Genomic DNA, 57,671 nt, shown 5'->3' with positions numbered 1-57,671 from the left:
GGATCGCGAGCGATGTCAATATATTTACGCAGTTCAATATATCCTTCTGTTCCTAGAATAACCGTCCGTCCATCTCCCCAAGTACCCAGACCACTCGGAGTAAGCCAATCCACACGGAAATAGTTTGTCGCCCCGTTGTCCCCGATCAGTGTAGCGTCACCGAAATCCTCCAGCTCCGGATAATCCTTCGCATGGTAATTCGCCACTTTGCTGCTAACAACGGTCGCATCCTTGCACCCTGCATAATGCAGAAACTGTTCGATTTGATGACTGCCGATATCACAGAGAATCCCGCCATAATTTTCTTTCTTAAAAAACCAATCCGGGCGATTCGATGCACCCAGTCGATGAGGTCCTAAACCAATAACCTGCACGACACGGCCAATTGCACCTTCTTCAATGAGTTGTCCCGCAAACACGGCGCTTTCCACATGGAGACGCTCACTGTAATATACAGAGAATTTGCGACCCGTCGCTTCAACAGCTGCCTTGGCTGCAGCCAGTTGATCTAACGATGTGAAAGGAGCTTTATCTGTAAAATAATCTTTGCCATTCTCCATCGCTCGGACACCTAACGCTCCGCGTTCAGAAGGTACAGCAGCTGAAGCGATTAGCTTGACTTCCGCATCGTCAAATATTTCTTGCTCAGATGCAGCCACTTTCACATGGGGATACTTCTCAACAAAAGCCTTTACCTTAGCGGCATCCTTGTCATAAACCCATTTGAGCTCTGCTCCTGCTTCCTGCAAACCATTACACATACCATAGATATGCCCGTGATCCAGGGCAATAGCTGCGAAAACGAACTCCCCTTTTTGTACGACAATGTTCGGCTTCCCTTTTGGTGCGTAATTCATGCCATCGCTTTTTTGCATGTCCGATTCCTCCACTATCTTACCCATGTACGCATTTGCGCCGGGGTGTTCATGTTTTTAGACTACAAGTGTTTTAAAGCCAGCCTCTTTATTAACAGTGGAATTTTTTATTTTATCTTGCAAATGCTGCTCAAACAGTTCTTCGTCAATCGGTAGATCTACCCAATTGTCTGTCCACGTTGACAACAGCATGGCGTTGGAAAGCATCAGACCTTTGATTCCTTCTTCCCCAGGAGCGACAAGTGGCGTGCCATGTAGAATGGCATCCACCCAGTTTTGCGTGATGCCTTTGTGGCCTGTTTCTTGCCCTTCAATTGGAATCTCGCATTTCCAGCACTCCGGTTGCCCAAATCCACCCTTGTAGGTTTCATTAAATTCTCGCTCGGATACGCGCAAACGCCAGAAAGTTAGCTTGCCATCTTCGATCACAATTTTACCGCGGTCACCGGACAACTCAAATCGGTTCGTCCCCGGTGCTTCGCCCGTTGTTGTAACGAATAGGCCTGTAGCGCCATTCTCATACTCTACGAATGCGGTTACATCGTCCTCTACTTCGATATTGCGATGCTTTCCGAAATAACAGAATGCACGAACTCGTTTAGGCATCATATCGATCGTCCACTGCCACAAGTCAAGCTGATGCGGATCCTGGTTAATAAGTACACCACCGCCTTCACCTGCCCATGTTGCACGCCAGCCGCCTGAATCGTAGTAGCTTTGGGATCTGTACCAATTTGTAATAATCCAGTTCGTTCTGCGAATTTCACCAAGCTCTCCGGAAGAAACCAGATCCTTCAACTTTTTATATAATGGATTTGTACGTTGATTGTACATCATACTGAATACTTTACCTGAAGCTTGCGCAGCCTCGTTCATTTGTCGAACTTGTTTGGTATAAACACCTGCTGGTTTCTCACACAACACATGGAGTCCTGCTTTAAATGCACGGGCAGCTACATCTGGGTGATCATAGTGCGGAGTCGCAATCAATACACCGTCAATTGTACCCGAAGTAAGGAATGTATCGAGATTGTCAAATAATTGGACGCCTTCACCTAGGTTTTCTTTCGCCCATTCCAAGCGGTCTGCTCTGAACTCACAAATAGCAGTTAGCTGAGCACCCTTCACTTCATTCTTCACCAAATATTTGGCATGTCCGGTTCCCATATTGCCCAGACCAATAATACCAATCCTTACTTTCTCCATATGGTTATCACCTTTTTCTTGTTAGTTTCACAATTATTGAATACGTTATCAATGTAGCATATTTAGAAGACAGCATCTTGTCGCAGATTGACCACCTTATTGCGAACTTTGACAGTTACAAGATTGAAAGAAATGAAAAAAAGACCAGTTTCCTGGTCTTTTCTCTCCCTTTTTTACGAAAAAGCTGGCAGTTGGATAAGGACCGTGGTGCCAACGCCTAGCTTACTTTGATATTCGATATGTCCTTGATGTTCATCGATAATCGCGAAGCTAACCATTACACCTAGCCCAGTCCCCTTCTCTTTCGTCGTATAAAAGGGTTCCCCTATGCGCGGCAGCCTCTCCTCCGAAATACCCATTCCCTGATCTGCGAAATAGAGAGCTACACCGCTCGCAACCTTTTGCACAGATACATGCAGGCAGCCTCCTGTTGGCATCGCCTCAATGGCATTTTTAATCATATTCACGAAAACCTGCTTCAATTGGTTGCGCTCACATTTAACCAGAGGAAGATTTGGTTCATAATCTAGTTCGATGATCACATTGCTCATGATTGCCTCTGTATTCAGCAGTTCAATGACTTCGCTAAGAATAACTGTTGTATCATGAGGATGAAAGGCTACAGCCTGTGGCTTAGCAAGAATCAGAAGCTCTCCTAAGATCAGTTCGATACGATTAAATTCTTCTAGCATAATCTGAAAATACCGCAGCTTGCTTTCTTCGTTTGCATGACACATCAGCTTAGCAAACCCTTTAAGTGCCGTAAGCGGATTACGGATCTCATGCGCGATACCTGCTGCCAATTGTCCAGCGACATTCAATTTTTCCGTTTTGCGAAGAAGCTCTTCTGTCTGTTTCTGTATGGTGATATCCTGCACCGTACCAAATAGACGCAAAGGTCTCCCCCATTCGTCATAGGTCGTTTTGGCCATGGTATGAATCATTCGAACCTCATGTTCATTCACTATAATTCGATACACCATATCTAGTAAACCGCCATGCAGAGCATCACGAATTGCCTCTTTCACTTTAACGGTGTCATCCGGATGAACCATATTAAAAAAGGCTTCTATTGTATTCCCGAACCTTTCACGACGCATATGAAACAGCGTAAACAACTCGTCTGACCAATGCAAATCATTCCTGATTACATCCCAATCATAGTGACCCAATCCCGCGATTTCTTGCGCAATTTCCAAATTAGCTTTGCTTCTTTTAAGCTCAGCTTCAATTTGTTTATGTGTTGTAATATCGTGAATGAGTCCCCTAACAGCCGTACGACCGTTATCGCGGATGACTCGCTCGATTTGAGATTTCAGATGGCGCACCTCTCCATCGCTGCGAACAATCCTATACTCGACTTCTGATACTCCAGCCTGTATAGCTGTCTCAAAAGCAAGTGCGACTTTCTCGCGATCATCCGACACAATTTGCTTAGTAGCTTTGCTTAATTCCATGGAATCTACGGGATCAAGACCATGGATACGGTACATCTCCTCGGACCACATGCAATACTCATCGGTTAAATATTGCTCAAAGCTGCCAAATTGCCCCAGCCTTTGTGCTTGAACAAAACGCTCCTCGACCAGCTTACGTTCTGTAATATCGCGCCAAATGCCTAATTTCTGAGATCTCTTGCCATCCTCATCTAACATCCATTTGAAATTCTTCTCAAACCACACATACCAACCCTTTTTATGTAAGAAACGACAGGTGATCATCCCTTGGTCAGCAACAGTTGAATGATTTTCATCTGTAAAAATGTTACTTAGCATCTCAATGTCATCTGAATGACAATACGTCAAGATACGAGTACCGAGCATTTCATCCACCTCATAACCGAGCAGCGGATGAATAGCTGGGGATAAATATCGAAATTTACCATCTACTGAAGTCAATGTGATTAAATCTTGAAAATTTTCTGTATATTTAAGATAATACTCACTTTCTAGCAATGAACTAATTTCAGCAAAATCCGGTTTACGGATTGCAATATGCAAGCTCCCGCCAGATGGATATGCACTTATCCTTACCCACTGATTGGACGATTTTATGTATTCTTCAAAATGAACTTCTTCCTTATTTTTACGGGCTTTATGGAATTGATCGTAACAAGCATACCGTATCGCAGCAGGAAATTCTGCCCAAGCGACTTTACCCAATAATTCATTAGGCGTACGATTTAAAATTTTTGCTGCATATTCGTTGATATATGTATAATGCCAATCTGCGTCTAGAATAATGACACCAATAAATGCGCTGTCTTCGACCTTATCCATTCTAAGATGTTAACCTCCCCTACTCATTTCGCTATCATTATCTCTTATCACTAATCGGTAGTAAAGATAACAATTTTTCCTGACAAAAAAACAACCCTTCTCCATAGACTGGAGAACAGGTTGCTTATTATTATGCGTTGATCGTGGTTATCTACTGCCCACTAGTGTTTTGTCTGATGAAATTTTGCTAAGAGCTTCCCCCGCTTCATCCTCAAAGCTACCGCGAACCGCAAGGTCGCCGATAGCTACTATCCCGACAAGCTCGCCATTTTCCACTACAGGTAAACGGCGAATTTGATCTTTAGCCATTATTTTGGCGGCTTCTTCAACAGATGTATCTGGGGTTATAGTCTCAATATCCTTCGTAATTACTTGATCGACAGCTGTAGAACCAGAATGCTTTTCTGCATAGCCGCGAACAACAAGGTCACGGTCTGTAACAACACCAATGAGCTTCTTGCCCTCTACGACGGCAACGAATCCGATATCGTGCTGCTTCATTTTCAAAGCGATCTCGTATACATTATCCTGCAGAGTAACGGTCACGCAATCTTTACTCATGATGTCCCTCACTGTTTTACCTGCCATGTCCCACAATCCCTCCTCAGAGTTAACTTACCTCTATAGCATTCTCCAAAGGAAGGACGGCATTCATGCCATATAATCCAAAGCCATTCCTAACAACAAATTTGCCGCATTTAGCATGGATTTCTCGTCAATATCGAACTTTGGATGGTGGTGCGGATGTACAATGCCAGCCTCAACATTACCTGCACCTACGAACATAAAACAGCCTGGTCGGTGGTTTAAATAATAGGAAAAGTCCTCTCCGGCCATAATAAGTGGAGACTCATGCACGGCTTCTGTCCCAAACAATTCGGTACCGACTTTGAAGAAACGCTCTGCTTCTTTCCCGTCATTAACAACCGTAGGGTAACCTAATTTATAGTTTATCTTACAGGAAGCCTGAAACATCTCACAAGTGGTATGCACAATCCGTTCCAGGCGCTCTTTGACATCTTGTCTAAGTTCCGCATTGAAAGTGCGCACTGTGCCATTCAGCACACTCGTTTCGGCTATGACATTGAAGCTAGAGCCCCCGTGGAAGGATCCAACGCTAACCACACATGGTTCTATCGGATCTATTTGTCGACTCACGATCGATTGAAGATTAACAACTAATTGAGAAGCTACATAAATGCTGTCAATGGTTTGATGAGGCAAACCCCCATGTCCACCTTTTCCTTGAATATGAATAGTGAATTCGTCGGGTGCTGCCATTAAGGGACCCGCTTTGGAATAAAAATGGCCTACAGGAAACGGTGTCCATAGATGAACGCCGAACACGGCATCAACACCTTCAAGAGCTCCGTCCTGAATCATGGAATCAGCGCCACCAGGCGTAATTTCTTCAGCATGCTGGAACAAGAAAACCAGATTTCCTTTCAGCTGAGCGCGATGCTGGCTCGCCACCTTAGCAATACCAAGCAGAGTTGCGGTGTGTGCGTCGTGTCCACAAGCGTGCATGACTCCCTTCGTGAGCGAAGAGTACGTACAGTTCTTTTCATCTTGAATAGGCAGTGCATCCATGTCTGCTCGAAGAGCAACCGTAGGACCTTCGCTGCTGCCGCGGAGCAGTCCGACAATACCATTGCCTCCTACATTTTTGCGAACTTCTATATCCCAACTTTGTAGGTGATTCGCCACAAATTCGGCGGTGCGATATTCATGGAATGAGAGTTCTGGGTTTTGATGTAAGTAACGTCTCCATGCAATCATTTCTTCATAATTCGCTTGTAAGCCTGCTTGAAAATCGTTCATAAGAAAAATCCTCCGCCCATCCTTGTTTCTTACCTTTTCACATTTACCGTGTCATTGAACCTATTCTACCAAATAAATGACCATGTTTCATCTGTAAAGTGCCATCAAATAGTAGAAATTTGACGTTGTTATCGACTTGCAGAACCTTTGGAAACATACTATCATGAATAAAGAATGCATACGTACAATATGGAGGCGTTAAAAGTGATTATTGAAGCAACTGGCCTAAAAGGCTTAAAAAGCGATTTGGCTCACCTGGATGAAGTAACGACTAAACTTGGTTTCGTTCGTTGGCAGTGGGAATACACGCGTGCTACTTATGATTTTAAAATGGAAGATAAAGCAAGTAAATCCGTGTATTTCTTACGTGTAAATGCTCGTGTAGAATCCGGTAAACTAGAATCTCCTTATGCAATTTTATTCCTAGAAGAAGCTTACATAGGTAAAGAAACGTTCCCGCATGGCTTGGATTACAATTCTCCTGTACCTGAGTCCGTTCTTAAAATTTCCAACCAAAAATTAGCACAACTGCAGCAATTATTAGCAGACTAGGCGAGGAAACAGCATGAATCCCCCTCGAAGAGGAACGCCGGATTTTCTGCTGCTATTTTTAACCTTTGTACTTGTTTGCTTCGGTCTTGCTATGGTTTTCAGTGCAAGCTCAATGACGAGTGCTTATCGATGGGACGACCCTTGGTATTTTACGAAGAAGCAATTGATAGCTGTTGGTTTAGGAAGCGTTGGCATGTTTTTCTGCATGAACCTCCATTACACTAAGCTAAAAAAGTTGGTTATTCCCGCTTTCTTTGCTATCGTTGTGCTGCTCGTTCTTGTTATTTTCACTTCAAAATCAAATGGAGCAGCCAGCTGGTTTAATGTAGGTAAATTTGGTATTCAGCCAACGGAATTTGCCAAACTCATCGTTATTCTTTACTTGGCTTCTCTCATTAGTAATAAAGAAGAGAAGTTCCGCAATTTCAAGAAGGGGCTGCTCCCTGCCTTGGTGATCGTTGGATTTGTCAGCATGCTCATCATGCTCCAGCCTGATTTGGGCTCCTGTATGATCCTGCTAGTTTGCTCTGCCATTGTCATCATTGTGGGTGGATCTAACTTAAAGCATATTTTCCTTTTGGGGACAGGCCTTGCTGCGATAAGTACCATGGTTATTACCCTTTACTTACTAAAAAATAATGCATCAGAGACATCAAGCAGTTACCGTATGAACCGTCTAACCTCGTTTCTTGATCCATGGGCCGATACTTCGGATACTGGGTATCAGGTCGTCCAATCCTTATTCGCATTCGGACACGGCGGACTGACTGGCGCAGGATTTGGTCAAGGCATTCAGAAGCTGCATTATTTACCTGAAGCTCATAACGACTTCATTTTTGCAATCATTGGGGAAGAGTTTGGTTTTATTGGGAGTTCCCTATTCATCCTTATTTTCCTGCTCTTTATATGGCGTGGCATCCTCGTCGCTGTTCGCAGTCCCGATTTGTTCGGTATGGTAGCCGGAGTCGGCATTATGAGTATTTTTGCCTTCCAAGCCATCATCAATATCGGTGGTGTCACAGGCTCCATTCCACTTACCGGTGTAACCTTGCCATTTATTTCAGCAGGCGGCTCCTCCATGATGGTCTCTCTCGTCAGTATGGGGATCCTGCTCAGTATTTCTCGGGAACAGACACACAAAGAAGATGCAAAACCCAAAAAAAGACCCAATCGATTTCAGTGAAATCGATTGAGTCTTTTTTCTATTTTACACGATGTGGATCGTCTGCTGTCTCTTCTTCCTTGAACGCGACGCCTTCCACCTTGACGTTGACCTCCACCACGGTTAGTCCAGTCATATTTTCAACAGCTTCTCTCACGTTTTCTTGGAGATCCCTACATACATCCTGAATTCGGGAACCGTAATTGATGATAACACGTAGATCGATGGCTGCTTCCACTTGCCCAACCTCAACAGAAACGCCACGCTGCACATTCTTACCACTGAGTCGCTTAGCTAAGCCTTCCGAGATACCCCCTGACATGCCTGCTATGCCTGCTGTCTCCAGAGCTGCAAGTCCTGCAATTGTCGATACTACATCATCAGAAATACGAATTAAACCGGTTTGATTGTCTTCGGACATACAGATCAACTCCTCATATAGGGATCTTGGAGTGGAGCTCAAAGTCTCTCCACTCTGGTATAAATCTATTGTAATAAGTTCACTAGATGAAAGCAAGAACAGCGACAATGCACAATCCGAATTTACTTTGGGTTCCAAAGTGGGTATATTAAAAGAAGTCAAAAAATACCAATAAAAGAATGAGTCGGAGGGTTTACTTTGAAGGGAAAATTGTTTTACATCGGGTTAATCATTTTTTTCGTTACATCGGGTATCGCTCATTACATGCATCTGAATCCAACACTTCAATTCGTTATTGCTTGTATAGCGATCATTTTCGTTGCTGGATTTCTAGGTAAAGCGACAGAAAGTGTTGCCCATTATGCAGGTGAGCGCGTGGGAGGATTCCTCAATGCAACGTTCGGTAACGCAGCTGAGTTGGTTATCGCGTTCTTCTTGGTTAGGGAAGGCTTATTCGATGTCGTCAAGGCCAGTCTCACCGGTGCCATCATCGGTAACCTACTGCTTGTACTGGGCCTAAGTATATTTGCAGGTGGGTTGAAGTTCAAAGAACAGTCATTTAACGTTAAACTGGCTTCTCACAATTCTTCACTCATGATTCTTGGGGTTGTTGCACTATTCATTCCGGCCATCTTTGCAGGCGGATTGACAACCAAAGAAACGTCGTCCATGAGCATGATCGTAGCCATATTACTTATAGCTGCGTACCTGCTCTGGCTTCTATTCTCCATGGTTACACACAAGAACATTCTCTCCGATGAAGCCATTGAGCACGGTGAGGCTGCATGGTCTAAGAAAACCTCCATTCTCTTTCTAATCCTTGCCACCGTAATGGTTGCCTTCACGAGTGAGTGGTTAGTCGGAACACTAGAAGAAGTGACCCATAAATTCGGATTATCCGATCTGTTTGTCGGTGCCTTTCTTATCGCCATTATCGGAAATGCCGCTGAACACAGTGCTGCTGTTTTGATGGCTATGAAGAATAAAATGGGCGCAGCGGTTGAAATAGCCATCGGCAGTTCATTGCAAATCGCTTTGTTTGTGGCCCCTTTGCTTGTCATTCTCAGCTTCTTCGTAAGCGGAATGCCCATGGACATTGTCTTCACCACCTATGAACTTGCTGCTATCGGAGTTGCCGTCTTTATTACGAAGTCAATAACCCAAGATGGCTCGACCAACTGGTATGAAGGTCTCCTGCTTCTCGTGGTCTACATCATTCTAGGCGTCGTATTCTTCCTCGTCTAAATAAGCAAAAAAGACAAAAAAAGTAACCCATTGTGAAGGGTTACTTTTTGTTATTCAACGCTTCATATAGCTGCGCAAGGTTACGTTCAAGCTTGTTGAGAATTTGTTTACCAGGCATTTCGGAAATAAGTCCCGCTCGAATGGCAAAATCAATTTCTCTAGAAAGTCCGTACATTTGCGTATCTAAAACTTCTTCATACAGTGGACATTGACGCGTTGTCAAATTCTCCATTTGTACTTCGATTAGTTTTTCGATTTTATCTGCATCTTCTTGGAGAAGATTAAGCGCTTTTTGATTCATGTCCAGCAATAGATCAGATGAAGACATTCCCAACTTCCCCCTATACGCATAGTCATCCGTCCTTATATGATCTATATTAAGCGAAATTGGATCAATATACAAGAGAAGGTACCCTCAGAGATTCTGAGAGTACCTTCTTCAAGCAAGAACGCTATTCTTGAACAACGTTTACGCCCAAACTGTGCTTAGCGAATACTTCAGCCATAGCGATTTTCGCTTCTTCTGCATCCGGCCCATGAACATGAAGATCATAGTTGCTGGAGCTAAGTAATGTCGTAAACAAACCTAAGATACTTTTTACATCGATATACTTATTATCATATTGGAGAACGATTGACGATCTGAATTTATTAGCTGTTTGTGAAATTTCAACAATTGCGGCATTATTAGCACTTGGCATATTTCATTCCTCCATTTATTCGCATCTGAATTGGTCGCCTTGCTCCCTATATGATAACTTGGAAAGGTTACTTAACGCAACTAAAAATTTCCTTCATTCTCCAAGTAAAGCGCTTTACTTCGTCTTTGCTGCTATGGCTTTCTTCACGCCGTTCCCAACAAGAATCAAAACAACGAAAATACCAAGCAACAAAAGTAGTCTTCCCTTATATTTTTGGAAATGAAATAAATCATGTGCAATCATCGATTCCAGAAATACGATCGGCAGTTTCCCCAGCAAAGTACCCCATAGAAAATGAGAAAATTTCATTCTAGTTAGCCCCGCACCAAAATTAATCGCCGAGGAAGGTAAAATCGGAATCAGTCTGCCTAAAAGTACATATAGGAATCCTTTCTTTTCCATCCGCTTACTAAACTGCGTTACTAACGGAAATCGCTCGAGCTTTTTCTCTACCCATGCATGTCCATAATAACGAGCAAAATAAAAAGAGACAACTGCGCCCAAACAAGACATAACATAATTAACAAGAAACCCTATTTTAATACCGAAAATAGCAATATTCATACCTGCTATAAGAACAAACGGAATAAACGGAAAGAACGTTTGAAAAAAAATCAAAGCCATTCCGATGATTTTACCAGACCAACCAATGTCCCTTAAATGTTCAGATAGCTGTCGCATATTGCTGTGAGTAAGTTTAATACCTGTAGGGTTATAAAATAAAAAGGCAATCAAGGCAACGAGCAAAATAAAAATAAAAAAAACGAGCAGAATGTTTTTCCTGTTCAACACCGACAAATTTCGACCATCCTTCCCTTAGACCAAACCATTGTAACATGTTACGGAAGGTTCAGGAAGAGAAAAGTGAAGACTTATCTAGTTCTACAAAGGTGAAACAAGTAACCTATTTTTATCCTTCATATAGTTTACCCTACCTATACAAATTCATTAAATTACATAGCCTATTTTCGACATTATTTGCAGTTGAGTCATCAAATTCTGGATGTAAAAATGTTAAAGCGAAGCAAAAGCACTTGTCCTTAGACAAGTGCTTTTTATTAACCGATTCGAATTTGGTTACGACCGTTATTTTTGGCTTGATACAGAGCCATATCTGCACGATAGAACAGCGATTCTACGCTAATCTTATCTTCTTCCCAATTCCAATCCGAAACACCGCAGGAAACGGTTACTTGCGGATTAGTCTCTTCTAGAACACGAACACGAATACGTTCTGCGATTCGAATTGTTTGAGCCTTGGCAACTTGGGGTAGATAGACTGCAAGCTCTTCCCCGCCCCACCTTGCTGCAATATCACTATCCCTAATACTAGTTTTAATAATTTGACTGACCTGGATCAAGATTTTATCGCCCACCTGATGACCGTAGGTATCATTAACCCGTTTGAAATTGTCTATGTCAACGACAATGAGTGAGCCGCAGAAGTCCTTCTTTTGCATCGAATTAGCCTGTTCGTCCAAATAATGACGTACGTAAAGTCCTGTCAAATTGTCTGTAATAACCATACGTTTCACTTCAGCATGCAGGGAAGCATTCGTCATGGCAAGACCAATATGCCCTGAAAGAACCTGCAGCAATTTGTAGTTATCATAGGAGAAGAAATTTGGCTTGCTGTGCACAACTAGAATAACGCCCTCAACTTGTCCATTTACGAGAATCGGCGAACCAATAAGCGATCTGGAGTTGGTTAACTGCATCAGCTTAGACTCCACCTTCTCATTGCTCCAATAGTCTGAAATAATAATCGGTTCTTTGGAGGTATAGATGACGCCAGAAAAGCCTTGATCTACGGTAAAGGTCTCATGAAACATCGCAGGCAAATTAGTTGCCCGTACGATTAAATTCTCACTATTTTTATCCGCTTGCAGAATACAACTATAATCCGCGCCAAAAATACTTAAAATCTCGCTCGATGCTGAGTTAAAGATTTCATTTAAACGCAAGCTCTGATTTAACTGCTTGGTGATTTCATTAATAAGTCGAAGCTCGTTAATCATTAAATTGGACTGTTCATACAATTTAGCGTTTTCAAAAGCAGACCCGGCTGTATCAGCAAGCAATGATATGAATTGCAAATCCGCAGCGTGAATCAAATCCCTCTTAGACGTCATATATAAGACGCCATATACACCCTGTTTACCTGATAATGGAGCAGCTATATGACCTGTACTTGGGCCACTAATCTCGGATGAAGGTTCAAATATTACATGCCCTTCCATAAAAGCACGTGTTCGAATGTCATTCTCCGTACTTTGGAAATTCAAAGGCTTCACGGATAGATTCGTAGAGTCATTATCTTGTGAAAGCAATAAATCTACTTGTATATTGGGATAAACACTATGCATGCACTCAATGACTTCGGTCAATACCGAATCGACATCGATTTTGGCGTGTAGTTTCTTGGAAGCCTCAAATAAAATATCATGCTTCTTAAACTCAAGTTCCCTATTCAGATGCTGCATAAACAAATGATCGTACTTACGACGATCCTCTACGCTCTGCACACTACTTTGGAAAGAAAGGGAAAGTATATAGAACAATTGTGCAAGTTCATTTGCTTCTTCAATTGCATGGGAAAATAGTCCCAAATATAAAATTGGAATTCCTTGTGGATCTAGGACTGGAATCGAAGCAGCCAAAACTGTCTTCCGTTCTTTTGCGCTCATTTCATCGCTCGTCATTATATGCATTGTGGGATTCTCAGCACATCGTGCCAACGGATTGTCATTGCGTTCTGCATAGCTCCACGATGCCCCTACCTGCATCAATGCATCAGTAAGAAGTGTATCATGAAAGCAAGCCTTAACCACTTTCAGATCCGTATCCACGCATAGCAGTGCGGTTTGAGGCGGTAGCATTGCTTGCCCGAATTGGTGAATCCACTCATCAAACGCATCTCGTACGACATGATCACAATTGGATTCCCAATAGGAAAAGTTGCTAGAAAGAACAAGTCCTTGCCGAAGAAACTCTTCGAAGTGTTCTGCACGACTATGTTGTTTCATACTACGAAGTGATTCACTCATAGGCTCTCCTTCACCAACAAACTGTAGTCCTATTGATCCAGGCTAAATCTTACCTCATTTATCATACTATTTTTCTGTGCTTATTGCACGATATTTTAGAATCACTTTAAAGGATTAAGACTTGACACATGCCCGTGTTTTTAATAAAATTAGAAGTCGAGTAACAACATGATTTCGGTGAATGCCATTTGTGATCACCCTCACTGCTTTTGCTCCTGCCAAGACAGCGGCTGAACTACTCTTGTCAGGGAATCACAGTATGATTCGTAAGCAAAACCAGGCACTTGTCTTCACCCTGACATCTAGATGCTATCTACTAAACTAATTGTTGAAAAGAAGGAGTTTTTCCTAAATGTCACGTTATACAGGACCTAAATTTAAATTAAGCCGTCGTGTTGGTATTTCTTTGAGTGGTAACGGTAAAGACTTGAAACGCCCATTCCCTCCAGGTCAACATGGCCCAGGACAACGTAAAAAAATGAGCGGCTATGGCGTTCAATTAAATGAAAAACAAAAGCTTCGTCACATGTACGGTTTGAACGAGAAGCAATTCCGCAACTTGTTCGATAAAGCTTCCAAACTAAAAGGTATTTCCGGTGAGAACTTCATGATCTTGCTTGAAAGCCGTCTGGACAACCTGGTTTACCGTCTTGGTCTTTCCAACTCCCGCGCAGGCGCGCGTCAACTAGTTGCTCACGGTCACGTTACTGTGAACGGCAAAAAAGTAGATATCGCTTCTTACATCGTATCTACGGGTGACGTTATTGCTCTTCGTGAAAGAAGCAAAGGTCTTTCCGCAGTGAAAGAAGCTCTTACTAACCGTAACTACCTGCCAACTTACCTTGAGTTCAACGATGCAAGCGTAGAAGGCAAGTACATTCGTTTGCCAGAACGTTCTGAGCTTCCACAAGAAATTGACGAGAAACAAATCGTCGAGTTCTACAGCCGTTAATAAAAGCAAGCCCCTCAGGGATTTCCCTAAGGGGCTTTTTTTTCGTTAAGCAAACTGGACAAGGTAGTAATTCTTTTTACCGCGGCGAATAACAAGGTAAGACTCTCCGAGCCTACCCAGATCTTTGGTAACGGCATCGAATTGCGTCACTTTAACACCATTGACCGTGACAGCTCCGCTTTCAATATCTTGACGTGCTTGACGTTTGGACGGTGCTGCTCCTACGGAAATCAGTAAATCAACCAACGCAATATCATCTTGTTCTATGGTTGTAGATGGAACATCCTTGAACGCTTCTTCAATCTCCGTACGAGAAAGGTCCTGAATATTACCACTGAATAAAGCCGTTGTAATGTTAAGAGCACTTTCTAACGCGTCCCCGCCGTGTACAAGCTTCGTAACTTCACGGGCAAGCAGTTTCTGTGCCTCTCTTTTCTCAGGCTGAGCTTGCACTTCTTCCTCAAGACGTTCGATTTCCTCATGAGAAACGAAAGTAAAATATTTCAGGAAACGGATGACATCGTTGTCGGCTGTGCCCAACCAGAATTGGTAGAACTGATAAGGAGACGTTTTGCTTGCATCCAACCAAATAGCTCCGCCTTCTGTCTTCCCGAACTTTTGACCATCACTCTTTGTCACAAGCGGCAAGGTTACCCCGTAAGCACGTCTATCTGTGGACTTACCGATAAGCTCAAGGCCAGCTGTAATGTTACCCCATTGGTCACTTCCGCCAATTTGCACAGAGCAATTTTTCGTTTCATTGAGCTTCAGGAAATCGTAAGACTGCAGAATCATATAACTGAACTCTGTGAAAGAAATCCCTTTGGAGATCCGTGAATCAACAGAATCCTTTGCCAACATGTAATTAACGGTAAAGTTTTTGCCTACATCACGAAGGAATTCGATGACGTTCAGAGATCCTAACCAATCGTAATTGTTAACAAGCTCTGCACTATTTTCAATTTCGGTGGAGAAGTCGAGAAAGCGCGATAACTGATTTTTGATGCTTTGTGACCAAGCCTCAACAACTTCAGGCCCATTGAGTGTTCGCTCATTGGCTTTTCCGCTAGGATCACCAATCAGTCCTGTTCCCCCGCCAACGAGTGCTAGAGGAACGTGACCAGCAAGCTGAAAGCGTCTCAGAGTTAGAATAGGCAGCAAGCTACCGATGTGCAAGCTGTCCGCAGTCGGGTCAAAGCCGCAATAAAGCGTAACACGCTCCTCGCTAAGCTTTTTGTCTAAGCCCTCTCGATCTGTAATTTGATGAAGCAGTCCGCGAAACTCCAAATCCTTCAAAATATCCATGTTCATCCATCTCCTTTTTCCTTAAACATACAAAAAAAGCCTTCTTATCCACAAAGGGACGAGAAGACTTGACTCGCGGTACCACCCTAATTAAAACAGTAGTTACGTACATCTATAACAGGTGTTATGTGCACGGCTAGCTATTTTCACTCAAGAACCTTTAACGGGGTTTAATCGGCAAATACTACTTGTGCAGCTTAATTTGGCTGCAGGTTCCCATTCACTGCTCAAGACCGTAATTCACTAACCTGCAGGTACCGGTTCGCACCCTCCACCGGCTCTCTGAAAGCATCCACAAGCTACCTACTGCTGATCTTTCAACGCATTTGATAAAAATTTATCACATGTTTCCGGGTGTTGTCAAACCATGTCGGCATCGTTTCTTCGCTTCATCATTACCGCAAATGGGGCAGTTATGGTATACTATTAGGGTTCATGTAAGGAGGATATTGGAACTTATGCGCAATTTTTTCGCTAAATGGAATCGCCCTTGGGTGAGAACTACATTCAAAGTAACTTGGATTACCTTAAAATGGACCATCATTAGTGCCTTTTTGGCGGGAATTGTCGGTGGATCTGCCGCATTCGGGTATGTCAGTGCCCTAGTCAAAAAAGATCCTGTGCGCACGGAAGAGGCCATACGTCAGCAGATGCAGGAAAATGCAGTCACAGGTTTCGCTTACTTCAATGATGATACCGTCATTGGGCAATTGCGAACAGAAGAAGATCGGCGTCTCGCTCAGCTAGACGATATTCCGCAACTTCTGTTAGACGCTGTCCTCGCCATTGAAGACAAAGACTTCTACAACCATCGCGGGATCGATATCCGCGGGCTTTATCGGGCAGTAACTCAGAAACTGCTGAACGAAGAAGTACAAACAGGTGGAAGTACGATTACGCAACAGCTTGCCAGACGGGTATTTCTTACACTCGACCGCGATGATGGCCGTAAAGCAAGAGAGCTGCTGCTCGCGCTGCGGATGGAACGCCTAATGTCCAAGGATGAAATTTTGCTTGCTTATTTAAACAAAATTCCTTATGGCAATGGCGCGACAGGCTATAATCTATATGGGATTAAAGCAGCTGCCAAAGGCCTCTTTAACATCGACGATCTGGATAAGTTAAACGTTGCTCAAGCAGCTTACTTAGCCGGTTTGCCGCAATCCCCATCGCAGTACTCTGCCTTCACGAGCAAGCCCGACTTTGATGAAGATGGTTTCAAAAAAGCGGTCACGCGTGAACAGTTAGTACTCAAACGGATGCTGGAAGAAAAGAAAATTACAAATGAACAGTACCAAGAAGCACTTAAATTTGATCTCAAAGCTTCCATGCCCCCTGCGGCTCAGAAGGCTTATACGACTTATCCTTACCTCATGATTGAAACGGAAAAAGAAGCTGCAGAAATTTTGTTGAAGATCCAGAAGCCTGAGCTTGATCCTAAGAAAAACCAGGCCGCTTATAATGAAGCGTTAAAGGGTATACATACTCAGCTCTTACGTGGTGGTTATCAAATCTATACAACCATAGACAAGACCATTTATGATTCCATGCATGAAATATCGAGTAACGATAAAAACTTTGCCCCTACAGATGATAAAAAAGGCATGGAACAAGTCGGGGCCATCATGATCGATTCTAAATCCGGAGCTATAAAAGGGATGATTGAGGGCCGCAATTTCTTCGAAGAGCAGCTCAATCACGCCACACAAGCATTCAGACAGCCTGGATCAACCATGAAACCCATTGCCGCCTATATACCAGCCTTAGAGAAAGGGGCCATTCAGCCGGCTAGTATCGTGGATGATATCCCAATTATTCTAAAAGACGGTGTCAAAGGCTTTCATCTTCCAGAAAACTGGGATCACAAGTTTCACGGATTAATGACAGCAAGAAGAGCTTTAAACCAGTCTTACAACATCCCTGCTATTGATATATTTTTGAATAAAGTGGGTATTAATGATTCCTGGGAATTTGCTAAAAAACTCGGTATCACGTCCATTCAAAAAGAAGATTATTATGCCCAGACCGGCGTAATCGGCGGACTAAGCCGAGGAACTTCGGTAAAGGAACTAACTGGCGCTTATGCATCTATTCCGAATAAAGGCGTATTCAATGAGACGTTTATGATTCGCGAAATCAAAGATTCCAATGGCAAAACGATTTATACACATGATCAAAAGCCAACCCCTGTCTATTCCCCACAAAGTGCGTATCTGATTACAGATATGATGAAAACGGTGGTTAGCCAAGGGACAGCAACTGATTTGATGAAAAAGTACAAATCATATGGCAAAATTGAGATATCTGGTAAAACTGGCTCAACGCAAGATGATGCCGATGCTTGGTTCATGGGCTTTACCCCTGATATTACCGTTGGGGTGTGGATTGGTTATGACCAACCGATTAATAAGTTATCTTCAAAAACATTGCAGACGAATCACGCCAAGGATATATGGGCTCTCATTATGAACCGAACCATCGAGCAGAAACCAGATCTCTTTCCTACCAAAACATTCGCCAAACCGGATGGTATTGTCTCGGCAACCGTATCCAGTTTATCCGGTAAGCTGCCAAGCGAGTTAACGTCTAAGTCCGAATTTCTAGTTACTGATCTTTTCAACAAGAAATATGTACCTACAGAAGTCGACAATGTGATGGTACGGATGAAAATCAGTTCATATGGCGGACTGAATTATATGGCGCAAGACAACACGCCGGCTGATTTCGTGCAAGAGAAAACGGTTATTAAAAGACAAAAATCGATCAGTCAATTGCTCAAAGAAATCGAAGTAGCGATGAGTAAACTTCCTGAAAAAAGCCGTAAGCCGATCGATAATTATAAGCCTACAGATTATGATGTTGACGCGCCATCCGAAGTTGACCCTCGGGTTGATGATGGTAAAGAGCCCGCAGCACCAACGAACGTTGTAACAACCAAGTCCGGTGACACGGCAATCATTGCCTTCCAGGCAAGTCCGAATCCTGATATCGTCGGCTATCGCATATACCGTTCCGATAACCGCGGCAAGTTCCTGCTCATGGGCGGCAAAGTTGTCTTGGCAGGCGCAGAGACGAAATTTATTGATCAAATCCCCGGATCTAGCTTAATCGGTTATTTCGTAACAGCAGTCGATGTAGCGGGGAAAGAATCGGCACCTAGCCGCTCCTCCTATACAGATGGAAGCTCGCTAGATTCATTGTTCGTACCTTCTGTCGATGACAATCAAATTCCAGGAGTTACTAACGGCTCCAATGGTGGCATCGGTGAACCCATCGGAACCGACAACGGCACCAATGGAACCACAAAGGACTTACCTGTCGCACCAACCGGTATTAAAGCCAAAGCTGATGGCGCAGGTGTGATATTAACTTGGAAAGCCAATGCGTCCAAGGATAAAGTAAAAAAGTATAATATTTATTTTAGTGACAAAGAAAAAGGAACGTTTAAGAAGCTTGGTTCTGTTGAGGATGCGACCGAATTTCATTATTACGCAGCAGCTTACAACGGTTATTACAAAGTAACTGCTGTCAACTATGCAGGCGAGTCAAAGCCCTCCGCTTCTATCTCCTATAACAACTAAATCACTAAAGTAGAAAGACCCGGCTACCCGGGTCTTTTTCATTTCAATGCAATAAAAAACCTTCCTTTCACCATAGATCTGGTGCAAGGAAGGTTTGATTACCTTTAGTCTTCGATCGTCGATAAGTCGCCAGTTGGCAAATTGAGCTCCCAAGCTTTAAGAACACGGCGCATAATTTTACCACTGCGAGTCTTAGGCAGCTTGTCTTTAAATTCAATTTCACGAGGAGCTGCGTGGGCAGAAAGCCCTTCTTTAACGAATTTGGAAATCTCCGCTTTTAGCTCATCAGATGGTGTGTAACCTTCACGCAGGGCGATAAATGCTTTAATAATTTCTCCGCGCATTGGGTCAGGCTTACCAATAACCCCTGCTTCTGCAACCGCAGGATGCTCAACAAGCTTACTTTCGACTTCGAAAGGACCTACCCGCTCGCCTGCTGTGTTAATCACATCATCCACACGACCTTGGAACCAGAAGTACCCCTCTTCATCCTGATAAGCTGAATCACCGGAAACGTACCAACCTGTCAAACGGAAATATTCTTCGTATTTTGAAGGGTTATTCCAAATTTTGCGCATCATCGAAGGCCATGGCGTTTTGATAGCTAGGTTCCCCATCCGATTAGGAGGCAAAATGTTCCCTGCATCATCAATAATAGCCGCTTCGACACCCGGAATTGGACGCCCCATTGAACCAGGCTTAATCGTCATGGATGGATAGTTACAGATAAGTTGTCCACCTGTTTCTGTCATCCACCAAGTGTCATGTATACGTTGGTTATAAACTTTTAGCCCCCAACGTACAACTTCGGGATTTAACGGCTCGCCTACGCTAAGAACGTGACGAAGCGAAGAAAGATCAAACCCAGTAACAACATCATCACCGGCTCCCATCAACATACGGAAAGCAGTTGGCGCGCTATACCAAACGGTTACTTTATATTTTTGTAATGTGTTGTACCAATCTTGTGGACTAAAACGGCCGCCGCGAATCACATTCGTCGCTCCATTCAACCATGGCGCAAAGATCCCGTAGGAGGTTCCTGTTACCCAACCCGGATCCGCAGTGCACCAGTAAATATCGTCCTCTTGAAGGTCCAATACAATTTTACCTGTATAATAATGTTGAATCATTGCATTTTGAACGTGATAGACACCCTTCGGTTTTCCGGTTGAGCCTGACGTATAATGGATAATTAATCCATCCTCACGATCCAGCCATTCGATGTCAAGTTCTGTTGAAGCGCTTTCCATCTCTTTGTAGAAATCAACTTGTCCCTCAGCTAGCTCCACATTTTCACCAACGAGAATAACGTGCTTCAAATGTGGCAGTTCATTATAAGGAACGCGCGATAGTAAACTTGGTGTCGTAATAATCGCTACAGCTTCACTATCTTCCAAACGGTCTCTAACTGCTGTTTCCATGAAAGCCTCAAATAATGGCCCAACAACAGCACCTACTTTGAGGGTTCCAAGTAATGAATAGTAAAGTTCCGGTGTGCGTGGCATGAAAATAAAGACGCGCTCTCCTTTACCAACGCCAAGTCCTCGAAGCACATTACCAAACTGATTAGATTTCGCTTTCATTTGTCCATAAGTGATTGCTTCTTCTCGCTGACTATCGCTGTAATAAAGTGCGATTTTATCCTTTTTGGATGAGTCAGCATGACGATCAATTGCTTCATATGCCATGTTAACTTTACCTGTTTCATACCAGGAAAAGCTCTTCTCGATGTCTTTCCAGTCAAATGACGCATGTGTTTGTTCATAATTGATCATGTTAGGATTAGTGGATACAGCTTCAATGAGTTCAACTTTCATTTGATCCATGTACGTAAAACCCTCCTCACGTGGTAAACCGCTTTCATTTTACTGATTAATTCATGCAAAATGTGATCGATTTTTGACATATTCTATTATATCATACTAGGAAATATTCGCCTACGTTAAAAATTCGTCTTTTAATTCAAACCAAAGTTTGGTATAAGAATACTATGACCTAACGGAAAAGGAAACGTTCATCATGCTTTTTTTTAAAAGGAGAGCTAAGGTTATGCAGCATATCAAAATATACCACTCACACAGCTTGCGCGCAGCTCCCGATCAACCCGAAATTATCATAGAAGGTCCTGTTTCAGCAGAAACCTTGCAGGAGCTTGTTATGCATACCAAATTAGATGCGTTCCGCAGACCTAAGGAGCAGTTAGAGGCACTAATCGAAATCGCACAATTGCCTGAAGGACGTATCATCATAGCAAGAGACGGCTCCACCATTGTTGGCTATGTCACCTTTCACTATCCAGACGAGATTGAGCGTTGGTCACAGGGGCATATGCAGGATTTAATTGAACTGGGCGCCATAGAAGTTGCAGACGACTACCGATCCATTGGATTAGGGAAAAAGATGATTCGACTTGCTTTCGAAGATGAGCAGATGGAGAATATCATCTGTTTCACCACAGAGTATTATTGGCATTGGGACTTGGAAACAAGCAAATTAACGGTCTGGGAATACCGTCAAATGATGGAGAAGCTCATGAAAAGCATCGACATGATCTGGTTCGCTACGGACGATCCAGAAATATGCTCACATCCAGCCAACTGTCTTATGGTGAGAATCGGCAAAAAGGTGCCAATCTCTTCCGTTGAGCAATTTGATCGCATTCGTTTTCAGCAGCGTTTCATGTATTAATTTCTAAGTAATCGTGGGATTTCTAGGGCTTCAAGCGAAATTGTTAGTCCATTCGGGGGAATTAGGGATATGAACAAGAAGGCAAATCCTGTCTTTATCTATGATGATCAAGAAATTCAATATAAATTTAATGAAAACCACCCGTTCAATCAAGATCGTCTCACGATGACGGTGGATCTGCTGCGAAAAGCCGGCGCTCTGCCTGATAGCGCGCTGTGGGCTCCTCGCTCCGCGACAGACAGCGAACTGCTGCGGGTTCATTCACCCGCTTACATTGAAGCAGTGAAAGCGCTTAGCTGTTCCGTGCCGGAGGCGGCTTGGGTCCGAGAAGCAACGCGCTTCGGACTTGACACCGACGACACGCCCTACTTCGCCGGGATGCATGATACCACGGCGAAAGTCGTAGGCGGCTCCATCACCGCAGTCGAGCTGGTGATGTCCGGTAAGGCTCCGCACGCCCTTCACCTGGGCGGCGGATTGCACCATGCCCTCCAAAGCAAGGGCGCAGGTTTCTGCGTCTACAACGACGCGTCAGCGGCGATTGCGCACGCAAAAGAGATGTACGGCGCAAAAGTGTTGTACATCGACACAGATGTGCATCATGGAGATGGCGTGCAGTGGGGCTTCTACGCCGATCCTCAGGTATGCACACTTTCTATCCACGAGACGGGGAAATATTTATTCCCCGGCACGGGCGCCGTGAACGAACGCGGCGAAGGCGACGCGTTCGGCACGAACATCAACATGCCGGTGGAGCCCTACACCGAGGATGAGTCATGGCTGGAGTGCTTCGGCGAGGTGCTCACCGAGACGGTCGCCCGCTTCCAGCCAGACGTCATTATCTCGCAGCATGGGTGCGATGCCCATGCTTTCGACCCGCTCGCGCACGTCCATTGCTCCATGCGCGTGTACAAGGCTATGCCCGAGCTAATCCACTCCCTTGCGCATAAGTGGTGCGCAGGGCGGTGGGTAGCGCTCGGGGGCGGCGGGTACGACATCTGGCGTGTCGTACCACGGGCTTGGAGCCTGCTCTGGCTCGTAATGAGCGAGCAAGCGATCATAGATCAGCTGGAGGTGCAGCCCCAGCTGCAGCTGCCACAGGCGTGGCTGGACGCCTGGCAGAGCAAGAGCCCTGTCCAGCTGGTGGATACCTGGTTGGACCCTGTAGAAGCTTGGGCGCCAATTCCAAGGCGCTTAGCGATTGCCGAGAAGAACCGACAAACGAAGGAACTCGCCATGATGTATTTGAAGTAGAAATAAAAGCTCAGAACCGCCATTTCGGCGAAATTCTGAGCTTTTTTTATAGCTATCTTAGAGGAGATGTTTTACGATATCCTCAACCATTTTGTACGAATTTTCAGATGCCTGGACCGTAAACTCGGCAAAGTTAACGTGAGCGGAACCATCTGCTTTATCGGACATCGATCGCAGTACGACATAAGGAGTGGCATTCATCGAGCAAACTTGAGCCACCGATGCCCCTTCCATTTCAACACAAACGCCGTCAAGCGCTTCATACAGGCTGGCAACAACTTCCCTGCTTGCAATAAACTGGTCCCCAGAGAGTACTCTCCCCTTTTTAACTTTGCCTGCAAACAGTTTTTCACCCGAAGCAACAGCCAGCTCAACAAGCTTACTATCCGCTTCAAAGATGGATTTCGCTTCATAAGGGATAACGCCACGAGGAAACCCAAGTGCAGTAACATCCATATCATGCTGCATGCATTCACTCGATATCACGAGATCCCCGATATTCAGCTCCGGATCTAAGGCTCCAGCTACTCCTGTAAAAATAACGGCTTCGACGCCGAAGCTATCAATTAAAATTTGGGTCGTCACAGCCGCATTCACTTTCCCAACACCTGTCCGGCACACGACAACTTGCTTGTTAAAATATGTACCTTCACGAAACGTAATGCCTGCTTTGATCGTTTCACGCACATCGGTCATATGCGAAACTAGGAGTTCTATTTCTTCATTCATCGCTCCGATAAGAGCAATTTTATTCCATGTCATTTCATTATCCTCTTTCCCTTAGAGACATGAGAAAACCTCTACCGAGATCATCCTCAAAGGAATGACCTCGTTTAGAGGTTAGATTTGATTAAGCTTGTGTAACGGAGTTGCGGTAAATAATTTCGTGAGGCAGGATAACCTGCATATGATCCGTTGACTCTTTATTCATCAGCTTCGTTAGAAGACGCATTGACACTGCCCCGATATCATACATTGGCTGTGCTACTGTCGTTAAAGTAGGTCTAACCATGGAAGCCATGCGGATATTGTCCACGCTAATTACGGCGATATCTTGCGGTACACTGAGTCCGTTATCTTGAATCGTATGAATGGCGCCAATCGCCATCTCGTCTGTAGCGGAGAAGATCGCTGTTGGTCTTGGTGAAAGCTCCAAGAAATAGTTCACAGCGTCAACACTTGACTCATAACGATAGTTCCCAATGCGAACATATTCATCACGCAGTGGAATACCTGCCTCATCCAAAGCTTTTTTGTACCCTTGATAACGCGCAAATCCATTCGCTGGATCATGCAGCGTTCCGGATATCATTGCAATGTCACGATGACCGGCTTCAATAAGCACATTCACAGCATCGAAAGCAGCTTTCTCGTGATCGATATCCACGGATGCCATGGCTTGGTTCTCATCCTTCGTGCCGCATAAAACAACAGGTACGGAAGACGTTCGGAATGCCTGTGTATGTTCCTCTGTTACTACACCACCCATGAAGAGCAATCCATCAACCTGCTTTTCAAGCAAGGTGTTAATAACACGAATTTCTTTTTCTTTCTTCTTGTCCGCATTACACAAAATGATATTGTAATGGTACATATTAGCAATATCCTCAATCCCACGTGCTACTTCAGCAAAAATGGAATTGGAAATATCGGGAATGACAACACCAACTGTCGTTGTCTTCTTACTAGCTAAACCCCTTGCTACCGCATTAGGGCGATAACCGAGTCGCTCAATGGCTTCAAAAACCTTCTTACGTGTTTGTGGCTTAACGTTAGGATTGTTGTTTACAACCCTAGAAACGGTTGCCATCGAAACTCCTGCTTCTCTTGCTACATCATAAATGGTTACGGTCACGGTTACTCTCTCCATTTTCAAAAGTATTCTGCGATCCTAGTATATTATCGTTATGATACGACAAATTAATCCATCTTGCAATGTATATTGAAAATGCTTTGAAAATAATTTCAATGTTTTTTCAAAAGATGTACACATTATGCAAGGATAAAGGACTCCATCGTCCTTAGGGACGAGTGCGGTTGTCAAGATTGATGCGGAGTAAAAGTATAAACATATACTTTCATATCAACTACAAAAGCCAACCCCCATTAGGATTGGCCACACACTGCTTATGTCGATATTGCACTCTGTGTGATTTGCGATAACCGCTTGCGAATCTCCTCGGTCCAGGGTTCATCACCTAGCGATTGTGCTAGCAATAAGATGTCCAAAAGTTCATTGATTCTTTCTTCAACGATCTTTTCCATGGAATCATTCATATGCTCTTTTTCCGTTACCTTCAGCAGCAGGAAAGCAACTTCCGAAAGTTCATGAAAAAAGAGCTGCTGCTTCTCAGGCTTACTCCCCAGCCTACCGATTAAACCGGTAAGTTCGGGTTTAACATGAGGAACAACTTCACTACGTCCACACGCTTCACATGAGTAAATAGGTACATTCTCAATGTCGACTTTGTTCTGATAAATAACCGTACGCAGACGAAGGTTCATCGTGCGTCCGCACTTACAATACTTTTGCATTCTAACACTCCTTCACTGGCGGGCGGCATGTACATGAGTTGCTTGTACTATGATATTCTACGATTTTAATCGATTTCCTGCCGAATGAAGAGTAGTAGTTTTTGCCACCTATGGTAGTAGAATGTTACTTTTCCTGTTGTTTATTAAATTGAATAAGCTCATCCACAAATCTCTTGGAAAATGCAGGAAGGTCTGGTGGACGACGCCCGGAAATGATGTTACGATCGACAACTACTTCTTCGTCCAACCAAGTTGCTCCCGCATTTTCGAGATCATCTCGAATGCCTGGCGTAGACGTCATCGTGTACCCCTTTACGATTTTCGCTGAAATCAGCACCCAGCCAGCATGACAGATTTGAGCAATCGGTTTAACTGCCGCGTGAAACTCCTGCGTCAGACGAATCACATCTGGGTAACGACGCAGTTTATCAGGTGCCCATCCTCCCGGAACATAAAGACCGATGTAATCGGAAGACTTTACTTCATCGAAAGCATAGTCTGTCGTAATGGGTACACCATATTTGCCGTGATACACGGTTTTTGCCTTAGGACCGACAATATCCACAACGACCCCGGATTCACGCAAACGTAAAACGGGATACCACATTTCCAAGTCTTCAAATTCTTCATCAACAAAAGCTAATACTTTCGTTCCTGTCAATTCCATGCTAATTTCCTCCTACGATGGATTCTGTTTGTTCGGTTTGAGCAAGCAGTTCTATGATTTCATCACTTGTTTTGCAAACTAGAATTTCATTAACTAACTGTTTGCACTTCTTAGCGTCACTGCTTAATAAACGGTGTTTCACTTGTAACAGTGTCTGCACTGAAATACTTAGTTCTTCTATTCCCAATCCCAGCCATATCGGAAGTGCCCGGATGTCACCCGCCATTTCTCCACAAACGCCGACGGGAATTCCTACACTTTTGGCCGAGTCGATCACATGTTTGAGAAGCCTAATAACTGCCGGATGATAAGGATTATATAAATGCGCAATGTTTTCATTCATCCTGTCTACAGCCAATACATATTGAACAAGATCGTTCGTTCCAATACTCATAAAATTCACTTCACTTGCAAGGACATCCGCGATGAGAGCTGCAGCGGGCACTTCAATCGTTAATCCAACTTCGATATTTGCATTATACGGTAAGCCTTGTGCGTGCAATTCCGACTTAGCCTTCTCAAGCAGAGCTTTAGCCTGACGCACCTCATCCAAGGAAGTGACCATAGGATACATGATTTTCACGTTGCCGTAATGGCTGGCCCTTAGAATCGCTCTAAGCTGTGTCATAAATAAGTCTTTACGGTCCAGCGAGATACGAATCGCCCGATATCCCAGAAATGGATTATCTTCCTTGGCAAGCGGCAAATAATCGAGCTTTTTATCTCCGCCAATATCGAGCGTTCGGATGACGATGGGGCGACCTTTCAGCTGCCTCGCTGCATGACGATAAACTTCATACTGCTCGTCTTCGCTGGGTAACGAATCGCGGTCCATGTAAAGGTATTCCGTCCTGAACAATCCTACCCCAGAAGCCCCGTTACGTAACACTTGATCGATCTCCAGCACGGAATTAATATTGGCATGCAAATTCACATAGCTCTTGTCCAACGTTACTGGTGCAACGTCAGCTATCTCTTGCAAGCTTTCTTTGAACTCGAGCCAATTCTTTTTACGCGCTTGATACCGCTCAATCGTTATTTTATCAGGATTGATGTATAAGGTACCCTCTTGTCCATCAATAATCAGGAAATCGCCATTTTGAATGGGTCGCAGAAGCTTCCCTTCCAAACCCAGCACATACGGTACGGACATTGCTCTTGCCATAATGGATACGTGCGAATGCGTGCCTCCGAGAATCGTTAGCAGACCAAGCACATTAGCCGGGTCCAAATGAGCCAATTGAGACGGTGTTAGCTCTTTGGCGACCAAGATGTAAGGATGATCGATCGGTGGTACCGTTGAGCTTGTATCGCCGAGCAAGTGCTTCAGAAGCCGATTTCCGACATCTTTAATATCAAGCGCTCGCTCCTTCATATATTCGTCGTCTATGAGATTAAACATATCGACAAATTTATCGATAACTTCTTTTACAGCGACTTCAGCTGCCTTGTACTGCAGCTCAATAATCCCTTGAATCTCGTTCATAAAAATGGGATCTTCCAATATGGCCAAATGTGCATCAAAAATATAGGCTTGATCTTGTCCAACAACATCCTTAATCTCTTGCTTAATGATTTCAAGCTCATCTTTGGAAGATCGAATACCATCATACAAACGTTCAAATTCATAAGACAAATCGGTGACATCAATCATTTTCTCAGGGAAATCCCACTCCCAAGTAGGTATGACAAAAGCCTGACCCATCGCAATCCCTGAAGACGCTCCTATTCCTCTGATCATCCATTCGTCCCCCCCGTTTGTTTAGTAGGCTTTAGGACAACCGACATCACAGAACCTTGGCCTTTTTTAACAGCTTTAAATGGAGCAAAGCTCCAAGATTTAACAAGATCGGGATTCGTAATAATCATCGGTGTCGCCATCGATGAAGCGAATTTTTTGACTTTATTGTAATTAAACTTAACTAGTAGTTGACCCGGTTCCACGTGATCGCCTTCTTTTACTACCGCATTAAAACATTTACCCGGCAAGCTAGACGTATCGATGCCAATGTGCAGCAGGACCTCCAGACCTTCCTCGGTCAAGATGCCAAGGGCATGCATAGTCGGATAAATGTGCATAATGGTCCCGGCAACGGGAGAAACCAGTTCTCCTTTCTCGGGAATAAAAGCAACGCCGTTTCCTACCAACCGCGAAGCAAAGATACGATCAGGCACTTCTTCAATTGGAATCATGCGTCCTTGCATGGGCGAAGTAAATAAGACCACATGAATATCCTTGCGCAGTACTTTCATAATCTCTTCACGAATTAGCTCTGAGAATGTTCCGAACACGACCTGAACATTGCCTCCTCCAAGACGGATGACGCCTGCTGCTCCTAAGTGTCGTAATGCCGTGATGTCCATCAGACGATCATTGACAAGTGTAAGACGCAATCTGGTAATACAGGCTTCAATCTTCTTAATATTGTCTTTCCCACCGAGTGCTTGCAAAATAAGTGGAGAGCGATATGGAATATCGCCTGCCCACTCTTCAAGTGAGGAACCTTCTTCTCTACCTGGGGTAGGAATCCGGAACCGCCGTATAGCCCAACGGAACATGAAATAGTAGAGAAGCCCATAAACGATACCGATCGGTATGAGCAATAAACCGTTATGCGATAGGTGCAAATTAATGACGTAGTCGATGGCCCCGGCCGAATAAGAAAAGCCGTGATGAATATTTAATTCATAAGCCATCCACATGGCTGCTCCAGACAAAATCGCATGAATAACAAATAAATACGGAGCAACGAAGAGAAAGGCAAATTCAATTGGCTCAGTGACGCCTGTTAAAAAAGAAGCTAACGCTGCTGTCAAGAATGTCGCCTTAATCTTCGGCTTTAAATCTTCCCGCGCTTCCCCAATAATCGCAAAAGCAATTGCTGGGAGGGCAAACATCATGATGGGATATAATCCGGCCATATACATCCCTGCTGTCGGATCCCCGGCAAAATACCTAGGTAAATCCCCATAAGCCATATGCCCCGTTGGCGTCTGATAAGCACCTACTTGAAACCAGAAAAAGTTATTCAAAATATGATGCAAACCCGACGGTACGAGAAGACGATGCGCGATACCATACACAAAGGCGCCTACACCGCCTAATCCAAGCAGCCAGTTGGAGAGCTTGCCCATCCCCATTTCTAAATAGGGGCCAATAGTGATCATAATATAAGACACTACAAGCGTGCACAGCCCCATAATAAGCGGAACTATGCGGGGGCCACCGAAAAATTGTATGTATTCCGGGAGCTTAATCTCTTTACAGCGATGATAAATAATAGCAGCCAGTAATCCAATAAATATCCCACCTGGTACACCCAGTTGAAATTGAGTCCCCAGTTCATGTTCAATTAGTCTTGTGAACATAAAATAGCCCAGCATGGCTGATAAACCAGCAATCCCAGCACTTTCTGTAAGGCCTAGCGCTACACCAACTGCGAATATGATTGGTATATAATCGAAGACCGTATTCCCAGCCAACAGCAGCATATCCCCTAAGCTAGATGCGTGAATGACATCCCAAGGTAGTTCCCCTAGACGAAGCAACACAGCAGCGATAGGAAGCGCAATGGTAGGCAGCATTAATGAGCGGCCAAGCTGTTGTAAGTTCCCCATCCAGTTCAAACGTATGCTACCTCCTAAGAGTTTTGCTTTAGCAAAACTGACATCGTAAGCATAAGCTCAGCGTTTTCGAAGAAAACTGCATCGTAAGCATAAGCCTTCTCTTATCAAATCGTAAAGCTTGTTCGCCTGTTTGTCAAAACAAAATAAGCAGGTCGGCATTCGACCTGCTCGTAAACTCATTCAAAAGGGTTCCCCTATTAAAACGAGGAATTGGATCCGAATTGTTGCCCCATGCTTGGATTGTTAAATCCGGAATTAAAGGATTGAAGCGATTGTTGTGGATTGTTTTGTTGCATGCTTTGTTGTGATCCATAGCCAGTTTGGAAAGATTGCTGAGAAGGTGTCGAAGAATCACTGCGCTTATACGCATCATGCCCTGGTTGATTCCCACGATAGTTCGCTGTATGGAAAGCGTTTGGTGAAACGTAAGATTGTCCAAATGGTTGTTGATTTGACTGTATAGAACTAACAAACTGACTAGAAACAAATGGTTGTTGAGCAGATACATAACCAAATTGTTGCGATTGATTAGTAGCAAATTGGTTGTTCACTGGGGTATAAGAAGAAAATCCGCTTTGGAAACCTGATTGTTGTTGTTGAGCTGGCGTCGAAGAATCGCTACGTTTGTAAGCATCATAGCCTGGTTGATTACCACGATAATTAGCAGTGTGGAAAGACTCTTGAGAAGTTGCTTGAGCTACTTGAGAATTCCCTTGGTTGAATCCTTGAGTGAGTCCTTGGTTTGCTTGCCCAGCGTTAGATTGATTATAGAAAGATTGTACAGCCCCTATAGGTTGATACTGTTTTTGGAAACCCTGGTATTGCGCATTGTTCCCCTGAAAACCTTGTGAAGATTGATAACCTTGGGAAGCATTCCCAAAGCTGTTGTTATTGTTGTACATGTGTAAATCCTCCTCAGACTCTCATATTTTTGGGCACCTTTTTTGGCGCCTCTTTTATTCTCTCCGCTTGTTGTTTTTTTATTTATGGAAGCCGTTGGGATGTTCATTAGAAAATTGACTATGAATTACCGGCTATGCCATAATCCTTTTGTATCCCATTCTCTTTGTAGGAGGAGTTACCGTAATGATATACGACGTTATTATTATTGGAGCAGGCCCAACAGGATCTAGTGCAGCCTTATTCACCGCAAAAGCAGGTAAAAAGACGCTTGTCATTGACAACAATCAAAGTGTCACCAAACGTGCGTGGGTCGAGAATCATTATGGCGTAGAATCGATAGCGGGTCCTGATTTAGTCGAAATCGGGAAGAAACAAGCAGCTAAATTCGGGACTGAATTCGTACAAGGCAAGGCGGAACAATTGTCAAAAACCGAAGAAGGCTTCCAAGTAACGACCGACAACGGAGCTTACGAAGGAAAACATGTTATTCTTGCAACAGGGCTGTCCGTTGAGCTCGCAGAAGCATCAGGCATTCAAACGAGGCCCGGAACAGAACCACGTATCAAAACAGTCGTTGATGCTGATATGCAAGGCAATACCAACCTTAAGGGTGTATGGGCAGCAGGTACTACAGCTGGAGTTAGTATGCATACAATTGTTACTGCTGGTGATGGAGCTAAAGTCGCAATTAATGTGATTAGCGAATTAAATGGTGAACGGTACGTCGACCATGATATATTAAAAGCTTAGTTGCTAACATACAAAAAACCGCTTCTCTCTTACCTGTTCGGTAAAAGAAAAGCGGTTTTAGTTTTGTCCAAAGTGCGGTGATATTAGTTATTTCGAGGATTTAGAATCGCATCTTCCACTTTAATACAGCGGTCCATAATGACTTCTAACCCAGCTTCGCTAGCAATACGTCCGGCTTCTTCATTCACAATATCGAGCTGGAGCCAGAAAACCTTCGCTTTAATTTTAGCAGCTTCTTCAGCGATAGGAACCACCTGGTCAGCACGGCGAAACACGTTGACGATATCCACGGGTTCAGGAATATCAGATAAAGAAGCGTAGCATTTCTCGCCCAGTATTTCAGTAGCGTTCGGATTGACCGGAATGATCCGGTATCCTCTACTTTGCATAGCCGCGGAAACCATATACGATGTACGATCAGGTTTATCAGACAAACCCACTACAGCAATATTGCCAGAACTCGCTAGGATCTCCTTAATATGCTCTCTTGACGGATTTTCAAAAGTCATGTGATTCCCTCCTATTTTTTCAAGTACGTGAGTCCTTGTTTCCCCATTGCGGTCCAACTATCGATAAACTGATTTTTGTTTACCTGCACTTGCTTTTTTCCGCTTAATGGATCATTTAAGTATACATTATTCTCATCATATCCTACCAATAATACAGCATGTTCCGCATATGTCGTCTTTATTGGTCCAATAGGAGTATCCCAAGTTACCCATTTGTAAGGTATGTTGAAATCAATCGTTGTCCAAATAATAACTGGAATATCATTCGCAATCTGCTGCTCATACATCTCGAAGGACTCACCCGTAATGTCAATGGCTTGAGGTATATACGATTTCAGCAGTGGAAATAGACCGGAGTGATAGATGCCAAAACCCCTCTGCTTCCTAGTGACATCACCTACGAAACCTGTGTTCGGATTTCCCCAATAAGCAATTGAACCATCCGCATTTAGGGTAGCTGGTGTGTCATCCTTAGGCATTTCTGCAGCAAGTTCCATTTTACTTTTTGTAATACCCTGATAATGCAGCAGCATCGTTAAACTTGTTATTTCACAACCTGCTGGCAGTTCTGGTAGTTGTGCAAAAACAGGCGCATCAATCATTGCTGTTTTTTTTATCTGGATAGCTGGGGGCGGAGAAGCAACCTCCGTTACTTTCACGGATGCTATAGGCGTGGCGGCAAACACTGCAGGACTGGAAGCAAAAAGAGCTGGTTCTTTACCAGTCGCTTTGGCATACAGCAATACAGTAAATACACTGCTTGCAAACACAAGTCCAGCAACGAGGAAGAAACCGAACGTCACCTTTAAACCCTGCCAAATAATCGTCATGCTGACTCACCCATTCGTTGTTTTGGGAATCTATGTCTCACTCACAAGTTCAACTTGAGCACCAATAGAACGTAAATGGTCAAAGTACTGCGGATAGGATTTGGCCACATGATGGGCATCATGAATAATCAAACCCTTCTCAGAACGAAGACCTACAACAGTTAAAGCCATAATCACTCTGTGATCGAAATGAGCATTAATTTCGACCCCGCCTGTAACACCTTGTGGTTTACCATGTACGATAATTTCACTTTGGCGTTCTTCTACATCAGCACCGGCTTTACGCAGCTCGTTCAAATAATCGGTGATACGGTCACACTCTTTATAGCGTAAATTTTCGACATTGTAGAAACGAGAAGTACCTTCTGCGAATACAGCTGCTGCAACCATAGCAAGCACGGCATCTGTAAAGTGATCACCATCAAACTCACCAGCAACCAACTTCTGGTTGCCTTTTACATGGACAACACCATTGTCATGAGTTAAATTGACACCCATTGCTCGCAGGACATCCACACAAGCCTTCTCACCCTGCTTGCTATTCTCTTCTAGACGAAGAACGCGTACATCTGAATTCGTTACAGCCGCAGCTGCTAGAATCGCAGCAGAGCCCGGGTAATCCCCTTGAATGACATATTCTTTGGCTTGATAGGATTGTCTACCTGGAATGCGGTAGTGCATCAGGTCTTCGCTAGCGTGCACAATAATACCAGCCTGTTCTAAAACTTCCAGTGTTTGACCTACAATGATTTTGGATTTCAAATCGTGCAGCACTTCAATCTCGCTATCCGCTTCAAGAAGAGGTGTCATAAATAAAAGTGAGCTTAGGAACTGGGAACTAACATTACCGGAAACAGTGAGCTTGCCACCGCGCGGTTGTCCCCCTTTAATAGTTATCGGCAGACGTCCATTAGAATGTTGTACTTCCACACCCATTTGTTGCAAAGTATCAATGAGATCATCATGAGGGCGCTTGCCCAGAGATTCAGGATACGTGTTTACGAATGTCACATCGGGACAAAAAGCGGCTGTAGACATCAAGAAGCGAAGTACAGCGCCGGCATTGCCTACATTAAGCTCAGAAACATGCTTGGGATTCTTACCAAAACCCGTAATAACGATTTTCTCATCATCTTCTTCAATAATAGCGCCCAAATCACGGACACAACGTCTCATGGCATCACTATCTTCACTATGAGCTGGATAATAGATGGTGCTCGTCCCGTCGGCAAGTGCTCCAATTAGCAAATAGCGGGTAGTGTAGTTTTTGGATGAGAGAGCGTTTATTTCCCCTTGTAGATGGGCAGTTGGTTTCACGATGGCTTTCATGTCGTTGATATCTCCTTCGTAAGTGTTTATATGTAATATCCGAGGAAAGTCAGAAGAATTCCACCGGTATAACTGAGCAGTGTATAGAGGATCCAAGTTTGCCACAGACCAGCGCGGAGCTGCTTAATGCTTTCGAGATTCAATGTGGAAAATGTGGTGAAAGCACCCATAAAACCCGTGCCTATCAATAGTTTCCAATTGTCAAATGAGTGATATCTCATCAATAGGCCAAGCAAAAAACAACCCAAAAGATTTATTGTCAGTGTACCATACGGAATAGAACTTGGGAACCTGTTTGCCATGTAGGTCCCTAGCTGAAATCGACAAATTGCACCAAAGAATCCTCCAAAACCTACCAGACAAATGGGCCAAAACCATGTCATCATGAACGACGAACTCCCCCTCGTAAAGACTCACCAATACGAACACCCGTCCATGTAGCACCGAGTCCTCCCCATAAACTTCCCAAAGCATAAAGAGCGGCAAGGATTATATGCCCATGGTTTAACATGCTCATGGTTTCATAGCTGAACGCAGAGAACGTAGTAAAAGACCCTATAAAGCCAGTTGTTATAGGTAGTCGAAGTCTAGTAGGTATGGGAAGCTTTTCGGCAAACGTTATAAAACCAAGTATCAGACAGCCGCTTAAATTACAAAAAAAAGTTCCCCAAGGAAAAACGGAAGCCATCGTAGGATTCCATAAGGCGGAGAGCCCAAATCGGGCAATGACGCCTAATATCCCGGCTAAACCAATGTACAGCATGGCTACACAACTCCTGTTATTAACCCTAGGTTTGACATCTTGACTGTTTGTTTCTATCATTACTTGTAATGGGGGTTCTTCCCCACATATCAAGCATGGAGGTCCGAAATGGATACGATTTTACCATCCGAAATCAAAGAAAGACTGGACCGCGGCGAAAACCTAGCGATTGTCGATGTCCGCGAAGATGAAGAAGTAGCTGCCGGTATCATCCCAGGAGCTAAACATATTCCACTGGCTCAATTGCCAGATCGCCTCAGCGAAATCCCCCAAGTCGAAGAGCTTATTCTCGTTTGCCGCAGCGGAAACCGCAGTGGGCGCGCAATTAGCTTCTTGGAGGCTCAAGGCTATAAAGGTCTTAAAAACATGACAGGCGGCATGCTAGAGTGGGAGGACTAAGCTTCTAAGCTTGTCCCCTCCTCCTAGATTTCAGCTTGCTGGATGATAAGTGCTGTAATTTCGTCCGTTGTTAATTGTGTTGTATCGATAACCGAATGCGCGAAATTATAGGCAGACTTACGTTGCTCAAGCAGCAGGTGAACGCGCTCCTCTAAATTCCCCTGCAGCAAAGGACGACTGGTATCGCTGCTCACTCTTTGAATGATGATCTCTGGTGATGCTTTCAGCGCTACCACATAGCCATTCTGCAGCATACAAGCTCGGTTACACTCGGCCAGCACTGCGCCGCCGCCTGTAGCCACAACTTGGCCTTTACGAGCTAATATATGTTCCAGCGCCTTACTTTCTAAAGCACGAAAATGCGATTCACCATGAATGCGAAACAAGTCAGAAATGCTTGTCTGATGCTCTTCTTCCAGAGCCGCGTCCGAATCTTGAAAGAACCATCCTAACTGCTCTGCCAACTTCTTTCCAACGGTTGATTTGCCAGTCCCCATAAATCCGACAAGTACAATATTCCTTGCTGTCACGTTAATCCCCTTTTCCCATATGCTGTTCATACAAAACTTTCCCAACATCATAACATAGCCAAATCGACATGAATACAATCCACCAAAAAATCATATAGTAGTGTGAATAAATTCCAGCACAAACAGTTAAGATTTTAAGAGAGACCATATGCCGACAAGGAGAGATGGAGCTTTGAACCCAACTGTTGCCTATCAAAACCGCACAAAAGGCAAACTGGAGCAAATTTTACACCCAAGCTATACGCTTTGCAAAGAGGATGTTGTGTGGATACTGGAGTTTATTAAGAAAAAAGTGGCTGAAGAAGACCCGCTTATGCAAGGTCTTACTCAACCACGATTATTAAGAAATTTTCGCTATTTTGCCGAAGTCTCTCTGATGCTCATTCACAGACGGAACGGCTTTGATCAAGAGGCCGATCGTTTGAAAATGTGGCTGCGTGAAGCAGCATACGGTTTACAGGAAGAGGCTTAAGGCCTTATCCTCTTAGTTTTCCATCCAATTGAAGTGGAAGGAACCCTCTTTGTCCACACGTTGGAAAGTGTGTGCACCAAAATAATCGCGCTGCGCTTGCAGCAAGTTAGCCGGCAATCTTTCCGTACGGTAGCTATCGTAGTAAGCTAGTGCCGATGCGAAAGCCGGAACAGCAATACCGCGAGTAACCGCTTCTGCAATTACCTGTCTCCATGATTGTTGATAATTATCAACCACACCATTGAAGTAGGAATCAAGCAGCAGGTTTTTGAGTCCAGGATCGCGGTCATAGGCTTCCATAATATTTTGCAGGAATCTAGCACGAATGATACAGCCGCCACGGAAGATCATTGCGATGCTGCCATATTTCAGATCCCAGTTATATTCCTCGGAAGCTGCTCTCATTTGAGCAAAGCCTTGTGCATATGAACAAATTTTACTTGCGTAAAGCGCTTGGCGAACAGCCTCGATAAACGCTTTGCGATCGCCTGTAAAGGCTGGAGCATCAGGTCCTTTGAGCACTTTGCTTGCCGCTACGCGTTCTTCCTTCATCGCGGAGATGAAACGGGAGAATACGGATTCTGTAATAATGGAAAGCGGTACACCAAGATCCAGAGCACTTTGACTGGTCCATTTTCCTGTACCTTTTTGACCAGCGGAATCCAGAATAACGTCAACCATAGGCTTGCCGGTTTCAGCATCATATTTAGTGAAAATATCACGTGTAATTTCGATCAAGTAGCTGTCAAGCTCGCCATTGTTCCATTCTGTGAAGATCTCATGAAGCTCTTCTACGCTTACATTCAGAACATCTTTCAACAATTGGTAGGCTTCGCAAATAAGCTGCATATCACCATACTCAATGCCGTTATGCACCATTTTCACGTAGTGACCAGCGCCATCAGGTCCGATATAAGTACAGCAAGCATCGTCGCCCACTTTGGCAGAAATCGCAGTAAGAATAGGCTCAACGAGTTTATAAGCGTCTTCTTGTCCGCCGGGCATGATAGCTGGACCTTTAAGCGCGCCTTCTTCACCACCGGAAACACCCGTTCCAACGAAGCGAATACCTTGCTCAGCAAGCTCTTTATTACGACGCTGCGTATCTGGGAAGAATGCATTGCCTCCATCGATTAGGATATCGCCTTTGTCCAAATAAGGAACAAGTTGGTTAATGGTATCGTCAGTTGGACCGCCTGCTTTAACCATGATCAAAATTTTGCGTGGAACTTCGAGTGATTGCACAAATTCTTCAATGCTGTATGTACCTACTAATTGTTTGCCTGGGGCTTCTTGCAGAAGCTCTTTTGTTTTTTCGGCAGAACGGTTAAAAACGGAAACAGTGAATCCTCTGCTCTCGATGTTTAAAGCCAAGTTTTTACCCATAACCGCTAGACCGACTACACCAATTTGTTGTTTAGTCATCTCTCTCATACACCCTTCCGATATATAAATATTTAAATCGTCATCGCGCCAAAACCGCCATCCACTCTTAAAACAGAACCTGTTACAAAGCTAGAAGCTTGTTCAGAAGCAAGGAACACAGCAGCACCCTGAAGCTCAGACGCTTCACCGAATCGATTCATAGGCGTATGACGCATAATGGACTCGACACGTTCAGGCGACAGAATCTTACGATTCTGCTCCGCTGGGAAGAACCCAGGAATAATCGCATTGACACGCACACGGCTCGGAGCGAATTCACGGGCTAGATTCTGCGTGATGTTATTGACAGCTGCTTTGGAAGCGGAGTAAGTGAATACACGGGAAAGCGGCGGATCTGACGAAACGGATGAAATATTAATGATACTTCCTCCAACTCCTCGATCAACCATGTATTTCCCAAACACTTGGCAGGCTAACACGACACTTTTCAAATTAACCTCCATAATAGAATCCCATTCTTCCATGGAAATGTCAAAGAAAGGCGTGGCACTATTTTTGCCAGGGCAGTTCATTAGAATATCCGCACCGCCAGACCAAGCGATTACTTCTTTGAGAACAAGCTCCAAATCTTCACGTCTCGTTGCATCAGCTTGAAAGGTATTAGCTTCCCCGCCAATGGCTTCAATGCTCTGACGAACCTGATCACTTTTCTCTTGATTACGACCGACGATGGCTACTTTCGCTCCATGTCCAGCCAGAGCAAGAGCCATAGAGCCTCCAAGTGTGCTGTTACCGCCAATAATTACTGCTGTTTTCCCTGTAAGATTGAATAAATTCACTGTTCTTCCCCTCCAGCATTTTGCTTGGCAAACCTTCATAATAAGCCTAAGCTAATTTATAATTGAGGGCCCCGTAGGTGCTGTTGTTGAAAGGCGGTAATCGCATCGAATTGATCTTTTAACTGATGATATACGCTTGTATAAATAGTTGTCAATTGTTGATAGATGCGATTATCGTTTTCATTCACCTCGTGAGCCATTCCTACCTGAATCCATTGATGCGCGTGAGATAGATCTTCGATTTCCCCCATTGCGAGCAGACCTAGCAAAGCTGCGCCGATCCCTGAGCTTTCAATCGAATCTGGCACAGTAACGGATGTGCCGAGCATATTCGTCATCATCTGGCGCCAAAAATCAGACCGGGCAAATCCACCGGACGCGCGAATCACAGTGGCAGGTCCCATAATCCGTTCCAAGGAAGCGCTAACTGCTTGGATCGAGAACATGACGCCTTCGAGCGCGGCACGAATCATATGCTTCTTCTGATGGCTGAGTGAAAGCCCGAAGTAAACACCGCGTGCATTGGCGTTCCAATAAGGCGCACGTTCGCCGGAAAGCAGCGGCAGGAACAGCAGACCATCAGAGCCCGCAGGAACTTGTGACGCTAGCTCCGTCAAATAATCATAGGGATCGATTCCCTGGCGGCGGGCTTCTTCTGCTTCCGCCGTAGCGATCTGGTCTCTCACCCAACGGAAAACGATACCACCGTTGTTGATCGGTCCGCCGACGACCCAGAAGTTTTCTGTTAGCGCATAGCAGAACAGCTTGCCTTCGGGGTCGGTTTGCGGCTTGGTGACGACGCTCCGAACGGCACCGCTGGTGCCGATGGTGACGGCGACGACACCTGGCTCGAAAGCGCCAACGCCGAGATTCGCGAGGACACCGTCGGACGCGCCGATAATGAACGGCGTGTTCTCGGACAAGCCCATTGCGGAGGCTAACTCGGCGCTGAGCCCTTCTATGCGGTGCGTTGTAGGCACCAGCTCAGAAAGCTGCTCCGGCGTCACACCGGCCTGACCAAGCGCTTCTTCGTCCCAATCGAGCTTCTCCAGATTGAATAGCCCTGTTGCACTGGCTAGTGAATGGTCAATAAGATAACGACCAAACAGCTTCGCGAAGACGTACTCCTTGATGCCAATGAACTTGTAAGTTTCCTTGACGAGCTCTGGTTCGTTATCACGGAACCACATCAATTTGAGAAGCGGTGACATTGGGTGAATCGGCGTTCCTGTCCGCGAGTAAATCTGCTGACCTAGGCCGCTGCGCTTAAGCTCTTCCGCATACTGCGCACTGCGATTATCCGCCCAGGTGATGCATGCGGTCAGTGGCTTCGTCTGCTCGTCAACAGCAATAAGGCTGTGCATGGCTGAGCTGAATGAGACGCAGAGCACTTGGTCAGCTGTGACACTAATCTTGCGAACAACAGCGCCAATACCTTGCACAACGGCGTTGAAGATTTGATCTGGATCTTGTTCCGCCCGATCACCGGCCGGTGTGTAAAGGGGATATTCAATGGAGTGCGAAGCTAGAACTCGACCATCCCGATCGATCACGAGCGTCTTCGTGCTCGTTGTCCCAATATCCGCCGCGACAATGTATGGCTTATCTCTGACTGCGTCAACTGTCATTTGCTAATATTCCCCTCTGCATCAAATGAAAGTTCATAAGGTTCTGATAGAATTTCAATATCCGGATGCTGACGAGCTTCCTCTAACAAATTCACGGAAATTTCAATTTCGCCCAGGTGAAGTGTATCTTGAATCCGAACTAGCTTGCAGGTCGTGTAATCTAGAATGTTACAGGTTTTAACAGCTGCCTTGATCGCGTAGAAATCGTTCTCCAGCGTTGTGGCGATCTTAGTAGGCGCACATACGGTTGAAGTAAGTCCGTTCGCGTAAGTGAACTCCAAGTTCGTTTTATCCACAAGTCTTTGTGTGGTGAAATCAGCCGTTCCTACACCGTTGGCGTTACCCTTCGTTTCTGGTGTTAAGTCCAGTACAACCATTTTGGCAACATCTGGGCCTCCATGCGCGTATGGAGTTGGGTAGCGGCCGGTAACGTTGGGATCCATCCCATCGCCGCTAATATTTTTGCCAATATAATCAATGACAAGAACATCGATTTCGTCGAATAAAATCTTCGGTAGACGCGATTTTGCTTCGATCAGCAGTTGCTCCTCCCGCACTTCAATTTCAGCTGCAGGCAGCACTTCCACTTGGCATGTCTCATCATAGGCATTTTCTACAAGCGCGACGCCGAACACGATGGGCAGCTTCTCGATCATCAAATTGGCCATGGCCGGCACATTCTCCGCCATATACTTGAAGCCAAGCTGGTGACAAGCTTCAGCGCCTTTTTGTTTGCCTAGACCGATAGCGATCATCTTCATGATCCCGCTCTCAATACGTCCACGAAACGCCGTATGCGGCTTCACACGGTTAATAACGACGATGGCATCTGCCTCTGAAGCAATGCGATCTACATAAACCGGCAAACCGTTAGGCAGTTGGTCGATCTTCACGACTTCCATGGAAGAACGAATAGGCGCGCCCATCGAGGCTTCCGTAATGCCAAAATGCTGCAATACCTCCGTCTGTCCTTCGGCTGTAGCACCACCGTGACTTCCCATACAAGGTACGATGAACGGGAACGCACCTCTGTCTTTAATGGCGTCAATGGTCGTTTTGGTGAAGGCTGCGATATTAGCGATCCCCCTGCTTCCCACAGCAACAGCAACCTGCTGACCAGGATGTATGCTTTCCATAACTCCGCTGCTGGCTAGCTTATTCACTAATTCCAATTCGGGATTTTCCAGAATGGTACGATCAAACTTCTGCCGAATCTTTACCATTTGTGGAATCGGAATATCATTTAATAACTCCCTCAGAATGCTCATCGACTATTCCCTCTTTCCTTATGGTGTCAATAATCGCACGGATTCCCGTACGATCAACTCTGTTTTTAATAGCAACTGTTCCGTTTCGTGCTGCTTATTTTCTATATTTCCAAGAAGTCGCAAAGCGCCTTCTCTGCTAATTTGCTCAATCGGTCTGCGAACGGTTGTCAGTGCGGGGGTTACGTAGGCTGCGAATACCGTATCGTCGAATCCAACCACTGAGATATCGTTCGGTACGTTCAACCCGGCTTCCGATATTGCTTTCATCGCCCCAAGTGCCATTTCATCATTACAGCAAAATACGGCCGATGGTGTTTCATCCAGCGTCAGGAATTGCTGCATGGCCTTATGTCCGCTTTCCAGGTCGTACAATCCCGGCATGCGATATGCAGGTGGAACGGTAATCTGGTAATGCATCATGGCTCGTTCGAAGCCATCTTTCCGATTCTGCGCGGATTTAAATCCTTTGCGACCCTCAATAAGAGCAATACGCTTATGTCCCTGTTCAATCAAATAAGAGGCTGCCAGAAATGCGCCTTGCTCCTCATCTGAGAGAACATTCAGCACGCCTGAAGTTTCAACCGGGCGATTCAGCACAACTTGCGGGATACCCTTACTAGCGATGTGGTCAATGATGGCTTGATCGTCATCACTCTGACTGACAACAACAATACCGTCGAAGCTTTTCTTCGTAATCGAGTGAAAACTGGTGTAATCGTCAATCCCTTTAACGATCAATTGGTAACGATCCTGTATGACACTGTTGACACCACGGATAGCTTCATAGAAGAAGCCGGCGGAAGTTCCTTTGCTTAGTGTGGTAAAGAACAGCCCTAAGTTATACGAACGATCCAGCACCAAACTCTTCGCACTGTAATTAGGCGTGTAATCCATCTGTTCAGCGATGATTCGGATGCGCTCCTTCGTCTCCTCCTGAATGAGCGGACTGTTGTTCAGCGCTCTGGAAACCGTTGTATGAGACACACCTGCAAGCTTGGCAATATCTTTAATGGTAACGCTCATACCCTCACCTCTATCTGAAGCATATCACATCTATGCACACGTTAACAATAGTCTTTTTTTCAACAAAAAAACTCCCTTCTCAGGGAGCTTCCTCTTCGTGTATTATTTGAAAAAAGCCGGTAGATACGCTTTATTCTTCTCCAGCATTTCTTCCATAAGCGTCTTGGCTACTGCCACTGACGGCACCAATGGATGATGAACCAGTGCTTGTAGAACGAGATCTCTACTGCCTGTCACAGCTGCTTCAATGGTGAGGCGTTCATATGTTTTGACTGCATGAATAAGGCCTTTGACATGTTCAGGAACTTTGGTCAGGCCCATTGGAATAGGACCACCCGCTGTAATGACACAATTCACTTCAATACAAGCATCCTTCGGCAAAAAGTCGATGATGTTATCGTTCATTACGTTCAGTGTTTGAATATCCCGCTTGTCATTGTAAATGGAATCCATGAGATTGACAGCTGCCTCTGAATAATAGGCACCTCCGCGTTTCTCCAACTGTTTAGGCTTCTCCTGCAGGTCAGGATCTTGATAAAGCTCGAACAATTCTTCCTCAACGCGTTTCACAACTTCCGCCCTAGTCCCATTTTCTTTGAGCGACGCCAACTGTTCTTCAAGCATGATATCCGTCATGTAAAAATATTTCAAATAGTAGGAAGGCAGGGATTGCAGCGAACGCAAGAAATCCGCATCCCACTCGCTTGCCGGTACGTTTTTGCCGCTAAATTCTTCTTTGCGATCCAGCAATTCAGCTAATTTATCCTCGCCTCTGATTTCAGCGCGCGTTACCCAGTGGAGATGGTTTAACCCAACGAACTCGGTGTATATCTGTTCAGGTGCAGCATCATACTTGTTCATTAACCATTTGTGCAAACCGATAGGCGCATTGCAAAGACCTATGCTTTTCACTTTGGAGTACTTATGAATCGCCTCCGTCACCATACCTGCAGGATTCGTGAAGTTCAGCAGCCACGCGTTAGGGCTCAATTCTTCAATATCCTTACAAATATCAAGCAGTACAGGAATCGTACGAAGTGCTTTCATCATCCCGCCCGGACCGGTCGTTTCCTGCCCAATAACACCGTATTTGTTAGGAATATGCTCATCCCATTTACGGGCTTCCAAAAGACCTACGCGCATTTGCGTACTTACGAAATCCGCATTTTCGATCGCTTTTCTGCGATCCAAAGTTAAGTGTACCTCGATCGGTAAACCGGACTTCTCGATCATTCTTTTTGCCAAATTACCAACGATTTCCAGCTTGTGCTTACCTTCTTCCACATCCACAAACCAAAGCTCTCTGACAGGCAGCTGGGCATATCTTAAAATAAAACCTTCTACGATTTCCGGCGTATAAGATGAACCTCCGCCAATGATGGCAATTTTCAATGCATCTCTCATTGCACTCACATCCTAGTCTTATCTAATAATTGTATGGTTTGATAGTCGGACACGGTCCGGAGTTTCTCGTACACATCTATGGTAACGGGGGTACCTGCAGCTTCCATCGCCATCCAAACGGCGCCTACCACAGGTTCAACGTTCAATTTCACAATTGTGGCATTGGAGGCGACTTCGCTGACTGCCTTTTCAATATAAGAATGAATAAAGGGCCCCTCACCTCTTGCAATGACACTGCCCGCAAGTACAACTTGAAAAGTCTCTTGCTCCATGTTTAAACGTTTAATGACAGCAACGGCTGACTTGCCAAGCTCTTCCCCTTGCACCCTGAGAATGCGGCAGGCGACCTCATCACCTTGCTCTGCAGCTTGGAACAACAGTTTGGTCGTATGGAGCGGTACGGATTTGTTGTTATCCAGAAAATCATCAAACAGCACCTGCACCGAATCGTAGCCAAAATACTTGATCAGCAGTTCAGTCAGCATAGTGGGTTGCTCTCTGCCATCCCATGACCGAATGACAGAACGAAAAGCCTCTACAGCGAGTGTGCCTCCCCCGCCAAAATCACCAAACTGGTAGGTGAAGCCTCCACATTGAAAAAACTCACCTTGCCTGTTCTTGCCGGCACTGTTCGTTCCACTTCCGCAGATGAGAACCACGCCAATAGGCTGTGGCGTACCAGCACGCAAAGCAATCATGGTATCACAATCAATCCCATAATTCGTGAATCCCAGTCCGCCAATTAGCGGACGCAGGATCGTATAATCAATCGGTCGATCTGCGCCAGCAAGGCCGAAAAAAGCATATTCAATGTCGTTGTATGTAAGCCCCGCCTGCTGCAGCGCCATTGCTACGGAGTTTGTAATATTTCTGAGTGCTTGTTCTACACCAAGTTGATGATTGCCATTGCCGCTGTGCCCTTTACCGATGATATGTCCATGTTCATCTGTTACGAGCGTGTAGGTTTTACTCCCGCCTGCGTCTACACCCAAATAATATTTCATGCTTTCAACTCCTGTATATATCCATCATCTCTAGTTTCGCTTACTTGTGGTGGATTCTCGAATGATTAATTCCGGTTCCAATTGCACCGTTATATTACGTTTGGCTGTACCATCAATCCACTTAAGCAAAATATCGACGCCATGCTGCCCCATTTTGTCCGCCGGTTGACGAACGGTTGTTAACCTGGGGCGGAATTCCTCCGAGAAAATCTGATCATCAAAACCAACAATTGACAGATCACGCGGTATTTTGTAGCCCTCATTTTTGAGCGCGTCCATCACACCAAAAGCTGTCAGATCATCGGCGGCAAATACCGCACTCGGAAGTTTTCCCGACTGAATCCAGCGACTTGCCGCTTGGTAACCGGAGGTGATGCTGAAATTACCTTTTTCAATCCAAGAAGGATCCAAACCTGCCTCCTGCATCGCACTGACGAAACCGCGCCGCCGCTCGCTGCTGCTTAAGTAAGGTTCAAGCCCGGAAATATGGGCAATCTCCGTGTGGCCTAGGTCAATTAAATGTTTCGTGGCTTCGTAGCCACCTTTATAATTATCAATAATTACAGAGGATATCGAGGGATGAATATGCTGATTATCCAGCATGACGAAAGGAATTTTCTTCTTTTTCAATTCCATGACATAATCATCCTCATGAACCGGCGAGAGCATAATAACACCGTCCACACGGTCCTCTTGGAACATGGAATTATCGAAAGATGCGAACACGTCTGTTGATATCGAAAGCGCTAAGAAGTAACCTTTTTCAGCAAGCCGATCGTTAATCTCTTTGACTACTGCATCCAAGAAAGAATCATTTAAAGTGGTAATGCCGAGTCCAATAATACCCGTCTTGCCACGAGCCAAGCTTCGTGCAGCTGCATTCGGATGGTAATCTAGCTCTTTCATCGCTTGCAGCACTTTTTGGCGATTTTTTTCACGTACAGTGCCTGCTTGATTAATGACTCGCGAAACAGTGACGACTGACAAACCGCTTCTCTTGGCGACGTCAAAGATGCTTACTTTCATATAAAACAACTCCTGTAGCTCTATAATTGCAGTAATCAAGTCGATTTACAGCATGTTTCCAAAGTACCACAATTAGCGTTTCAAATATACAAGAGGAAAATGCAATATGGCACGCAGCATTCCTCCAGCTTGAGTGTGTTAAAAGTTTAACCGCTTTAACTTTTAGTGATTACTCCCCCCTTAATTTTAGAATATTGAAATATTCTAGGTTTCTTCCAAAAACCGATCCCCTTCGAAAGTTAAAGCGCTTTAACTTTCGTGAATTAATTATATACGATGAAGTCCGGGTTAACAAGCATAATTCGACCAATAAATTTAAAGAGAGACCATATCTATAGCTAGATACAGACTCTCCTCTTATTTAACTCCAATATTCATTTTCACATCTCCAATAAGAGCATTTCTTGTCTCATTTCGATCAGCTTGGTTTTACTCTCCATGACCGCTTTGACATCGCCTGAAACCATCGCATCATGCAGGGTAGCTAGTTCGTAATCAAGCTCCATCCGTAAAATTGGAATTCGATCGTCGGTACGCTTGGATCGCAGCGCTTGCATGACTTCCTCTACGGTCACGGCAGGCTCCTTCTGATACAGCACTTTATGTTCGATACCGCTAATCTCGACCATTCGAATAATTTCACCGAACATAATATTCTCAATGAGAATTTGCCGATCCTTGAATCTTTTTACAACAGCATGACCACGTGTATCACCAATCAGCTTCTCCATCATTTCGGCAAGCTTCTCATCTTTGAAGGAATAATTGCCTACAATTTTATACTTTTCACCGATTCGTTCGAATTTCAGCTTAATCAGCTTGCGTCCTGTGCGAATGGAAATGATGAACTGCAGTTCGCTTTCGTTCCAATACAGAGAATAACCTTCCTGAATGAGTGCTTTAATGAAGTTCCGGATTAGCCGGCGATCAAATCGTAACTCTAGGTTGCAATACTCCACTTCATGACTCTTACTCACGGCAATCCCCTCCATAATTGGCGCATATTATTTTGTTTAAATATTCAGACAACTTATCTGCTTACTCTTATCTTATTATGAATTCTATGTTTTAGCAACTTGGATTATTGACATTTTTTTAAGGAAAAACGTACAAAAAAAGCTGATGCCCGTATTCTAACGGCTTCAGCCCTAAACTGGAAGAAAACGGCCTCTGCCTATGCAGTACCTATGCGTTTAATGCCATCCCCAGAAAAATCCATCGCGCTCCCAAGCTGCTTTACCGCCATGAAGTTTTTTAAAGATTTTCTTCACATCTTTGGAAATCGCTTGATTCCCATTCTCGTTCACATATATGAAGGATTCCCCAAAATGTTGAATTATATAGTCCACTGCTTCTTTCTGATATAAAATACCCGCGGATTTCAACTGCTCCATCATCCATTCTGCAACTTCATTCGCCGTAACGGCCATTTGCATTCTCTCCCTTTATTCGTATGTCTAAGGCCTGTGTACAGGCAAGTGACGCTATTGTACCATAGGAACACAATCTTTTCGAAATCATCGTCCGAATAGGTACAGGAGCACAATCATCCTAATAAATCCGAATAGCCCATTCATTCCTAGGTAGAGCTCCATATGCTATCTCGTAAGACAAACGAACAGATTGTAAAACGAAAGGGTGATTTAAATGGGTTATGATGCAGGTGTCGGTGGTTATAGATCTTCCGCAGCCGTTTTGGTTCTCTTCATTTTGTTGGTAATTATCACTAGTGCTTTCTTTATCTAATTCACTTAAAAACGAAAGGGCTATTCTGCTGAAGCAGATAGCCCTTTTACTTTGTTAACTAACCTCGGCATCACCCGGTCTAAGAATAACCGAGCCGACGCCTAGAAGAATCAGTCCAAATAAGGTGAGTACGCCCATGTGCATCCACATCTGCGACAGAGTCTGACCAGAAGCCATTCGCTGAATGGCCTCAATCACCCACTTTTGCGGAACGAAATTCGCAATTTTCTGCATCCATTCCGGCATAAAGCTGATCGGCCAGAAGCATCCGCCTAACATACACGTTGGGGTAACAACGAGAGAATTAATCACGCTCATATTCGACGCATTCTTAACCATACTAGCTACCGCACTGGCAATTCCCATGCTGGCTAATAAGAAAAACTCCAACATAATAAACTGCGATAAAAACGGAAGTCCGTACTCATAATTCGTTACATAACGCGTAAATAAAAGGATGACAAGCACCTGCAACGTCCCAACCAGGAAACTGCCTATGAAATTTCCAAGTACAATTTCGAAAGAATGAACCGGCGCCGAATACGTTCTAGCCATGGTTCGTTGTCTACGATCATCCATAATCACGGAAACGGTGTTATTGATTAACCCCATCATGAACATCAGCATGAAACCAATCACAGTATTCATTTTCGGATTCACATATAAATCAAGGTCAGTAATTCGCTCCTTTACTTGATGCTTCTCCATCTGAGAAATCGTTTTCTCCACTGCTTCGTGTAGCGCTGCATCTTGGAACCCTTGCTGGCTATACAGCTCAATCGTTCCTTGATATCTAGATAGAATACTATCCAGATTGATTTTGAGCGTAATCGAAGCCTCATTTATGTTTAGTTGGTACATATCTATTTGCGCTGATGCACCTTTCATCAACGTCTCGCTGAATCCTTCAGGAATCAGAAAAGCGCTGCTCACTTTTTGCTTCGTAACCATTTCTTTAAGTGCTGTTTCAGAAGCTTCTTGTTTGAGCCGATAATCTGGCAGCATGGAAAGTTCTTGCAAGAGATGGGAACCCATCGCTCCTCGATCCAAATTGATATAAGCAATATCAACCCCGTGCTCGCTCTGTTGACCAAGTACACCAATGATTAGCGAAACCGCTGCTGCTGGAATGACTAAATACATCAAAAAGCCTTTTTTCTGAAAAAGTGTACGTCGCAGCATATTGAGCGCTATAAATAAGCTATTCATGATATCCCGCCTTCCGATAAACAATCAGGGAAAGAAGCAACAGTCCCCCACTAATACTAGCTAAGATCAATAGATGATACCCTATGAAAGCAGCATCACTTCCGAGCATAATCCGAAACATACTCTGCATGGCCCAGTGATTGAGCGTAAACTCTCCCATTCGCTGCAGAAGACCCTCTGGAAGAGGTGTGAAACCTCCACTCAGGAAGGTCATGACAAGAATGATCATTTGGAACGTCGTATTGATTGCTTTAGACGATTTCGCTGCCAGCATAATCAATATCGCTAGACTCATCGAAGCCACGATAATCAATAAGCAAACCAGGAAGAGGTGGAAGAAGTCATTTCCCCAATCGACACCATAAAACAGAATAGTTGCAATAATAATGATTGCTGCCTGGAGTATCGAAATGAAGATATTTCCAAGGATTTTACCTAGCAAAATTTGATATTCATGAATGGGCATCGCATTTAAGCGTGATAACGTGTGACTTTCTTTCTCTCCTTGCAAACCAAATGCCGCTCCCATGCCCGAGTATAACAAAAACATGACTAGCATAGACGCTGTGTAATACTGCATTGCCGTATAGTTGGAATTAGAAGAAGTAAGCTTGCCTAGCCGTACATGCGAAGAAGCCTCCGCTGTTGGTTTGAAAGATCCGTCACTACCTTGTTTCTGCAACATTTCCGCTCCCCCGGGGCCTGCTGAAATTATCGCGGCTTGCCTATAATTAACTTGTTCCAAAAAGGAGCGAAGCGTCATCTTAGCGGTCAAATTTTGCCCATAATCCTGGCCAAGTATCATCTCCCACTCTGCTTCCTTTCCTTCAAGCACGCGGCTGCTAAAATCACTTGGAATGATGAGTGCAAACTCCGAATCCCCAGATTTGAGCCGTTTTACTGCTTCTTCACGTGATTGAATGTTCATTGGTTGTATGATCTTCATTAACTCCGGAGTGCTGAGAAAGCTAGTTAACCCTGCGCTTAAGACTCCTAAATCTGACTGCACCACATCTACCTTAACGGGCTTCAGTGTCCGATCTTCCATTTTGAACGTGCCTGAGAGCGCCGATCCCAAAATGAATATAAGTAAAAGCGGCATCAAAAACTGAATAATGAGTACATATCGCATGCGCATAAAACGCAATATTTCATACTTAGCAATGATCCAAATCGGCATGGTGACCTCCTCCTAATCCCGTAAGGTTCTTCCGGTCAACGACAGAAATAATGCCTCAAGATCAGGCTCCACCTGCGTGAGCGATTGAATTTTCACTTCGTGTTTGGAAAGGATAAACAGGATATCTTGCAAATAGGCTTGCGAGGAACCCACCAGCAGTTCAAGTGTCTGTTCATGTATGGTGACTTGCTTAATCCGCGGATGATCCCTTAATTCTTTGACGACTTCTTCCCTCAGGTTAGCTGCTTGAATGATAATTTTATTGTCCTGCTCAACTTTACCGCGCAATTCTTCGTGAGTCCCACAAGCAATGAGGTGCCCATGATCCATGATGCCGACCCGCGTGGATATGGCGGACACTTCCTCCATGTAGTGTGAGGTATAAATGATCGTTGAGCCCATACGGTTCAGCGTCCTAACTGATTCCAGAATGTGGTTTCGGGACTGAGGATCGATGCCCACGGTAGGTTCATCCATAATAATCAGCTTTGGATGATGCATAATTGCACAAGCAATGTTCAATCTGCGCTTCATTCCGCCCGAAAAGGAACTCGGTTTATCGCGAGCGCGATCTGATAGTCCTACAAATTCCAGCGCTTCCTCCACTCTGTCTTTCAGCAGTTTACCTCTTAAGCCATATAATTTCGCGAAAAAAGTGACATTTTCTCGCGCTGTTAAGCTTTCGAAGATCGCGAGATCTTGTGGAACAAGACCAATTCCCCGTTTCACTTCAATTGTATCTTTTGCAACCGAGAGCCCATCAACAAACATTTCACCTTGATCGATTTTGAGCAGGCCGCTTAGCATTTTGATCGTTGTGCTTTTCCCGGCCCCATTGGGTCCTAACAATCCGAAAATTTCACCTTCATGAATCGATAAATTCAAATGATCGACAGAAATTTGATTGCTATACTTTTTGACAACATTTTTTATTTGAACAAAGCTCATAAGATCCTCTCCCTTTTCCCAATTCCCTATTTCCAACTGGTGTTATTACAATCATTGTATCGCCAAGAGATCCCCTTAACAGGTAGAATAAGTCATTATTCAAAGGTGACAAAAGTCATTATCTGTCTAATAGACGTGTTAACCCACTTGGTTAATATGGTATACTTTGCTAATACTTGCCCTGCAAAGGAAGGGAATCGATTGACACAATTAAGCTCGTTAACCCGTTATTTACTCATTCTCATCCCAGCGATTGCCTCGATGTATCTCGAAAGCTATTCATCCAATGGCATGTATGTTTTCCTCATTCTCTTATTCATTTGGATCGCTGAACTGCGCAGAACGATATTCTCGAGATCAGCATGGATGCTTTTACTCGAAATCGGATTCAGTGGATGGTTGAGCTATCACTATGACGGCATTTTATTCATCACCTTTTACTCCACGCTCTTATCCTATGTAACGACCGTAAATAGTCATATTCGATACTATTTCGTGAGTATTCACTTGATTGTATTGAACATATCCTTACACAGTCAGCCAAACAGCTACTACCTTATTGCCAATCTCATCTTTATGTCTCTGACGCTGCTCCTGCTGCAGATGCTCCAGACTGAGCAAAACAAAGAGGAAGTTGAGCTACTCTACGATAGGCTTCGGAGGCAGCATTACGAGCTGGACGAAGCTCGCATTCAGTTAATGGATTACGCCCGAAAAGTCGAAAACATCGCACAAACGGACGAACGCAATCGGATCTCCCGAGATATTCATGATGATTTGGGGCACAAGCTGATCCGGCTTAAAATGATGATGGAAGCATCCTTGCAGATCCTTCCTACTCAACAGACGAAAGGCGTAGACATGTTAATGTCAGTCCGTGACCAGCTAACAGAAAGCATGGAACTGCTGCGCTCAACCGTACGCAGACTGAAACCAGATGAAGAAACATTGCAAACCTATTCACTGGAGAGGCTCATTGAAGGACTGACAGCAGATAAAGGGATATCTATTGAGGTTGAGATACAGGGGATGCCTTACGTGCTGTATCCGAGTCTAGAGTTCATTCTATACCGTAACGCACAAGAAGCCATCACGAATGCCATTCGTCACGGGTCCGCAACCCAGGTTCTTATTCAGTTAACCTATGAATCCAAACAAATTACAATGTGTATTTCGAATAACGGTAAATTGCCTACTGAGCGCAATGTAAACGGACTAGGAGTGTCAGGCATGGAAGAACGAAGTAAGCTCATTGGCGGTCAGCTGATTGTGTCAATTGAGGATCAATTTACAGTGACAACTGTCTTGCCTACTTTTCGCCAAATTGAATCTACCTAAGAAAGGGTTGACCACAGCATGATTCATGTGCTCATTACAGACGATGATCCATTCATCCGCGAAAGCTTACAATTAATCATTGGACTTGACGAAAATATGAAGGTCGTTGGTACGTGTATGCATGGAGACGAAGCTCTTGCTTTTATCCAGAACGGCGTCCAGGTTGACGTTGTCCTCATGGATATTCGGATGCCAATCTGTGACGGTGTACAGGGCACTTTGAAGATTAAGCAAGCTTATCCGGATATAGCCGTGCTTATTCTGACCACATTCGACGATGATGAATTTATCGTTCAGGCCTTGCGAAACGGAGCCAGCGGTTATCTGCTCAAAAATATTTCACCGGATCGGATTATTCAAGGAATCAAGACGGTAGAGCAAGGCAATCTACTTATTCATGCGGATATTGCCAAGAAATTGACGACTTTTATCAGCGCTAGTTCATCTTCGAACGTACCTGCAGCCAAACCACTTAGTGGATATGGATTAACAGCCAGCGAACAAGCAGTCGTAGTGAAAATTGCTGAAGGTCTATCTAATAAAGAAATCGCCCAGGAGCTATTCCTGAGCGAAGGTACAGTTAAGAATTATATTACGGAAATTCTCAGCAAGCTGAACCTCCGCGATCGCACGCAAATTGCTATTTTCTACTTAAAAAAGCAATCAGGCGCAAGTAGTTAATTATTTAACTCTCGTCACCTGGATGTCCTCTTTGGAAGAGCTTCCAACCACAAAATCAGGCTTATTATTATTGCCATTTATTTGCGTCAGTTTGAGAGTTGTACGATAGAAATGCCCATTTTCCGTAAGTAAGTAGCTGTATGTATTCTCTTCAGGCAGCGCATCAATGATAATCGGATTCGTCATGTAGGGTACTTTATTGATCTCATAGTATCGGAAACCTTCCACGTATTCTCTGATTGTCGTGAGCTTGACTGGATCCTGCTCCCCTGTAATGACGATGGGTTCATTAATGAGATAGGAAATTTGGGGCGTTTCTTTCCAGCTCTTTTTCAATTCTTCTTCGCTGACATAGATTTCCTCAGAATACTTTTCCTTCGCTTTCCGCAATCCGCCCGTAGAGACACCCATTTGGTCCAAATCTTTCAATCGGTAATACGTCTGATCCGTCATATTAACAAGAACCGGGTAAGTCCCCCCTAAATAATCTAAGTACTGTGGATACGGGTACTGCAGCACAATTTCTGTATAATTCGTTTCGTTGCCTTCCGCAGGCTGCTGAGGATTAACACGGGAATTCAGATAGATTGTTTTCGTGCTATCCTTCCAATTCACAATCGCTCCTAGGTAGGTTCCTAGCTCCTTCACAGGCAAATAACTGGAATTATTATAAATTAAAGGCGGATTCGCCAGCTTCACTTCTTGCCCGTTCACCACGACTTTAAAATCATTTCTTAAGTAAGCATCAACACGTTGCAGAACATCCTGTGCATAAACACCTGCTGTGAAACAAGTTCCCATTAAAGTGCCTAGTACCGCAATTTTGGACCATTTTGACATACGCATAAGTATAAATTCTCCTGTCTTTCCTAATTGATAGTTACCTCATATTTCGGCATGGTTCCACTTTTTCCCTGCTTTTCCGCTATAAAATCGGTCCAATGGCCTACTTCCTTTCTAGGAAACTCGTAATCATTGCGGGAATACACGAATTGCTTTAGAATAATTGAAAACGTAATTGAAAAGAGGAATTAAACAGATGAGTTTCACTGGATTTGCACAACATGATTTCGATACCTTTGCTATAGAAGGTCTTGATGGTCGTATGGAAGCCATTCGAGAACGCATTCAGCCTAAATTCAAAGCATTAGGTGATTCTTTGGCTCAGGATTTGTCCGTCCTTTCCGGTACAGAAATGTTCTTACATATCGCTAAACACTTAAGACGCAAAGTGAATCCCCCAGTCGATACTTGGCTGGCAATTTGTCCAAACAAACGAGGGTATAAACAGGTACCTCACTTCCAGGTCGGTCTATTTGATGATCGTGTCTTTATCTGGTTGGCACTTATTTATGAACTCCCGAATAAAAGTAACATCGCAACTACCTACATGAAAGAAATCGACCGTTTGCAGAAGGAGATTCCATCCGATTTCGTTCTTTCCTTCGATCATATGAAAAAAGACGTCACCTCCCTTGCCGATTTAGACCGCAGCGGCTGGAACGATGCATTAATTCGATTCCGCGATGTCAAAAAAGCGGAGCTGCTCATCGGCCGCAACCTCAGTTTCAAGGATCCCGTGCTAGAGAAACCAGCTGAACTTGAGCTGCTTATTAAACAAACCTTTGAGAAGCTCATCCCCCTTTACAAGATGGCTGTGAACGCAAAGTAAATCGGATTTATGGAAATTTTTATGTGGGACTAAGGTTCCTTTAAAGTAAAATTAACCCCTCCTGCACAGACTAAGTGCTGTAGTCCTAATCCAATAGGAAAGGAGGGATCCAACAAGTATGAACCCTACGTATATGAAAAAGCTGATGGTGAGCTCAATTGCTCTCACAATCGCTCTTGGCTGCAGTGCTCTTCCCTCCATAACGGCTGCGGCTCAATCTCCTTCCGAGGATCAGGAGCAAACGATTCGTTTGCATCAGACCGATGAGAAGGAGCAAGGCGGTCATCGCCGAAAATGGCCGATTATCGATGAGTCTGCTACGGTCATCGGCATTGACAAGGAAGCGCTCGTCAAAGCACTGAAGAGCGGTAAAAGCATCATTGAAGCAGCCGCAGACAAAGGCATCAGTGAAGCCGACTTGACGGCCAAACTGCAGCAGCTGCGAACAGGCAAAATTGAAGCGGCCGTCAAAGACGGCAAGCTGACAGCAGATCAAGGCGAGCACATGAAGATGAAGCTCAGTGAGCATTTGAAGTTCATCCTCAACGAGAAAAACTTGTTAGAAGGCCATGAAGGACATGGGAAGTGGCATAAGTTCGGACTGAAGCCGGATACTGAGAAGCTCGCTAAGACTCTCGGTCTGAGCAAGGACGAACTTCACGCCCAGCTCCGTTCCGGCAAATCGCTGGCGGAGATTGCCCAGTCTAAGGGCATTTCCAAGGACAAGCTTGTAGCGTCCATTAAGGACCAGTTAACCCCATCTATTGAGAAATGGGTTGACCGTAAGAAAGATGCGAAAGTCAAAGACTGATAGCTGTAAGTGTTAGCAAAAAGGCATTCCTCTGGGTTCCTCTGGGATGCCTTTTTGCTGTTTTATTTTATAGATCCATTTGAATCATTTTTTAAAATGAGTGATTACTCACTTCTCAATTTCAATAAGATCGCGTATGATGAGTACATAAGTAAAAAATGAGTGATTACTCACTCTGAGAGAGGTGTAAATACTATGACAACGGACCTATCTATTCAAGTGCATGGTGTCAGCAAGCAATTTGATGCGAAGGTTGTTTTGAATGACATTACTCTAGCTGTACCGAAAGCCCATATTTTCGGATTGCTCGGCCCTTCCGGATCAGGGAAAACAACGCTTGTACGTATGATTGCTGGTATTGATGTTCCCACTTCTGGGACCGTACATGTGCTCGGGCAGCAAATGCCCCAGCTAGCGATGCTATCGAAAATTGGTTATATGGCCCAATCGGATGCGCTATATGCCGAACTAACCGCTCAGGAGAATTTGGAGTTTTTCGCTTCTTTGTATGGGTTAACAAGTACAAAGCGCAATCAGCGCATCCATGACGTCATGGAGCTTGTTGATCTAGGATCTCATTTGAAGAAGCAGATTTCCAATTATTCTGGAGGAATGAAGCGCCGCTTATCGCTCGCTATCTCTTTGCTGCATGAGCCAGGCATTCTAATTCTCGATGAACCTACGGTGGGTATTGACCCCGTCTTACGGAAATCAATATGGCAAGAGTTGACGAAACTCAGTCAGCAGGGTACAACGATTCTCGTCACCACCCACGTGATGGATGAAGCTGACAAATGTCATCAGCTTGGGATGATCCGTGATGGCAGACTCACAGCAGTAGGAACACCGGATGAGTTGAAACGAGCTACTTCCTCCGCAACGATTGAAGAAGCATTCTTATATTATGGAGGTGTCAAGCAATGAGAATTCGTGCGATTGTGATCCGTATTTTACGCCAGTTCTTTCACGATAAACGAACTTTAATGATGATGCTTGTAGCTCCAATGCTAATTCTTTTTATGATGTCATTGGTTTTTAACGGCAACACCTACGTCCCTAAACTAGGCGCTGTTAATGTGCCTGCTCCACTCATTCAAAAACTGCAGGACCTTAATGCTGAAGTAATAGCCTATACGGTAGATGAAGCTCAAACTGAGCTAGAGGCTGTACATGTAGATGCCATCATTACGATGAATGGGACAGCGCCGCAAGTGACCTTGGAAGGCAGTGACCCTAGTAAAAATAGAGCTGTGCTGTTCTTGCTGCAAAAAGCATTGCAAAGCGTCGTTCCAACTAACTCCAGCGCTAACTCAAGCTCCAATTTACAGGCGCCAACCATCACCTATTTGCATGGCTCAGCTGATATGGCAGCTTTTGATAATTTCGGTCCTGTTCTCATAGGCTTCTTCGTCTTTTTCTTCGTCTTCCTGCTCTCTGGCGTTTCCTTCTTGAGGGAACGAACCGGCGGAACCTTAGAACGGCTGCTGGCTACACCGCTTCGTCGTTGGGAAATCGTTGTCGGCTATATTCTAGGCTTCGGTATATTTACAACACTCCAAGCAACGCTCATTGCATGGTTCGCCACTAGTGTGCTGGGTCTAATGATGGTCGGCTCTTTCTGGTATGTATTGCTGATCACGGTCCTGCTCGCGCTGGCTGCATTATCACTTGGAACGCTGATATCAGCTTTTGCTAACAATGAATTCCAGATGATTCAGTTCATTCCGCTTATTATCGTACCCCAGGTGTTCTTCTCAGGCTTATTCAGCCTCGATACGATGTCGGTATACCTTCGCTGGATTGGTATCATCATGCCGCTTAAATACGGAGCAGATGCCTTACGGAATATTATGATCCGCGGTGCAGGTTGGGATCGCATTTGGTTGGACGTTCTCGTATTAGCAGCATTCACGATTGGCTTCATGATCTTGAACATAGTGGCACTCAGGAAGCACCGTAAGATATAATGTTAGGATGTCCTATGTTACAATGCCAGTTTTGCTAAATGAAGAGGTGAACACATTGTCCCAAATCGAGCCATGGTTAACTGAGCTTCTCCGTCTAAATGACGAGGAAGAGAAGATGACCGATAAACAGATAAA

57 protein-coding genes and 1 other annotated feature (2 of these 58 cut by a window edge) are annotated in these 57,671 nt (G+C 44.4%); of the genes, 18 read left to right on the top strand and 39 right to left on the bottom strand.

Translation table 11 applies throughout. From position 1 onward, the window contains the following. The 5 genes from QFZ78_RS38320 to QFZ78_RS38300 all read right to left on the bottom strand — a co-directional run. Positions 1-875, bottom strand: partial view of a Gfo/Idh/MocA family protein gene (locus QFZ78_RS38320; protein WP_307555419.1) — the 5' portion only. It extends 199 nt beyond the left edge of the window; the window shows 875 of its 1,074 coding nt (coding positions 1-875); it begins with the start codon at positions 873-875; its stop codon lies off the left edge, out of view. Between the two features lie 57 nt (positions 876-932). Next, positions 933-2,081 (bottom strand): Gfo/Idh/MocA family protein, encoded by a 1,149-nt coding sequence (locus QFZ78_RS38315; protein WP_307555416.1) that lies wholly within the window; start codon positions 2,079-2,081, stop codon positions 933-935. A gap of 173 nt (positions 2,082-2,254) precedes the next feature. Then, positions 2,255-4,360: a PAS domain-containing protein gene (locus QFZ78_RS38310; protein ID WP_307555414.1), complete on the bottom strand. Its 2,106-nt coding sequence runs from the start codon at positions 4,358-4,360 to the stop codon at positions 2,255-2,257. 147 nt (positions 4,361-4,507) lie between these two features. Continuing rightward, the gene (locus tag QFZ78_RS38305) at positions 4,508-4,948 is read right to left on the bottom strand and encodes a CBS domain-containing protein (RefSeq protein WP_307555412.1); all 441 of its coding nucleotides are present in this window, start codon (positions 4,946-4,948) and stop codon (positions 4,508-4,510) included. 63 nt (positions 4,949-5,011) lie between these two features. Then, entirely contained in the window at positions 5,012-6,181 is a 1,170-nt protein-coding gene (locus QFZ78_RS38300) for a M20 family metallopeptidase (protein ID WP_307555410.1), read from the bottom strand. 204 nt (positions 6,182-6,385) lie between these two features. Here QFZ78_RS38300 and QFZ78_RS38295 point away from each other — a divergent pair, with 204 nt between their 5' ends. After that, the gene (locus QFZ78_RS38295; protein ID WP_307555408.1) at positions 6,386-6,733 is read left to right on the top strand and encodes a YugN family protein; all 348 of its coding nucleotides are present in this window, start codon (positions 6,386-6,388) and stop codon (positions 6,731-6,733) included. A gap of 13 nt (positions 6,734-6,746) precedes the next feature. After that, complete coding sequence (ftsW, locus tag QFZ78_RS38290; protein ID WP_307555406.1) at positions 6,747-7,916, top strand: putative lipid II flippase FtsW; 1,170 nt, start codon at positions 6,747-6,749, stop codon at positions 7,914-7,916. Positions 7,917-7,935: 19 nt separating this feature from the next. On the opposite strand, the gene QFZ78_RS38285 is transcribed toward ftsW, so the two are convergent. After that, positions 7,936-8,316, bottom strand: a complete 381-nt coding sequence (locus QFZ78_RS38285) for an Asp23/Gls24 family envelope stress response protein (RefSeq protein ID WP_307555404.1) — start codon at positions 8,314-8,316, stop codon at positions 7,936-7,938. Positions 8,317-8,514: 198 nt separating this feature from the next. Here QFZ78_RS38285 and cax point away from each other — a divergent pair, with 198 nt between their 5' ends. Beyond that, positions 8,515-9,561 (top strand): calcium/proton exchanger, encoded by a 1,047-nt coding sequence (cax, locus tag QFZ78_RS38280; RefSeq protein WP_307555402.1) that lies wholly within the window; start codon positions 8,515-8,517, stop codon positions 9,559-9,561. A gap of 40 nt (positions 9,562-9,601) precedes the next feature. Here the strand turns inward: cax and QFZ78_RS38275 are convergent, their stop codons facing one another. The 4 genes from QFZ78_RS38275 to QFZ78_RS38260 form a co-directional block, all read right to left on the bottom strand. Then, positions 9,602-9,889, bottom strand: a complete 288-nt coding sequence (locus tag QFZ78_RS38275; RefSeq protein ID WP_028558177.1) for an Fpa/YlaN family protein — start codon at positions 9,887-9,889, stop codon at positions 9,602-9,604. A 124-nt stretch (positions 9,890-10,013) separates the two neighbouring features. Beyond that, a complete protein-coding gene (locus tag QFZ78_RS38270; protein WP_307555399.1) occupies positions 10,014-10,262 on the bottom strand; it encodes an HPr family phosphocarrier protein in 249 nt (82 codons plus the stop codon). Between the two features lie 114 nt (positions 10,263-10,376). Beyond that, positions 10,377-11,054, bottom strand: coding sequence for a TVP38/TMEM64 family protein (locus QFZ78_RS38265; protein WP_307556117.1), 678 nt, complete (start codon positions 11,052-11,054; stop codon positions 10,377-10,379). A gap of 266 nt (positions 11,055-11,320) precedes the next feature. Then, positions 11,321-13,309, bottom strand: coding sequence for a diguanylate cyclase (locus tag QFZ78_RS38260; protein WP_307555397.1), 1,989 nt, complete (start codon positions 13,307-13,309; stop codon positions 11,321-11,323). A 352-nt stretch (positions 13,310-13,661) separates the two neighbouring features. On the opposite strand from QFZ78_RS38260, the gene rpsD reads away from it, so the two are divergent. Then, positions 13,662-14,261, top strand: coding sequence for a 30S ribosomal protein S4 (gene rpsD / locus QFZ78_RS38255; RefSeq protein ID WP_307555394.1), 600 nt, complete (start codon positions 13,662-13,664; stop codon positions 14,259-14,261). A gap of 45 nt (positions 14,262-14,306) precedes the next feature. Here rpsD and tyrS read toward each other — a convergent pair whose 3' ends face one another. Beyond that, positions 14,307-15,566 (bottom strand): tyrosine--tRNA ligase, encoded by a 1,260-nt coding sequence (gene tyrS / locus QFZ78_RS38250; protein WP_307555392.1) that lies wholly within the window; start codon positions 15,564-15,566, stop codon positions 14,307-14,309. A 51-nt stretch (positions 15,567-15,617) separates the two neighbouring features. After that, positions 15,618-15,896, bottom strand: a binding site (T-box leader). A gap of 128 nt (positions 15,897-16,024) precedes the next feature. On the opposite strand from tyrS, the gene QFZ78_RS38245 reads away from it, so the two are divergent. Beyond that, entirely contained in the window at positions 16,025-19,147 is a 3,123-nt protein-coding gene (locus tag QFZ78_RS38245) for a transglycosylase domain-containing protein (protein WP_307555390.1), read from the top strand. A 104-nt stretch (positions 19,148-19,251) separates the two neighbouring features. On the opposite strand, the gene acsA is transcribed toward QFZ78_RS38245, so the two are convergent. After that, on the bottom strand, positions 19,252-20,976 hold the full coding sequence (gene acsA / locus QFZ78_RS38240; protein ID WP_307555388.1) for an acetate--CoA ligase: 1,725 nt from the start codon (positions 20,974-20,976) through the stop codon (positions 19,252-19,254). 223 nt (positions 20,977-21,199) lie between these two features. On the opposite strand from acsA, the gene QFZ78_RS38235 reads away from it, so the two are divergent. Both QFZ78_RS38235 and QFZ78_RS38230 read left to right on the top strand, forming a co-directional pair. Continuing rightward, a complete protein-coding gene (locus QFZ78_RS38235; RefSeq protein ID WP_307555386.1) occupies positions 21,200-21,838 on the top strand; it encodes a GNAT family N-acetyltransferase in 639 nt (212 codons plus the stop codon). 69 nt (positions 21,839-21,907) lie between these two features. Further along, entirely contained in the window at positions 21,908-23,092 is a 1,185-nt protein-coding gene (locus tag QFZ78_RS38230; RefSeq protein ID WP_307555384.1) for an acetoin utilization protein AcuC, read from the top strand. A gap of 57 nt (positions 23,093-23,149) precedes the next feature. Here the strand turns inward: QFZ78_RS38230 and QFZ78_RS38225 are convergent, their stop codons facing one another. From QFZ78_RS38225 to QFZ78_RS38195, 7 genes are all read right to left on the bottom strand, one after another. Then, positions 23,150-23,854 carry a 5'-methylthioadenosine/adenosylhomocysteine nucleosidase gene (locus QFZ78_RS38225; protein ID WP_307555381.1) on the bottom strand — a complete coding sequence of 235 codons (705 nt, stop codon included), beginning with the start codon at positions 23,852-23,854 and terminating at the stop codon, positions 23,150-23,152. An 88-nt stretch (positions 23,855-23,942) separates the two neighbouring features. Beyond that, on the bottom strand, positions 23,943-24,947 hold the full coding sequence (ccpA, locus tag QFZ78_RS38220; protein ID WP_307555379.1) for a catabolite control protein A: 1,005 nt from the start codon (positions 24,945-24,947) through the stop codon (positions 23,943-23,945). A 272-nt stretch (positions 24,948-25,219) separates the two neighbouring features. Next, the gene (locus tag QFZ78_RS38215; protein WP_029195585.1) at positions 25,220-25,627 is read right to left on the bottom strand and encodes a hypothetical protein; all 408 of its coding nucleotides are present in this window, start codon (positions 25,625-25,627) and stop codon (positions 25,220-25,222) included. A gap of 124 nt (positions 25,628-25,751) precedes the next feature. After that, positions 25,752-26,294: a type 1 glutamine amidotransferase domain-containing protein gene (locus QFZ78_RS38210; protein ID WP_307443884.1), complete on the bottom strand. Its 543-nt coding sequence runs from the start codon at positions 26,292-26,294 to the stop codon at positions 25,752-25,754. 1 nt (position 26,295) lies between these two features. Continuing rightward, positions 26,296-28,035, bottom strand: coding sequence for a phosphoenolpyruvate--protein phosphotransferase (gene ptsP, locus QFZ78_RS38205; protein WP_307555377.1), 1,740 nt, complete (start codon positions 28,033-28,035; stop codon positions 26,296-26,298). After that, positions 28,032-29,921, bottom strand: coding sequence for a glucose PTS transporter subunit IIA (locus QFZ78_RS38200; protein ID WP_307555375.1), 1,890 nt, complete (start codon positions 29,919-29,921; stop codon positions 28,032-28,034). Before QFZ78_RS38200 ends, ptsP begins: the two co-directional genes overlap by 4 nt. Positions 29,922-30,118: 197 nt before the next feature. After that, positions 30,119-30,823, bottom strand: a complete 705-nt coding sequence (locus tag QFZ78_RS38195) for a hypothetical protein (RefSeq protein ID WP_307555373.1) — start codon at positions 30,821-30,823, stop codon at positions 30,119-30,121. Between the two features lie 187 nt (positions 30,824-31,010). Here QFZ78_RS38195 and QFZ78_RS38190 point away from each other — a divergent pair, with 187 nt between their 5' ends. Next, positions 31,011-31,574 (top strand): NAD(P)/FAD-dependent oxidoreductase, encoded by a 564-nt coding sequence (locus tag QFZ78_RS38190; protein WP_307556115.1) that lies wholly within the window; start codon positions 31,011-31,013, stop codon positions 31,572-31,574. Between the two features lie 83 nt (positions 31,575-31,657). Here QFZ78_RS38190 and QFZ78_RS38185 read toward each other — a convergent pair whose 3' ends face one another. From QFZ78_RS38185 to crcB (QFZ78_RS38165), 5 genes are read right to left on the bottom strand one after another with little or no spacing between them, the layout of a single operon-like run. After that, positions 31,658-32,083, bottom strand: a complete 426-nt coding sequence (locus QFZ78_RS38185; RefSeq protein ID WP_307555371.1) for a CoA-binding protein — start codon at positions 32,081-32,083, stop codon at positions 31,658-31,660. 11 nt (positions 32,084-32,094) lie between these two features. Further along, positions 32,095-32,913, bottom strand: a complete 819-nt coding sequence (locus tag QFZ78_RS38180) for a C39 family peptidase (protein ID WP_307555370.1) — start codon at positions 32,911-32,913, stop codon at positions 32,095-32,097. A gap of 30 nt (positions 32,914-32,943) precedes the next feature. Beyond that, positions 32,944-34,242, bottom strand: coding sequence for a 3-phosphoshikimate 1-carboxyvinyltransferase (gene aroA / locus QFZ78_RS38175; RefSeq protein ID WP_307555368.1), 1,299 nt, complete (start codon positions 34,240-34,242; stop codon positions 32,944-32,946). Between the two features lie 26 nt (positions 34,243-34,268). Then, positions 34,269-34,625, bottom strand: coding sequence for a fluoride efflux transporter CrcB (gene crcB / locus QFZ78_RS38170; RefSeq protein ID WP_307556114.1), 357 nt, complete (start codon positions 34,623-34,625; stop codon positions 34,269-34,271). After that, the gene (crcB, locus tag QFZ78_RS38165; RefSeq protein WP_307555366.1) at positions 34,625-35,005 is read right to left on the bottom strand and encodes a fluoride efflux transporter CrcB; all 381 of its coding nucleotides are present in this window, start codon (positions 35,003-35,005) and stop codon (positions 34,625-34,627) included. Before crcB (QFZ78_RS38165) ends, crcB (QFZ78_RS38170) begins: the two co-directional genes overlap by 1 nt. Positions 35,006-35,113: 108 nt before the next feature. Between crcB (QFZ78_RS38165) and QFZ78_RS38160 the strand changes: the two genes are divergently transcribed. Beyond that, positions 35,114-35,404 (top strand): rhodanese-like domain-containing protein, encoded by a 291-nt coding sequence (locus QFZ78_RS38160; RefSeq protein WP_171648627.1) that lies wholly within the window; start codon positions 35,114-35,116, stop codon positions 35,402-35,404. Positions 35,405-35,427: 23 nt separating this feature from the next. Here QFZ78_RS38160 and QFZ78_RS38155 read toward each other — a convergent pair whose 3' ends face one another. Then, entirely contained in the window at positions 35,428-35,964 is a 537-nt protein-coding gene (locus QFZ78_RS38155; protein WP_307555364.1) for a shikimate kinase, read from the bottom strand. A 118-nt stretch (positions 35,965-36,082) separates the two neighbouring features. Between QFZ78_RS38155 and QFZ78_RS38150 the strand changes: the two genes are divergently transcribed. Then, positions 36,083-36,406: a hypothetical protein gene (locus QFZ78_RS38150; RefSeq protein WP_057302951.1), complete on the top strand. Its 324-nt coding sequence runs from the start codon at positions 36,083-36,085 to the stop codon at positions 36,404-36,406. Between the two features lie 12 nt (positions 36,407-36,418). Here QFZ78_RS38150 and gndA read toward each other — a convergent pair whose 3' ends face one another. The 10 genes from gndA to QFZ78_RS38100 all read right to left on the bottom strand — a co-directional run bounded on the left by gndA (position 36,419) and on the right by QFZ78_RS38100 (position 47,414). Then, a complete protein-coding gene (gndA, locus tag QFZ78_RS38145; protein WP_307555362.1) occupies positions 36,419-37,831 on the bottom strand; it encodes an NADP-dependent phosphogluconate dehydrogenase in 1,413 nt (470 codons plus the stop codon). Between the two features lie 32 nt (positions 37,832-37,863). Then, a complete protein-coding gene (locus QFZ78_RS38140; RefSeq protein WP_307555360.1) occupies positions 37,864-38,631 on the bottom strand; it encodes an SDR family oxidoreductase in 768 nt (255 codons plus the stop codon). 56 nt (positions 38,632-38,687) lie between these two features. Then, the gene (gene gntK, locus QFZ78_RS38135) at positions 38,688-40,259 is read right to left on the bottom strand and encodes a gluconokinase (protein ID WP_307555358.1); all 1,572 of its coding nucleotides are present in this window, start codon (positions 40,257-40,259) and stop codon (positions 38,688-38,690) included. Continuing rightward, positions 40,256-41,527: a nickel pincer cofactor-dependent isomerase, group 22 gene (locus QFZ78_RS38130; RefSeq protein ID WP_307555356.1), complete on the bottom strand. Its 1,272-nt coding sequence runs from the start codon at positions 41,525-41,527 to the stop codon at positions 40,256-40,258. Before QFZ78_RS38130 ends, gntK begins: the two co-directional genes overlap by 4 nt. Positions 41,528-41,545: 18 nt before the next feature. After that, the gene (locus QFZ78_RS38125) at positions 41,546-42,550 is read right to left on the bottom strand and encodes a LacI family DNA-binding transcriptional regulator (RefSeq protein WP_307555354.1); all 1,005 of its coding nucleotides are present in this window, start codon (positions 42,548-42,550) and stop codon (positions 41,546-41,548) included. 102 nt (positions 42,551-42,652) lie between these two features. Next, positions 42,653-43,954, bottom strand: coding sequence for a 6-phospho-beta-glucosidase (locus tag QFZ78_RS38120; RefSeq protein ID WP_307555352.1), 1,302 nt, complete (start codon positions 43,952-43,954; stop codon positions 42,653-42,655). Positions 43,955-43,959: 5 nt separating this feature from the next. After that, positions 43,960-44,958, bottom strand: coding sequence for an N-acetylglucosamine kinase (locus tag QFZ78_RS38115; protein ID WP_307555349.1), 999 nt, complete (start codon positions 44,956-44,958; stop codon positions 43,960-43,962). A 30-nt stretch (positions 44,959-44,988) separates the two neighbouring features. Beyond that, a complete protein-coding gene (locus QFZ78_RS38110) occupies positions 44,989-45,984 on the bottom strand; it encodes a LacI family DNA-binding transcriptional regulator (protein WP_307555347.1) in 996 nt (331 codons plus the stop codon). A gap of 380 nt (positions 45,985-46,364) precedes the next feature. Continuing rightward, a complete protein-coding gene (locus tag QFZ78_RS38105; RefSeq protein ID WP_307555345.1) occupies positions 46,365-46,961 on the bottom strand; it encodes a hypothetical protein in 597 nt (198 codons plus the stop codon). Positions 46,962-47,177: 216 nt separating this feature from the next. Then, positions 47,178-47,414, bottom strand: coding sequence for a DUF6953 family protein (locus QFZ78_RS38100; RefSeq protein WP_029195560.1), 237 nt, complete (start codon positions 47,412-47,414; stop codon positions 47,178-47,180). Between the two features lie 217 nt (positions 47,415-47,631). Between QFZ78_RS38100 and QFZ78_RS38095 the strand changes: the two genes are divergently transcribed. Beyond that, positions 47,632-47,730 carry a YjcZ family sporulation protein gene (locus tag QFZ78_RS38095; RefSeq protein ID WP_307555342.1) on the top strand — a complete coding sequence of 33 codons (99 nt, stop codon included), beginning with the start codon at positions 47,632-47,634 and terminating at the stop codon, positions 47,728-47,730. 54 nt (positions 47,731-47,784) lie between these two features. On the opposite strand, the gene QFZ78_RS38090 is transcribed toward QFZ78_RS38095, so the two are convergent. From QFZ78_RS38090 to QFZ78_RS38080, 3 genes are read right to left on the bottom strand one after another with little or no spacing between them, the layout of a single operon-like run. Continuing rightward, positions 47,785-48,939: an ABC transporter permease gene (locus tag QFZ78_RS38090; protein WP_307555340.1), complete on the bottom strand. Its 1,155-nt coding sequence runs from the start codon at positions 48,937-48,939 to the stop codon at positions 47,785-47,787. Next, a complete protein-coding gene (locus QFZ78_RS38085) occupies positions 48,932-50,119 on the bottom strand; it encodes an ABC transporter permease (RefSeq protein WP_307555338.1) in 1,188 nt (395 codons plus the stop codon). The genes QFZ78_RS38090 and QFZ78_RS38085 overlap by 8 nt, the downstream gene beginning before the upstream one ends. 12 nt (positions 50,120-50,131) lie before the next feature. Further along, positions 50,132-51,067: an ABC transporter ATP-binding protein gene (locus QFZ78_RS38080; RefSeq protein ID WP_307555336.1), complete on the bottom strand. Its 936-nt coding sequence runs from the start codon at positions 51,065-51,067 to the stop codon at positions 50,132-50,134. Positions 51,068-51,268: 201 nt separating this feature from the next. Here QFZ78_RS38080 and QFZ78_RS38075 point away from each other — a divergent pair, with 201 nt between their 5' ends. After that, positions 51,269-52,405: a sensor histidine kinase gene (locus QFZ78_RS38075; RefSeq protein ID WP_307555334.1), complete on the top strand. Its 1,137-nt coding sequence runs from the start codon at positions 51,269-51,271 to the stop codon at positions 52,403-52,405. 18 nt (positions 52,406-52,423) lie between these two features. Continuing rightward, a complete protein-coding gene (locus tag QFZ78_RS38070) occupies positions 52,424-53,086 on the top strand; it encodes a response regulator transcription factor (RefSeq protein WP_307555332.1) in 663 nt (220 codons plus the stop codon). On the opposite strand, the gene QFZ78_RS38065 is transcribed toward QFZ78_RS38070, so the two are convergent. Further along, positions 53,087-53,932 carry a stalk domain-containing protein gene (locus tag QFZ78_RS38065; protein ID WP_307555330.1) on the bottom strand — a complete coding sequence of 282 codons (846 nt, stop codon included), beginning with the start codon at positions 53,930-53,932 and terminating at the stop codon, positions 53,087-53,089. Between the two features lie 193 nt (positions 53,933-54,125). Here QFZ78_RS38065 and QFZ78_RS38060 point away from each other — a divergent pair, with 193 nt between their 5' ends. The 5 genes from QFZ78_RS38060 to QFZ78_RS38040 form a co-directional block, all read left to right on the top strand. Next, positions 54,126-54,758, top strand: a complete 633-nt coding sequence (locus QFZ78_RS38060; RefSeq protein ID WP_307555327.1) for a YktB family protein — start codon at positions 54,126-54,128, stop codon at positions 54,756-54,758. Between the two features lie 118 nt (positions 54,759-54,876). Continuing rightward, positions 54,877-55,569 (top strand): hypothetical protein, encoded by a 693-nt coding sequence (locus QFZ78_RS38055; RefSeq protein WP_307555323.1) that lies wholly within the window; start codon positions 54,877-54,879, stop codon positions 55,567-55,569. 195 nt (positions 55,570-55,764) lie between these two features. Beyond that, a complete protein-coding gene (locus tag QFZ78_RS38050; RefSeq protein ID WP_307555322.1) occupies positions 55,765-56,493 on the top strand; it encodes an ABC transporter ATP-binding protein in 729 nt (242 codons plus the stop codon). Further along, complete coding sequence (locus QFZ78_RS38045) at positions 56,490-57,536, top strand: ABC transporter permease (RefSeq protein WP_307555320.1); 1,047 nt, start codon at positions 56,490-56,492, stop codon at positions 57,534-57,536. Before QFZ78_RS38050 ends, QFZ78_RS38045 begins: the two co-directional genes overlap by 4 nt. A 22-nt stretch (positions 57,537-57,558) precedes the next feature. Continuing rightward, positions 57,559-57,671, top strand: the beginning of a protein-coding gene (locus QFZ78_RS38040; protein WP_307555318.1) for a TetR/AcrR family transcriptional regulator. It continues 583 nt past the right edge of the window; the window shows 113 of its 696 coding nt (coding positions 1-113); it begins with the start codon at positions 57,559-57,561; its stop codon lies off the right edge, out of view.

Source organism: Paenibacillus sp. V4I5, from assembly GCF_030817255.1.
Lineage (GTDB): Bacteria > Bacillota > Bacilli > Paenibacillales > NBRC-103111 > Paenibacillus_E.
Note: the sequence above shows the minus strand (reverse complement) of the source record. Positions and strands in the feature narration are given on the sequence as shown.

Excerpts from the sequence above, each read along its gene's own strand:
- QFZ78_RS38315 (WP_307555416.1), bottom strand. The coding sequence starts at position 2,081 with ATGGAGAAAGTAAGGATTGGTATTATTGGTCTGGGCAATATGGGAACC.
- QFZ78_RS38310 (WP_307555414.1), bottom strand. The coding sequence starts at position 4,360 with ATGGATAAGGTCGAAGACAGCGCATTTATTGGTGTCATTATTCTAGAC.
- QFZ78_RS38305 (WP_307555412.1), bottom strand. The coding sequence starts at position 4,948 with ATGGCAGGTAAAACAGTGAGGGACATCATGAGTAAAGATTGCGTGACC.
- QFZ78_RS38300 (WP_307555410.1), bottom strand. The coding sequence starts at position 6,181 with ATGAACGATTTTCAAGCAGGCTTACAAGCGAATTATGAAGAAATGATT.
- ftsW (WP_307555406.1), top strand. The coding sequence starts at position 6,747 with ATGAATCCCCCTCGAAGAGGAACGCCGGATTTTCTGCTGCTATTTTTA.
- QFZ78_RS38285 (WP_307555404.1), bottom strand. The coding sequence starts at position 8,316 with ATGTCCGAAGACAATCAAACCGGTTTAATTCGTATTTCTGATGATGTA.
- QFZ78_RS38275 (WP_028558177.1), bottom strand. The coding sequence starts at position 9,889 with ATGTCTTCATCTGATCTATTGCTGGACATGAATCAAAAAGCGCTTAAT.
- QFZ78_RS38270 (WP_307555399.1), bottom strand. The coding sequence starts at position 10,262 with ATGCCAAGTGCTAATAATGCCGCAATTGTTGAAATTTCACAAACAGCT.
- QFZ78_RS38260 (WP_307555397.1), bottom strand. The coding sequence starts at position 13,309 with ATGAGTGAATCACTTCGTAGTATGAAACAACATAGTCGTGCAGAACAC.
- rpsD (WP_307555394.1), top strand. The coding sequence starts at position 13,662 with ATGTCACGTTATACAGGACCTAAATTTAAATTAAGCCGTCGTGTTGGT.
- tyrS (WP_307555392.1), bottom strand. The coding sequence starts at position 15,566 with ATGGATATTTTGAAGGATTTGGAGTTTCGCGGACTGCTTCATCAAATT.
- QFZ78_RS38245 (WP_307555390.1), top strand. The coding sequence starts at position 16,025 with ATGCGCAATTTTTTCGCTAAATGGAATCGCCCTTGGGTGAGAACTACA.
- acsA (WP_307555388.1), bottom strand. The coding sequence starts at position 20,976 with ATGGATCAAATGAAAGTTGAACTCATTGAAGCTGTATCCACTAATCCT.
- QFZ78_RS38235 (WP_307555386.1), top strand. The coding sequence starts at position 21,200 with ATGCAGCATATCAAAATATACCACTCACACAGCTTGCGCGCAGCTCCC.
- QFZ78_RS38230 (WP_307555384.1), top strand. The coding sequence starts at position 21,908 with ATGAACAAGAAGGCAAATCCTGTCTTTATCTATGATGATCAAGAAATT.
- QFZ78_RS38225 (WP_307555381.1), bottom strand. The coding sequence starts at position 23,854 with ATGACATGGAATAAAATTGCTCTTATCGGAGCGATGAATGAAGAAATA.
- QFZ78_RS38215 (WP_029195585.1), bottom strand. The coding sequence starts at position 25,627 with ATGCAAAAGTATTGTAAGTGCGGACGCACGATGAACCTTCGTCTGCGT.
- QFZ78_RS38210 (WP_307443884.1), bottom strand. The coding sequence starts at position 26,294 with ATGGAATTGACAGGAACGAAAGTATTAGCTTTTGTTGATGAAGAATTT.
- ptsP (WP_307555377.1), bottom strand. The coding sequence starts at position 28,035 with ATGATCAGAGGAATAGGAGCGTCTTCAGGGATTGCGATGGGTCAGGCT.
- QFZ78_RS38195 (WP_307555373.1), bottom strand. The coding sequence starts at position 30,823 with ATGTACAACAATAACAACAGCTTTGGGAATGCTTCCCAAGGTTATCAA.
- QFZ78_RS38185 (WP_307555371.1), bottom strand. The coding sequence starts at position 32,083 with ATGACTTTTGAAAATCCGTCAAGAGAGCATATTAAGGAGATCCTAGCG.
- QFZ78_RS38180 (WP_307555370.1), bottom strand. The coding sequence starts at position 32,913 with ATGACGATTATTTGGCAGGGTTTAAAGGTGACGTTCGGTTTCTTCCTC.
- aroA (WP_307555368.1), bottom strand. The coding sequence starts at position 34,242 with ATGAAAGCCATCGTGAAACCAACTGCCCATCTACAAGGGGAAATAAAC.
- crcB (WP_307556114.1), bottom strand. The coding sequence starts at position 34,625 with ATGACATGGTTTTGGCCCATTTGTCTGGTAGGTTTTGGAGGATTCTTT.
- crcB (WP_307555366.1), bottom strand. The coding sequence starts at position 35,005 with ATGCTGTACATTGGTTTAGCCGGGATATTAGGCGTCATTGCCCGATTT.
- QFZ78_RS38160 (WP_171648627.1), top strand. The coding sequence starts at position 35,114 with ATGGATACGATTTTACCATCCGAAATCAAAGAAAGACTGGACCGCGGC.
- QFZ78_RS38155 (WP_307555364.1), bottom strand. The coding sequence starts at position 35,964 with ATGAACAGCATATGGGAAAAGGGGATTAACGTGACAGCAAGGAATATT.
- QFZ78_RS38150 (WP_057302951.1), top strand. The coding sequence starts at position 36,083 with ATGCCGACAAGGAGAGATGGAGCTTTGAACCCAACTGTTGCCTATCAA.
- gndA (WP_307555362.1), bottom strand. The coding sequence starts at position 37,831 with ATGACTAAACAACAAATTGGTGTAGTCGGTCTAGCGGTTATGGGTAAA.
- gntK (WP_307555358.1), bottom strand. The coding sequence starts at position 40,259 with ATGACAGTTGACGCAGTCAGAGATAAGCCATACATTGTCGCGGCGGAT.
- QFZ78_RS38130 (WP_307555356.1), bottom strand. The coding sequence starts at position 41,527 with ATGAGCATTCTGAGGGAGTTATTAAATGATATTCCGATTCCACAAATG.
- QFZ78_RS38125 (WP_307555354.1), bottom strand. The coding sequence starts at position 42,550 with ATGAGCGTTACCATTAAAGATATTGCCAAGCTTGCAGGTGTGTCTCAT.
- QFZ78_RS38120 (WP_307555352.1), bottom strand. The coding sequence starts at position 43,954 with ATGAGAGATGCATTGAAAATTGCCATCATTGGCGGAGGTTCATCTTAT.
- QFZ78_RS38115 (WP_307555349.1), bottom strand. The coding sequence starts at position 44,958 with ATGAAATATTATTTGGGTGTAGACGCAGGCGGGAGTAAAACCTACACG.
- QFZ78_RS38110 (WP_307555347.1), bottom strand. The coding sequence starts at position 45,984 with ATGAAAGTAAGCATCTTTGACGTCGCCAAGAGAAGCGGTTTGTCAGTC.
- QFZ78_RS38100 (WP_029195560.1), bottom strand. The coding sequence starts at position 47,414 with ATGGCCGTTACGGCGAATGAAGTTGCAGAATGGATGATGGAGCAGTTG.
- QFZ78_RS38095 (WP_307555342.1), top strand. The coding sequence starts at position 47,632 with ATGGGTTATGATGCAGGTGTCGGTGGTTATAGATCTTCCGCAGCCGTT.
- QFZ78_RS38090 (WP_307555340.1), bottom strand. The coding sequence starts at position 48,939 with ATGAATAGCTTATTTATAGCGCTCAATATGCTGCGACGTACACTTTTT.
- QFZ78_RS38085 (WP_307555338.1), bottom strand. The coding sequence starts at position 50,119 with ATGCCGATTTGGATCATTGCTAAGTATGAAATATTGCGTTTTATGCGC.
- QFZ78_RS38080 (WP_307555336.1), bottom strand. The coding sequence starts at position 51,067 with ATGAGCTTTGTTCAAATAAAAAATGTTGTCAAAAAGTATAGCAATCAA.
- QFZ78_RS38070 (WP_307555332.1), top strand. The coding sequence starts at position 52,424 with ATGATTCATGTGCTCATTACAGACGATGATCCATTCATCCGCGAAAGC.
- QFZ78_RS38065 (WP_307555330.1), bottom strand. The coding sequence starts at position 53,932 with ATGCGTATGTCAAAATGGTCCAAAATTGCGGTACTAGGCACTTTAATG.
- QFZ78_RS38060 (WP_307555327.1), top strand. The coding sequence starts at position 54,126 with ATGAGTTTCACTGGATTTGCACAACATGATTTCGATACCTTTGCTATA.
- QFZ78_RS38055 (WP_307555323.1), top strand. The coding sequence starts at position 54,877 with ATGAACCCTACGTATATGAAAAAGCTGATGGTGAGCTCAATTGCTCTC.
- QFZ78_RS38050 (WP_307555322.1), top strand. The coding sequence starts at position 55,765 with ATGACAACGGACCTATCTATTCAAGTGCATGGTGTCAGCAAGCAATTT.
- QFZ78_RS38045 (WP_307555320.1), top strand. The coding sequence starts at position 56,490 with ATGAGAATTCGTGCGATTGTGATCCGTATTTTACGCCAGTTCTTTCAC.